Source organism: Streptomyces sp. NPDC001231 (assembly GCF_042896885.1).
Classification (GTDB): Bacteria; Actinomycetota; Actinomycetes; order Streptomycetales; family Streptomycetaceae; genus Streptomyces.
Map to the genome: position 1 here is coordinate 55,194 of NZ_JBIAXS010000015.1, position 56,783 is coordinate 111,976.

At 73.1% G+C, this 56,783-nt stretch carries 50 protein-coding genes and 1 pseudogene (2 of these 51 cut by a window edge); 21 read left to right on the forward strand and 30 right to left on the reverse strand.

Annotated elements, in window-relative coordinates; genetic code table 11:
- From ACFY3J_RS19645 to ACFY3J_RS19655, 3 genes are all read left to right on the forward strand, one after another.
- Window positions 1-449, forward strand: a protein-coding gene (locus tag ACFY3J_RS19645) for an IS3 family transposase (RefSeq protein ID WP_390841349.1); it begins 753 nt to the left of the window's first position. Within the gene, window positions 1-449 belong to an annotated coding region that runs on past the window's edge; the region does not span the whole gene.
- Between the two features lie 369 nt (window positions 450-818).
- Entirely contained in the window at window positions 819-1,535 is a 717-nt protein-coding gene (locus ACFY3J_RS19650) for a hypothetical protein (RefSeq protein WP_390841350.1), read from the forward strand.
- A gap of 84 nt (window positions 1,536-1,619) precedes the next feature.
- Window positions 1,620-2,591 (forward strand): Lrp/AsnC family transcriptional regulator, encoded by a 972-nt coding sequence (locus ACFY3J_RS19655; protein WP_390841351.1) that lies wholly within the window; start codon window positions 1,620-1,622, stop codon window positions 2,589-2,591.
- A gap of 305 nt (window positions 2,592-2,896) precedes the next feature.
- Here ACFY3J_RS19655 and ACFY3J_RS19660 read toward each other — a convergent pair whose 3' ends face one another.
- Complete coding sequence (locus tag ACFY3J_RS19660; RefSeq protein WP_384180640.1) at window positions 2,897-3,220, reverse strand: hypothetical protein; 324 nt, start codon at window positions 3,218-3,220, stop codon at window positions 2,897-2,899.
- 681 nt (window positions 3,221-3,901) lie between these two features.
- Between ACFY3J_RS19660 and ACFY3J_RS19665 the strand changes: the two genes are divergently transcribed.
- Window positions 3,902-6,373, forward strand: a complete 2,472-nt coding sequence (locus ACFY3J_RS19665; protein WP_390841352.1) for a SpoIIE family protein phosphatase — start codon at window positions 3,902-3,904, stop codon at window positions 6,371-6,373.
- A gap of 257 nt (window positions 6,374-6,630) precedes the next feature.
- Window positions 6,631-8,022, forward strand: coding sequence for an MFS transporter (locus ACFY3J_RS19670; RefSeq protein ID WP_390841353.1), 1,392 nt, complete (start codon window positions 6,631-6,633; stop codon window positions 8,020-8,022).
- Between the two features lie 56 nt (window positions 8,023-8,078).
- Here ACFY3J_RS19670 and ACFY3J_RS19675 read toward each other — a convergent pair whose 3' ends face one another.
- The 6 genes from ACFY3J_RS19675 to ACFY3J_RS19700 form a co-directional block, all read right to left on the reverse strand.
- Complete coding sequence (locus ACFY3J_RS19675) at window positions 8,079-10,019, reverse strand: helix-turn-helix domain-containing protein (protein ID WP_390841354.1); 1,941 nt, start codon at window positions 10,017-10,019, stop codon at window positions 8,079-8,081.
- A 79-nt stretch (window positions 10,020-10,098) separates the two neighbouring features.
- Entirely contained in the window at window positions 10,099-10,893 is a 795-nt protein-coding gene (locus tag ACFY3J_RS19680) for a 3-hydroxybutyrate dehydrogenase (protein ID WP_390841355.1), read from the reverse strand.
- Window positions 10,894-10,947: 54 nt separating this feature from the next.
- On the reverse strand, window positions 10,948-11,427 hold the full coding sequence (locus ACFY3J_RS19685; protein ID WP_384180650.1) for an NUDIX domain-containing protein: 480 nt from the start codon (window positions 11,425-11,427) through the stop codon (window positions 10,948-10,950).
- Between the two features lie 78 nt (window positions 11,428-11,505).
- A complete protein-coding gene (gene lnt / locus ACFY3J_RS19690; RefSeq protein ID WP_390841356.1) occupies window positions 11,506-13,116 on the reverse strand; it encodes an apolipoprotein N-acyltransferase in 1,611 nt (536 codons plus the stop codon).
- Window positions 13,117-13,171: 55 nt separating this feature from the next.
- Entirely contained in the window at window positions 13,172-13,714 is a 543-nt protein-coding gene (locus ACFY3J_RS19695) for a hypothetical protein (protein WP_390841357.1), read from the reverse strand.
- 104 nt (window positions 13,715-13,818) lie between these two features.
- Entirely contained in the window at window positions 13,819-14,604 is a 786-nt protein-coding gene (locus ACFY3J_RS19700) for a glutamate racemase (protein ID WP_390841358.1), read from the reverse strand.
- A 39-nt stretch (window positions 14,605-14,643) separates the two neighbouring features.
- On the opposite strand from ACFY3J_RS19700, the gene ACFY3J_RS19705 reads away from it, so the two are divergent.
- Complete coding sequence (locus tag ACFY3J_RS19705) at window positions 14,644-15,843, forward strand: glycosyltransferase (RefSeq protein WP_390841359.1); 1,200 nt, start codon at window positions 14,644-14,646, stop codon at window positions 15,841-15,843.
- A gap of 12 nt (window positions 15,844-15,855) precedes the next feature.
- Here ACFY3J_RS19705 and ACFY3J_RS19710 read toward each other — a convergent pair whose 3' ends face one another.
- Window positions 15,856-17,319 (reverse strand): TerD family protein, encoded by a 1,464-nt coding sequence (locus ACFY3J_RS19710; protein ID WP_390841405.1) that lies wholly within the window; start codon window positions 17,317-17,319, stop codon window positions 15,856-15,858.
- 296 nt (window positions 17,320-17,615) lie between these two features.
- On the opposite strand from ACFY3J_RS19710, the gene ACFY3J_RS19715 reads away from it, so the two are divergent.
- From ACFY3J_RS19715 to ACFY3J_RS19730, 4 genes are all read left to right on the forward strand, one after another.
- A complete protein-coding gene (locus ACFY3J_RS19715) occupies window positions 17,616-18,083 on the forward strand; it encodes a DUF6643 family protein (RefSeq protein ID WP_384180660.1) in 468 nt (155 codons plus the stop codon).
- 56 nt (window positions 18,084-18,139) lie between these two features.
- Window positions 18,140-18,964 carry an MOSC domain-containing protein gene (locus tag ACFY3J_RS19720; protein ID WP_384180662.1) on the forward strand — a complete coding sequence of 275 codons (825 nt, stop codon included), beginning with the start codon at window positions 18,140-18,142 and terminating at the stop codon, window positions 18,962-18,964.
- Between the two features lie 167 nt (window positions 18,965-19,131).
- The gene (locus tag ACFY3J_RS19725) at window positions 19,132-19,731 is read left to right on the forward strand and encodes a hypothetical protein (protein WP_384180664.1); all 600 of its coding nucleotides are present in this window, start codon (window positions 19,132-19,134) and stop codon (window positions 19,729-19,731) included.
- Between the two features lie 111 nt (window positions 19,732-19,842).
- Window positions 19,843-22,281 (forward strand): right-handed parallel beta-helix repeat-containing protein, encoded by a 2,439-nt coding sequence (locus tag ACFY3J_RS19730; RefSeq protein ID WP_384180666.1) that lies wholly within the window; start codon window positions 19,843-19,845, stop codon window positions 22,279-22,281.
- 184 nt (window positions 22,282-22,465) lie between these two features.
- Here ACFY3J_RS19730 and ACFY3J_RS19735 read toward each other — a convergent pair.
- A pseudogene (locus ACFY3J_RS19735) lies at window positions 22,466-22,928 on the reverse strand (hypothetical protein); the annotation flags it as partial.
- Between the two features lie 357 nt (window positions 22,929-23,285).
- On the opposite strand from ACFY3J_RS19735, the gene ACFY3J_RS19740 reads away from it, so the two are divergent.
- Entirely contained in the window at window positions 23,286-24,113 is an 828-nt protein-coding gene (locus tag ACFY3J_RS19740) for a DeoR/GlpR family DNA-binding transcription regulator (protein ID WP_384180668.1), read from the forward strand.
- Between the two features lie 111 nt (window positions 24,114-24,224).
- Here the strand turns inward: ACFY3J_RS19740 and ACFY3J_RS19745 are convergent, their stop codons facing one another.
- Window positions 24,225-25,349, reverse strand: coding sequence for a PLP-dependent cysteine synthase family protein (locus tag ACFY3J_RS19745; protein WP_384180670.1), 1,125 nt, complete (start codon window positions 25,347-25,349; stop codon window positions 24,225-24,227).
- A 365-nt stretch (window positions 25,350-25,714) separates the two neighbouring features.
- On the opposite strand from ACFY3J_RS19745, the gene ACFY3J_RS19750 reads away from it, so the two are divergent.
- Window positions 25,715-26,038: a hypothetical protein gene (locus ACFY3J_RS19750; protein ID WP_390841360.1), complete on the forward strand. Its 324-nt coding sequence runs from the start codon at window positions 25,715-25,717 to the stop codon at window positions 26,036-26,038.
- Between the two features lie 182 nt (window positions 26,039-26,220).
- Complete coding sequence (locus tag ACFY3J_RS19755) at window positions 26,221-26,772, forward strand: ATP-binding protein (protein WP_390841361.1); 552 nt, start codon at window positions 26,221-26,223, stop codon at window positions 26,770-26,772.
- Window positions 26,773-27,242: 470 nt separating this feature from the next.
- Here the strand turns inward: ACFY3J_RS19755 and ACFY3J_RS19760 are convergent, their stop codons facing one another.
- The 5 genes from ACFY3J_RS19760 to ACFY3J_RS19780 all read right to left on the reverse strand — a co-directional run bounded on the left by ACFY3J_RS19760 (window position 27,243) and on the right by ACFY3J_RS19780 (window position 33,091).
- Window positions 27,243-29,804, reverse strand: coding sequence for an ABC transporter permease (locus ACFY3J_RS19760; RefSeq protein WP_390841362.1), 2,562 nt, complete (start codon window positions 29,802-29,804; stop codon window positions 27,243-27,245).
- A complete protein-coding gene (locus tag ACFY3J_RS19765; RefSeq protein ID WP_390841363.1) occupies window positions 29,801-30,586 on the reverse strand; it encodes an ABC transporter ATP-binding protein in 786 nt (261 codons plus the stop codon). Before ACFY3J_RS19765 ends, ACFY3J_RS19760 begins: the two co-directional genes overlap by 4 nt.
- Window positions 30,583-30,888 (reverse strand): SHOCT domain-containing protein, encoded by a 306-nt coding sequence (locus ACFY3J_RS19770; RefSeq protein ID WP_361420738.1) that lies wholly within the window; start codon window positions 30,886-30,888, stop codon window positions 30,583-30,585. The genes ACFY3J_RS19765 and ACFY3J_RS19770 overlap by 4 nt, the downstream gene beginning before the upstream one ends.
- Window positions 30,889-31,141: 253 nt before the next feature.
- The gene (locus ACFY3J_RS19775) at window positions 31,142-32,380 is read right to left on the reverse strand and encodes an ROK family protein (protein ID WP_390841364.1); all 1,239 of its coding nucleotides are present in this window, start codon (window positions 32,378-32,380) and stop codon (window positions 31,142-31,144) included.
- Between the two features lie 60 nt (window positions 32,381-32,440).
- On the reverse strand, window positions 32,441-33,091 hold the full coding sequence (locus tag ACFY3J_RS19780; RefSeq protein ID WP_390841365.1) for an alpha-ketoglutarate-dependent dioxygenase AlkB family protein: 651 nt from the start codon (window positions 33,089-33,091) through the stop codon (window positions 32,441-32,443).
- Window positions 33,092-33,159: 68 nt separating this feature from the next.
- Here ACFY3J_RS19780 and ACFY3J_RS19785 point away from each other — a divergent pair, with 68 nt between their 5' ends.
- On the forward strand, window positions 33,160-34,290 hold the full coding sequence (locus ACFY3J_RS19785; RefSeq protein WP_390841406.1) for a methyltransferase: 1,131 nt from the start codon (window positions 33,160-33,162) through the stop codon (window positions 34,288-34,290).
- Here the strand turns inward: ACFY3J_RS19785 and ACFY3J_RS19790 are convergent.
- Window positions 34,280-35,152, reverse strand: coding sequence for a ketose-bisphosphate aldolase (locus ACFY3J_RS19790; RefSeq protein WP_390841366.1), 873 nt, complete (start codon window positions 35,150-35,152; stop codon window positions 34,280-34,282). The two genes, ACFY3J_RS19785 and ACFY3J_RS19790, sit on opposite strands and share 11 nt — an antisense overlap.
- A gap of 38 nt (window positions 35,153-35,190) precedes the next feature.
- Window positions 35,191-36,072, reverse strand: coding sequence for an SIS domain-containing protein (locus ACFY3J_RS19795; RefSeq protein ID WP_390841367.1), 882 nt, complete (start codon window positions 36,070-36,072; stop codon window positions 35,191-35,193).
- Window positions 36,073-36,201: 129 nt separating this feature from the next.
- Here ACFY3J_RS19795 and ACFY3J_RS19800 point away from each other — a divergent pair, with 129 nt between their 5' ends.
- Window positions 36,202-36,981, forward strand: a complete 780-nt coding sequence (locus ACFY3J_RS19800; RefSeq protein WP_390841368.1) for a DeoR/GlpR family DNA-binding transcription regulator — start codon at window positions 36,202-36,204, stop codon at window positions 36,979-36,981.
- 22 nt (window positions 36,982-37,003) lie between these two features.
- Here the strand turns inward: ACFY3J_RS19800 and ACFY3J_RS19805 are convergent, their stop codons facing one another.
- A complete protein-coding gene (locus tag ACFY3J_RS19805) occupies window positions 37,004-37,384 on the reverse strand; it encodes a luciferase family protein (RefSeq protein ID WP_384180691.1) in 381 nt (126 codons plus the stop codon).
- A gap of 218 nt (window positions 37,385-37,602) precedes the next feature.
- Here ACFY3J_RS19805 and ACFY3J_RS19810 point away from each other — a divergent pair, with 218 nt between their 5' ends.
- The gene (locus ACFY3J_RS19810) at window positions 37,603-38,175 is read left to right on the forward strand and encodes a hypothetical protein (protein WP_390841369.1); all 573 of its coding nucleotides are present in this window, start codon (window positions 37,603-37,605) and stop codon (window positions 38,173-38,175) included.
- A 125-nt stretch (window positions 38,176-38,300) separates the two neighbouring features.
- Window positions 38,301-38,873, forward strand: coding sequence for a MarR family winged helix-turn-helix transcriptional regulator (locus ACFY3J_RS19815; RefSeq protein ID WP_384180695.1), 573 nt, complete (start codon window positions 38,301-38,303; stop codon window positions 38,871-38,873).
- Window positions 38,874-38,912: 39 nt separating this feature from the next.
- On the opposite strand, the gene ACFY3J_RS19820 is transcribed toward ACFY3J_RS19815, so the two are convergent.
- The 10 genes from ACFY3J_RS19820 to ACFY3J_RS19865 form a co-directional block, all read right to left on the reverse strand.
- A complete protein-coding gene (locus ACFY3J_RS19820; protein WP_390841370.1) occupies window positions 38,913-39,629 on the reverse strand; it encodes a gamma-glutamyl-gamma-aminobutyrate hydrolase family protein in 717 nt (238 codons plus the stop codon).
- A complete protein-coding gene (locus ACFY3J_RS19825) occupies window positions 39,626-41,116 on the reverse strand; it encodes an aldehyde dehydrogenase (protein WP_390841371.1) in 1,491 nt (496 codons plus the stop codon). The genes ACFY3J_RS19820 and ACFY3J_RS19825 overlap by 4 nt, the downstream gene beginning before the upstream one ends.
- A gap of 52 nt (window positions 41,117-41,168) precedes the next feature.
- On the reverse strand, window positions 41,169-42,623 hold the full coding sequence (locus ACFY3J_RS19830) for an APC family permease (RefSeq protein ID WP_390841372.1): 1,455 nt from the start codon (window positions 42,621-42,623) through the stop codon (window positions 41,169-41,171).
- Window positions 42,624-42,793: 170 nt separating this feature from the next.
- Window positions 42,794-43,414: a TetR/AcrR family transcriptional regulator gene (locus ACFY3J_RS19835; protein WP_384180704.1), complete on the reverse strand. Its 621-nt coding sequence runs from the start codon at window positions 43,412-43,414 to the stop codon at window positions 42,794-42,796.
- Window positions 43,415-43,925: 511 nt separating this feature from the next.
- On the reverse strand, window positions 43,926-44,771 hold the full coding sequence (locus tag ACFY3J_RS19840; protein WP_390841373.1) for a fumarylacetoacetate hydrolase family protein: 846 nt from the start codon (window positions 44,769-44,771) through the stop codon (window positions 43,926-43,928).
- Between the two features lie 11 nt (window positions 44,772-44,782).
- A complete protein-coding gene (locus ACFY3J_RS19845) occupies window positions 44,783-45,718 on the reverse strand; it encodes a 3,4-dihydroxyphenylacetate 2,3-dioxygenase (protein WP_384180708.1) in 936 nt (311 codons plus the stop codon).
- Window positions 45,711-47,177 carry an aldehyde dehydrogenase gene (locus ACFY3J_RS19850; RefSeq protein WP_390841374.1) on the reverse strand — a complete coding sequence of 489 codons (1,467 nt, stop codon included), beginning with the start codon at window positions 47,175-47,177 and terminating at the stop codon, window positions 45,711-45,713. Before ACFY3J_RS19850 ends, ACFY3J_RS19845 begins: the two co-directional genes overlap by 8 nt.
- A gap of 34 nt (window positions 47,178-47,211) precedes the next feature.
- Entirely contained in the window at window positions 47,212-48,018 is an 807-nt protein-coding gene (locus ACFY3J_RS19855; RefSeq protein ID WP_384180712.1) for an acetoacetate decarboxylase family protein, read from the reverse strand.
- Between the two features lie 12 nt (window positions 48,019-48,030).
- Window positions 48,031-49,239, reverse strand: a complete 1,209-nt coding sequence (locus ACFY3J_RS19860) for an NAD(P)/FAD-dependent oxidoreductase (protein WP_390841375.1) — start codon at window positions 49,237-49,239, stop codon at window positions 48,031-48,033.
- 3 nt (window positions 49,240-49,242) lie between these two features.
- Window positions 49,243-49,431 carry a ferredoxin gene (locus ACFY3J_RS19865; protein WP_141363829.1) on the reverse strand — a complete coding sequence of 63 codons (189 nt, stop codon included), beginning with the start codon at window positions 49,429-49,431 and terminating at the stop codon, window positions 49,243-49,245.
- Between the two features lie 345 nt (window positions 49,432-49,776).
- On the opposite strand from ACFY3J_RS19865, the gene ACFY3J_RS19870 reads away from it, so the two are divergent.
- Complete coding sequence (locus ACFY3J_RS19870; protein ID WP_390841376.1) at window positions 49,777-51,132, forward strand: glutamine synthetase family protein; 1,356 nt, start codon at window positions 49,777-49,779, stop codon at window positions 51,130-51,132.
- A 93-nt stretch (window positions 51,133-51,225) separates the two neighbouring features.
- The gene (locus ACFY3J_RS19875; protein ID WP_384180719.1) at window positions 51,226-52,512 is read left to right on the forward strand and encodes a cytochrome P450; all 1,287 of its coding nucleotides are present in this window, start codon (window positions 51,226-51,228) and stop codon (window positions 52,510-52,512) included.
- A 25-nt stretch (window positions 52,513-52,537) separates the two neighbouring features.
- On the opposite strand, the gene ACFY3J_RS19880 is transcribed toward ACFY3J_RS19875, so the two are convergent.
- A complete protein-coding gene (locus ACFY3J_RS19880; RefSeq protein ID WP_390841407.1) occupies window positions 52,538-55,048 on the reverse strand; it encodes an ATP-dependent Clp protease ATP-binding subunit in 2,511 nt (836 codons plus the stop codon).
- A gap of 167 nt (window positions 55,049-55,215) precedes the next feature.
- Here ACFY3J_RS19880 and ACFY3J_RS19885 point away from each other — a divergent pair, with 167 nt between their 5' ends.
- Together ACFY3J_RS19885 and ACFY3J_RS19890 are read left to right on the forward strand one after the other, a co-directional pair.
- The gene (locus ACFY3J_RS19885; RefSeq protein WP_390841377.1) at window positions 55,216-55,953 is read left to right on the forward strand and encodes a maleylpyruvate isomerase family mycothiol-dependent enzyme; all 738 of its coding nucleotides are present in this window, start codon (window positions 55,216-55,218) and stop codon (window positions 55,951-55,953) included.
- Between the two features lie 52 nt (window positions 55,954-56,005).
- Complete coding sequence (locus ACFY3J_RS19890; RefSeq protein WP_384180724.1) at window positions 56,006-56,290, forward strand: DUF6332 family protein; 285 nt, start codon at window positions 56,006-56,008, stop codon at window positions 56,288-56,290.
- On the opposite strand, the gene ACFY3J_RS19895 is transcribed toward ACFY3J_RS19890, so the two are convergent.
- Window positions 56,251-56,783, reverse strand: partial view of a response regulator gene (locus ACFY3J_RS19895; protein WP_384180726.1) — the 3' portion only. It continues 133 nt past the right edge of the window; the window shows 533 of its 666 coding nt (coding positions 134-666); its start codon lies off the right edge, out of view — the gene reads right to left on this strand; its stop codon occupies window positions 56,251-56,253. The genes ACFY3J_RS19890 and ACFY3J_RS19895 overlap by 40 nt on opposite strands.

Below are 56,783 nucleotides of genomic sequence, written 5' to 3' on the forward strand. Positions count from 1 at the left end.
CCACCGTCATCGACCTCGCCTCGCGCCGCCTGGCCGGGTGGGCGATCGCAGATCACATGCGCACCGAGCTTGTCACCGACGCATTGGCCGCCGCCGAGCGATGCCGCGGCAGCCTCGCCGGGGCGGTCATACACACCGACCACGGCGCCCAGTACACGAGCCATGCGTTCGCCGAGGCCTGCCGCAGAGCCGGCGTCCTCCAGTCCATGAGCGCGATCGGCTCCAGCGCGGACAACGCGCTCGCCGATCCTTCAACGCGACCGTTCAAACGCGAGACGCTCCAGGGCCGGAAAAGCTGGTCCAGCGAACGCGAGGCCCGCCTCGACGCGTTCCGCTGGCTGCACCGCTACAACACCCGACGCCGTCACTCCCGCCTCGGGCAACGCAGCCCGATCGCCTACGAGGCAGCGTCCGGAACAACATCAACTACGCTGACACCAGCCGCATAAGCCCTGTCCAGGATTCGGGGTCAAGGCCCTACTTCCGCAGGGTGAACCCGGGGTCCGAATGGCCGAGCCACCCGGCCAGGGGTACCCCCTTGTCCTTTTCCCGATCCTGCAAGCGGGGCCGCCGGCCTCCGGGCCCAGGATGAGTGTTGCCCCTGTGAAGGGGATGACCTGGGGCGGTGGTGTCGCCGGCCTGCCCCGGAGGGCTTGGCGCCGGCCCAGTGCGGAACGTGGACGTTGCACACACGCGGCCCTTTCTACGGCCTGAGGCCTGGAAAGGGCCGCGTGGGGTGAGGTGGTTACCGGCTTCGGCGGCTGATCAGTGCGGCCGCTCTGCTGTCGCTGACGACACTCGGTGTCTCGACGTCGTTCGTGTCGCTGGCCTGGCGGCTGGCTCTGCTGGGGCTGGGGCTGGGCATCGCCTTCCCGTGCATCACCAGCGCCGCCGTCTCCGCGGTGCCCGGCCGGCAGGCCGGCATGGCCGCCGCGGGCAACAACGCCTTCCGTCAGGTCGGCAGCTCGCTGGGCCCGGCCGTGCTCCACACCCTGCTGGCGACGGAGGCGGTGGACACGCTGCCCGGTCACCTCGCCGACGCGGGCCTGAGCGGTGGCGCGGCCCGTTCGATCACCGAGGCGGTCGAGGCGAACGGGCTCGGTGCGGTGGCCCGTATGGAGCTCGGCGCGGACGCCGGTCGTGCGCTCGGCGCGGTCTCCGAGGCGTTCCACGACGGTCTGCGCCTGTGCCTGACCGTGTCCGCGACCCTGCTGGTGCTCGCCGCCCTGGCCGCGGCCGTACTGCTGCGGCGGCGTCCCGACCGCTCCGTCACGGTCGGGGGCTCCACGAACGCCGCCACGCCCGGCACGAACAGCGTCACGGGACCGACGACTCCGGAATCGGGTCCGTCGCCGGTGCGCGCCGACCCGCGCCCCGGCGGGGGGCCGCGTACGCCACCGACGGACGCGGCGGCGCCTCCCACGGGCGTTGACAGGCCCGCTTGCCCGGGTTCCCCTGCGCATAAGGGGGGTTCCCCTGCGCATAAGGGCCGGGAACCCGGGCGAGCCTCCCTGTCCGGTCCTACGATGCCGTAGCCGGACCGTGCCCGGCACGCGGTGCCCGGCCCCGATTCCGGCTCCGGCTCCGGCTCCGGCTCCGGCAGAGAGACCAGGAGAACCGTGACGCCCGCCACCCCCGACACGCTCGACCTGAAGCTGCTGCAGGCGCTCGAACTGGACGGACGGGCGCCCTTCAGCCGTATCGCCCAGGTGCTCGGGGTGTCCGACCAGACCATCGCGCGGCGGTTCCGACGGCTACGTACCACCGTGAACCTGCGGGTCACCGGCATGGTCGACGACAGCCGCCTGGGCCGCGCCGGCTGGATCGTGCGGCTGGGCTGTGCCCCGAACACGGCGGCGCGGCCGGCCGCCGTCATCGCCGGGCGGCCCGACACCCACTACGTCGACCTGGCCGCGGGCGGCACCGAAGTCGTTTGCGCGATCCGGCCCCGCAGCAGCCGCGAACGCGACGAACTCCTCCTCGAGCGCTTGCAGGGCACTCCGCACGTGACCGCCGTCGACGCCCACTGCGTCCTGCACGCCTACTACGGCAACTCCCTGCGCCGGCTGCGCAAGATCAGCGCGCTCGAACCGGCCGAGGAGGCGGCACTGCGCGCGCCCGCACCGGCGCCCGCCGCGACGCCCTTCGCGCTCGACGCCACCGACCAGGCCATGCTGGAGGTGCTGCGCCGCCAGGGCCGCAGTCCGCTGACCGATCTGCAGGCGGCAGCCGGCCTGTCCGAGACGGCCGTGAAGAAGCGCCTGGAACGGCTCCGCTCCACCGGCGTGCTCTACTTCGCCGTCGAATACGGCAGTGAGCCGCTCGGGCAGGGCGTCGGAGCGCTCGTCTGGCTGATCACCGCCCCGCGTGCCCTCGCCGAGACGGGCCGGTTCTTCGCGGCGCAGCCGGAGGTCCGCTTCGCCGCCGCCGTCACCGGGCGGACCAACCTGGTGCTGTCGGTGCTCTGCCGCACCGTCGGCGATCTCTACACCTTCCTCAGTGAGAAAGTCGGCGGCCAGAGGGACGTGGACGCGGCGGAGACCGTCATCACGCTCCGCCGCGTCAAGACGCTGACGCCCGAACCCCGTTGAGCCCCACTCAGCTGGGGAACTCGTCCGGCGCGGGGCTGTCCGCACCCGGACGGTGTCCCGTCGCCGGGAACCTGTGACCGCTTGTCTCTCATTCGAGTGCGCTGCCGAGTGAGCTGAGGCAGGCGGCTGTGCGGGCCGTACGGGCTCGGGTGGTGTCACCCCCGGCCTGGCGGCGCTCCCGTTCAGCTCGCGCCACACCTTCGACGCCACCGGTACGCCCAGCTCGCCGCGTTCCGCGGCCACGGCGGCGCTGCGCTCGCCGGGGTAGTGGACCGCGTCGGCGTCGTCCGCGAGGGGCAGCCCCTTCAGGGTGCCCAGGGTGGTGTCGACCGCCGCGGTGAAGGGATGAACTGCGCCAGGTCGCCGGACTCGTCAGGCACTCCCAGGGCCCCGTAACGGGCGCCGCCCAGGTCCATGGCGGTGGTCACGATGCGGTGCAGCACCGCGGGCAACTCCACGTCCCGGGTGATCGCCGCCACCACGGCGTCCAGCAAGCCCTGAATCCGGGCCTTGGCGGCGCTCAGGGCGCGCAGCTGCTCGTCAATCCGGCCCAGCTCGGCGCCCAGCCGCTCCAGCAGGTCACGACCATGCGGCCGCTCTGGTCCCCCATCCTCTTCGCCTCCCGCCATCGCGATCCCCCGGTGGACCAGTACTCGCTCGCACCGTGTTCCGGCACTACCTGCAGCGCTGGGCCAAGGCCCATGCCGAGATCATGGGATCCGCCCGGCGGATCCGATCACACAGCCACTCGCGCGAGCGGTACACCCCGGTCTCCTGACACGACCGTGATCAAACAAGACCACACAGCGTGACACGGCCATGCACCCCAAGCCGCCTATTACTCCGCGAGCGGCACGCCACACCTGAACCCGACCAGGGCGGCCCCTGCCGAAACAGTGCCTCCTGGTCCCGCTGTCCCAACGGCTCCCGTCCGCACATGCTCCTGGACGAGCCCCGGTGTCGAGGGCAGCCCGCTCGTGGGCCTGCCAGTCGAGCCGGGACCGGTGGTGGGCAGCGACCACGAGGACGGCGAGCTCCCGCACCCGGGCGCGAGCTCGGTGACGCTCCGCAGCGCCGCGCCGACCTCCTGGACCGCGCCCCGACGGCTGGGCCAAGCAACATCGGGGCGAACCGACTGAGCAGCATGCCGCCCTCGGCGACAGACGGGCCCGGGCCATCTCGTCCGACCCGCCCGCCGTGAGCCCGGCCGGGCTGTGGCGGACGGGAACGCCCCACCCTCCACGGCCGCCGTGCGGTTGCATCACCCCAACCGCCGGGCGGATCCTGATGCCATTGGAGGATGAGCGGCCGTGACGAGTCCAAAACCTGAGACCCCTGCCGATGAATTCCTTGGTCCGCTCCACGTGACAAGAGCGGCCGCAGTGGTCCTGGACGCATGCGGCATCGTCATCGGCTGGAGCCCTGCCGCAGAGAGACTCCTCGGCTACACGCCCCAAGAGGTACTCAGGCGCCCTGCCACCGCGCTGGTGGCACGTAAGGCCGGTACGCAGCCCGCACCATGGATGAACACGGTCGGCGACCCCGGATCCATCCGCAGTGCGGCGCTCAGCCTCCGCCATCGGGACGGTCACACCTTGCGCATGGCCACGACCATGTGCACGGTGGCCCACGGCCCTGATGGTCCGGCCGTTGTGCTGCTCGCGGCGGACCTGGAGGAGCTGCGCAGCTGGGAGTCGCATCAGGCGATGCTGCGCGGCCTGGTCACCCAGTCGCCCGTCTGGCTCACCATCTACGACACCGAGCTGCGAATAGTGTGGGCGAACGCCGCTGTCGACCGGGAACTGGGAGGGCCGCTCACAGCGTACGCCGGCCGCACTGTGGACGAGCTCTTTCCACAGGGCCGGATGCTGTCCGAGCATCACCCTCCGACACTGGCGGAGACGATGCGGAAGGTACTCGCCGACGGCATCCCCGTCATCGACCTGCACTACCTCGGGCAGGTACCCGCCGCCCCGGAGGACGAGCGGGTCTGGTCCTGTTCCTACTACCGGCTGCTCGACGCGCGCGGTGAACCGCTCGGAGTGTGCGAGGAGGCCGTCGACATCACCGAGCGCCACCGGGCGGAGCAGCGGCTGGCGCTGCTCGTGCGGGCCGGGTCCCGTATCGGCACGTCCCTGGATGTGGTTCGTACGGCAGCGGAACTCGTCGAGGTGGCTGTACCGCGGTTCGCCGATGCCGTCACCGTCGACCTGCTGCCGGAAGTCCTGGAAGGGACGGAACCCGCCGACGAGATCGCCCCCGGACAAAGGTTGGTGCGGGTGTGCGGACCATGGGACCCGCAGGACACGGCCCTCGCACCGGGTGGCACAGGCGTGGCAGCCGGGGAGCCGATCGAGTACGCCTTCGCCTCCCCCCAAGCCCGCAGCATGGCCTCGGGGCGGTCGATCACGGAGAACACACCAGGCGTGCCGGCCCCGCGGAGCGGAACCGGTGTCCACGCACGCCTGTTCGTCCCATTGCAGGCCCGCGGCGCCGTGATGGGGCTGGTCACCTTTCTGCGAAGCCGCACGGCGATGCCCTTCGATACGGACGAGCAGGAGCTGGCCGACGAGTTGGTCGCGCGAAGCGCTGTGTGCGTCGACAACGCCCGCCGCTACGCCCGCGAGTACGCGGCGGCCGTGACACTGCAGCGCAGTCTGCTGCCGCGGCACCTGCCGCCGCAGAGCGCGCTCGAAGCGGCGTACCGCTACTTGCCGGCCGACCGCCACGTCGGCGTGGGCGGCGACTGGTTCGACGTCATCCCCCTGTCGGGTACGCGCGTCGCACTGGTTGTCGGCGACGTGGTGGGCCATGGATTGCCGGCCGCGGCCACCATGGGACAGCTGCGCACGACCGTACGGGCCCTGGCCCAACTGGACCTGGACCCCGACGAACTGCTGACGCGGCTGGCAGACGTCGCCGGTCAGAACGACTGGCGCCGCCAGGACGACGACACACCTGAGGATGTTGAGGACAAGGGCATCATCGGCGCTACCTGTCTGTATGCCGTCTACGACCCGATCTCTCGGCGGTGCAACTGGTGCTGCGCGGGGCATCCGCCGCCCGCGGTGGTCGACCCTGACACCGGCCGCGTCGGCTTCGCCGAGCTGCCTTCGGGCTCGCCGCTGGGACTGGGCGGTCCGACCTACGAGAGTGCGGAGGTCGAGCTTGCCCCAGGCACCGTGCTGGCCCTGTTCACCAACGGCCTCGTGGATTCCCGTGCCGGCGGTGTCGACGTCGGGTTGGGGCGGTTGGCTCAGGTTCTCACACAGCACCGGCTCCCGGTGGAGAAGCTGTGCGACCGGGCGATGGCGGTGCTCCCCATCGGGCCGGTGAACGATGACGCGGCGTTGCTGCTGGTGCGCACCCGCGTGCTGGACGCCCATCAGGTGGCCTGCTGGAATCTGCCGGCCGACCCCAGCGTGGTGTCGCACGCCCGCGCGGTGGCCGCCGCGCAACTGAATGAGTGGGGGCTGCCGGAACTGGGGTTCACCACAGAACTGGTCGTGAGCGAGTTGGTCACCAACGCCATCCGGTATGCCTCGGGTCCGATCCGCCTGAGGCTCATCCGGGACCGGGCTCTGCTGTGCGAGGTCTCAGACAGCGGGCACACCTCACCGCACCTGCGGCACGCCGCCAACGACGAGGAGGGCGGCCGCGGCCTGTTCCTGGTGGCACAGACGACTCAGCGGTGGGGCACCCGCTACACCTCCGCCGGCAAGACCATCTGGACCGAGCAGGACCTGGCCTGCGCCGAGCCACCGCAGCGCGATGCCGCCTGAGCGACCTTCAATGTGACGAAGACCATGAGGGCCGGAGTCAGCACGGCACCGTCACTTCACCGCGAACCACGCATCTCCAGACGGCCCTCGTTCGGTCCGCCTCGAGCCCCTGAGCACCGCTGCACGGGCGGGCATGGTGGCCGCACGCATAGCTGGCCGTCAGACTATGTTGGCTCGCCACATGTGCGCTTGACCTGCATGTTCCTACCGTGTGCCGACACGTACCCGTCCCCACCGCAGACGAGGAAGTGGCGCACATGGCCTCCCCGACCACCTCTCCCCCACCCCCGGCGAACCTTCCCCGCATCGTCGCCGCCAGCCTCATCGGCACCACCATCGAGTGGTACGACTTCTTCCTGTACGGCTCGGCTGCCGCGCTCGTGTTCAACAAGCTGTTCTTCCCGGACTCGGATCCGCTGGTGGGGACGCTGCTGTCGTTCCTGACGTATGCGGTCGGGTTCGCTGCGCGGCCGCTGGGCGCGCTGGTGTTCGGGCACTACGGTGACCGGCTGGGGCGCAAGAAGCTCCTGGTGCTGAGCCTGCTCCTGATGGGCGGGGCCACCTTCGCGATCGGGTTGCTGCCCACCCACGCGACGGTGGGCAGCGCGGCACCGGTGCTGCTCACCGTGTTGCGTCTGGTCCAGGGCTTCGCGCTGGGCGGTGAGTGGGGCGGGGCCGTGCTGCTGGTGTCCGAGCACGGGGACGCGCGGCGGCGCGGGTTCTGGGCCTCCTGGCCGCAGACCGGAGCACCCGCGGGGCAGTTGCTCGCCACCGGTGTGCTGTCGCTGCTGACCGCCGTGCTCTCCGACAGCGCCTTCGGCAGCTGGGGATGGCGCATTCCGTTCCTGCTCTCCGGTGTACTCGTCGTCGTCGGTTTGTGGATTCGTCTCTCCGTCGATGAATCGCCCGTGTTCCAGCAGGCGTTGGCGCAGGCCGAGGGCCGCAGGGCGGCGCGGGCGGCCGAGGACCGGACCGAGAGGCTGCCGCTGGTGTCCGTGCTGCGGCATCACTGGCGTGATGTGCTGGTGGCGATGGGGGCGCGTATGGCGGAGAACATCAGCTACTACGTGATCACCGCGTTCATCCTCGTCTACGCCACCACCTCCGCCGGCGTCTCCAAGCAGACCGCGCTCAACGCCGTACTGATCGCGTCCGCGGTGCACTTCGCGGTGATCCCGGCCTGGGGTGCCCTGTCGGACCGGATCGGGCGCCGCCCGGTGTACCTGCTGGGTGCCGCCGGGGTCGGCCTGTGGATGTTCCCGTTCTTCTGGCTCATCGACACCGGCGGCTTCGCCCATCTCATCCTCGCGGTGACCGTGGGGCTGGTACTGCACGGGGCCATGTACGCCCCGCAGGCGGCCTTCTTCGCCGAGATGTTCGCGACCCGCATGCGCTACTCCGGCGCCTCCATCGGCGCCCAGTTCGCCTCCGTCGCCGCGGGCGCGCCCGCCCCGCTGATCGCCACCGCCCTGCTGTCCGCCTACGGCAGCTCCACCCCGATCGCCCTGTACGTGATCGGGGCGGCCGTGTTGACGCTGATCGCGGTGGGAGTGGCCAAGGAGACCCGGCACCGCGACCTCGCCGACGTCGAGGCGTCCGCGGCCGCCGGGCCCACGGCCGCCCGCGCCGCCGGCGCGCGTACCGTCTGATCCCCGCCCGCTCGCCTGGTCCGGCCGGCCCCCGTACGCCCGCTCGCGTACGGGGGTCAGGTCTGCGCCGGTCCCGACAAGCGGTGCAGGCGCAGGGCGAGTTGGATCTCCAGGGCGCGGGCCGGGGTCTGCCAGTCCCGGCCGAGCAGCCGACCGACGCGCTCCAGTCGCTGGGCGACGGTGTTCACATGGACGTGCAGTGCGTCCTTGGTGCGGGCCGGGCTCATGCCGCAGGCGAAGTACGCCTCCAGGGTACGTATGAGTTCCGTGCCGCGCCGCTCGTCGTAGGCGACGACCGGGCCGACGGTGCGGTCGACGAAGCCGGCGATGTCCCGGTCACCGGCCAGCAGCAGGCCGAGGAAGCCGAAGTCCTGGGCGGCGGCGCCGTCGCCGGTGCGGCCGAGCAGTCGCAGGGCGTCGAGGCAGCGCCGCGCCTCCTCGTAGGCGGCGGCGACGGTCTCGGGGTGGGCGGCCGGGTTCTCGACGGGGGCGGAGGCGCCCACGGTGACCGCCTCGTGCACCCCGGTGCCGAGGTGACGGGCGGTTCTGCGGGCCAGTTGAGTGGCGCTGTCCCCGCGGCGCAGCGGCAGCAGCAGGACCGTGCCGCCGTCGCGGGCGGCGGCCAGTCCGTGCCGGGTGGCGGCCAGGTGAAAGGCCGCCGACCACAGGCGGTGGCGGGCGGCGGCCTCCTGCTCGGCGTCGGCGGACGGGGCGTCGAGGCGGGCGGCGAGCACGACGTGCGTGGCGCCGAGGTCGGCGTGCAGCCGGGCGGCACGCTCGCGCAGCAGACGGGGATCGCGGTCGCGGGCGTCCAGGAGGTCGTCGAGGAGTTCGCCGCGGACGCGCTGTTCGGCCTCGGCGGCTGACCGTCTGGCGAGCAGCAGCAGCGAGGTGACCATCGCGGCTCGCTCCAGCGTGCGCTGGTCGACGGGGTCGAGGCCGGGGTGACCGCGCAGCACGAGCGCGCCGAGCAGTTCACCGCCCGCGGCGACGGCGGCGATCCAGTCCGGTCCGTGCGGCACCGCGTGTCCCTCGGCCCGGGAGGCCTCCAGGGCGTCGGCGGGTGCGGCGGCGGCCTCTGTGAACTCGACGGCGCCGTCGAGCACTTGGGAGACGGCGGCGGCGACGTCGTGCACTCCGCCGCCGCGCAGGACGAGTTCGGCGAGCCGGTCGTGGACGTCGGAGGCGCGCTCGATGACGCCACTGCGGTCACGGATGATCTCGTTGGCCCGCTCCAGGCCGGCGAGCGCCGATCGGGTCTCGGTCAGCAGGTTGGCGCTGTCGATGGCCGCCGCGGCGAGGGCGGCGAAGGAGCCGAGCAGGGCGATCTGCTCCCGTTCGAAGACGCGGGCCCGCCGGTCGGCCGCGAACAGTACGCCGATCACCTGTGGTCCGAGCATGAGCGGCACGCCGAGGATCGCGATCAGGCCCTCGTCCCGCACACCCGCGTCGATGGTTCCGGTGTGCTGGAAACGGGCGTCCTTGAAGTAGTCGTCGGTGACGTAGGGGCGGGCCGTCTGCGCGACCAGGCCTCCCAGCCCCTCCCCCATGCCCAGGCGCAGTTGCTGGAAGCGGGCGGCCACCGAGCCCTCGGTGACGCGCATGCAGGTGTCGCCGCGGGCGGGGTCGTTGAGGGTGAGGTAGGCGATGTCCGTGCCGAGCAGCGAGCGGGCGCGCTGCACGATGGCCTGGAGCACCGCGTCCAGGTCGCGCAGGCCGGCCAGGTCGTGGGCGGTCTCGAACAGCGCCGACAGCTCCGCCTCGCGGCGCCTCCGGCCCTCCAGTTCCGCGCGGACGCGCAGGGCGAGCAGTCTGGCTTGTTCGAGCGCGTCGATCCACTCGGCCGGCCGGCCCTCGGCGCGGGCGAGCAGCACCGGCTGTTCGTAGGCGGCGGTGGGCGCGCCCCGGGCCAGCAGCTCGAGGAAGGGGGTCTCGGCGCTGTCGGCCGGAGTCCTGGCGGCGGGGCGCCGGGCGGACTGCACGTGATCGCTGGACATGCCCACAGGATCACCCATCGTCCGGTCCTCTCGTGGAGCCTGTGGAAAACCCGGATGCGCAGAGGAACCGGGTGGCCGGTCAGTGCGCGGTCCAGCCGCCGTCCAGGACCAGCGAGGCGCCGGTGACGAAGGAGGCCTGCGGGCCGCACAGGTACGCCACGGCCTCGGCGACCTCCTCAGGTTCGAGCAGCCGCTTGACCGCGCTGTCCTTGAGCAGCACCTCGGACAGCACGCGCTCCTCGGAGATGCCGTGGGCCCGCGCCTGGTCGGCGAGCTGCGCCTCGACCAGGGGCGTGCGCACATAGCCGGGGTTGACGCAGTTGCAGGTGACGCCGTGCGGGGCGCCTTCGAGGGCGGTGGTCTTGGACAGCCCCTCCAGGCCGTGCTTGGCGGCCACGTAGGCCGACTTGTAGGCGGAGGCGCGCAGGCCGTGCACGGAGGAGATGTTGACGATCCGGCCCCACCGCCGGCCGTACATGTGCGGCAGGGCGCCGCGGATCAGCCGGAAGGGCGCCTCCAGCATCACGGTGAGCACGGTGTGGAAGACCTCGGGAGGGAACTCCTCGATGGGGCACACCAGTTGCAGCCCGGCGTTGTTGACGAGCACATCGGTCCCGGCGGCCGCCCGCTCGGCGGCGTCGAGGTCGGTGAGGTCGAGCACCAGCGGTTCGAGGGAGCCGGCGAGCGCGCCCGCCCGCTCGGCGAGCGCGTCCAGGCCCGGCGCGTCCCGGTCGACGGCTCTGACCCTCGCCCCGGCGGCGGCCAGCCGCAGCGCGCAGGCGCGGCCGATGCCGCCGGCGGCGCCGGTGACGAGCGCGGTGCGGCCGCCGAGGTCGAGCGAGGGGGTGTGCGGAGCGGGGAGCGGCGAGGTCATGGGGTGACCCTAGGCACGCCTCCCGCCGCACCACATATGGGCAAGGCCCATACTTCAGCTCAATTCCGTGGGGTTGAACCACGTGGGTGCATCGGACATGGCCTGCTTGATCCGGAACAGGCCGAACTCGTTCAGTTCGGGCAGCGCGTCCACCGCGAACCAGCCCACCTCCAGCGACTCGTCGTCGTTGACCCGTGCCTCGCCGCCCACCGCACGGCAGCGGAAGGTGATGTCCATGTACTGGCAGATGTCGCCGTTGCCGTAGGTGACGGGTTCCAGCGCCTGGACGAGGACCACCCGCTCGGCGACGCAGTGCACCGCGGTCTCCTCGTGGACCTCCCGCACGGCACAGGCGGCCGGCTGCTCGCCCGGATCCGGGATGCCACCGACCACCGACCATTCGCCGGTGTCGGAGCGGCGGCCCAGCAGCACTCTGCCGTCGTCGTCGAAGACGATGGCGGTGACCCCGGGCAGCCACAGCAGCTGGCTGCCGGCCGAGGCCCTGATCGTACGGATGAAGTCGGGAGTTGCCATGGAGCCGACCCTAACGGCCGGGTGCCCCGGACCATGGCGCGGTCCGGGGCACCCGGGGGGCGTACGTCCGGCGTACGGTTACACGTTCCGGGCGCGTCGCCCGCGCAGTCCGGCGCCCAGGGCCCACCCCAGGCCGCCGGCCGCAACCAGTACCAGAGCGAGCTCCGGCAGGGTGCCCAGCCGGGTGGCGGGCGTCTCGGACGAGCGCAGCGGCACCTTCTGGACCAGGTAGCCGGGCACGAACATGCCGGTCTTCTGCGTGATCCGCCCGTCGGGCATGATGATCGCGCTGACGCCGCTGGTCACCGGGACGGTGACGGTACGGCTGTGCTCGACCGCGCGGATCCGGGACATGGCGAGCTGCTGGTAGGTCATCTCGCTGCGGTCGAAGGTCGCGTTGTTGCTCGGTACGGAGATCATCTGCGCGCCGGACGTGACCGTGTCGCGCACGGCCCAGTCGAAGGCCGCCTCGTAGCAGGTGGCCAGGCCCACCTTCGTGCCGTCGATGGTGAACACGCCCGGCTTGTCGCCCCGGCTGAAGTCCTGACGGACCATCGACGTCCAGTCCTTGTTGATCGCCCCGAGCAGCGGGCGCAGCGGCAGGTACTCGCCGAACGGCTGGATCTGCCGTTTGTCGTACGTCTGGGTGGGCCCCTTGACCGGGTCCCACAGGATCTGTTCGTTGAACAGTTCGCCGTCCCGCTCCACGACGCCGCCGACGGAGACCGGCACCCCGACCGCCCTGGCGGCCATGCCGATGACGGCACGCGCGTCGGGGTTGACGAAGGGGTCGATGTCGGAGGAGTTCTCCGGCCAGAGCACGAAGTCCGGCCTGGCGGCCTTGCCCGCCTTCACCGCCTGGGCCAGCCGCTCCGTCTCGCGCGCGTGGTAGTCGAGGACCGCGCGTCGCTGGGCGTTGAACTCCAGGCCCGCCCGGGGCACGTTGCCCTGGACGAGGGCGACGGTCGCGGTGCCGTCCTCGGCCTTGTCGCTCACCAGGGGCCGGGCGGCCACCGCGCCCGCCACCGGGACGGCGACGCTCAGCAGGGCCGCCGCCGCGGCCGGACGCCGTACGGCTCCTTCGCGCCGCCCCCGCACCGCCAGGCGCACGGCCTCGCACAGGCCGAAGCCGCACAGGACGACCGCGAAGCCCAGTACCGGAGTGCCGCCCACCGCGGCCAGCGGCAGGAACACGCCGTCGGCCTGCCCGAAGGCGATCTTGCCCCAGGGGAAGCCGTGGAACGGCACGCGTGCGCGTACCGCCTCGCCGGCGATCCACACGGCCGCCGCCCACAGCGGCCAGACGGGCAGCCGGGACGACGCCGTGACCCCCGCGCCCACCAGCGCGACGAAGACCGCCTCCACGGCGACGAGCGCCAGCCACGGACCGGGGCCGACCTCCACGCCGGTCCACACCAGCAGCGGCAGCAGGAATCCGAGGCCGAAGAGGTAGCCGAGACCGAGGGCCGCCTTCCAGGTGCGTCCGCGCAGCACCCCGCCGAAGACCGCGAAGGCGGGCAGGGCCAGCCACCACAGGGGGCGCGGGGGGAAGCTGAAGTAGAGGAGGACGCCCGACAGGGCTGCCGCGGCGGCGGGCACGAGCCGGAGGAGCCTCGCCCTCCGGGGTGCGGGCGCGGCCTGCGGTCGAAGCCGGTCCGACTCGTCGACGGAAGTTGCGGTGACGGTCATTCCGGGAGTGTACGGCCGGTCGTCCTCGAGGCACCGGCCAGGCCGCTCGGGCAGGTCAGGCCTCGCCGCGTGCCGACGGGTGGAGGCGGTCCCTGATCACGTGCACCGCCATCTCGGCGTTGTCGATGGTGATCGTGAACGTATGGCCGTCCCACAGGCGCAGCACGACGCCCTCACCGCGGCGTACGACGACCGCGGTGCCCTTCTCGGGCCGCCACCGGTAGCCCCAGCCGCCCCACTGGCGCGGGGTGACGTGGGGTGCGAACTCTGCGCCCGCGACATGGGCGAGCGGGATGCGGCGGCGCGGCAGACCGATGTGCCCGCAGCGCACCTCCAGGGACTCGTGGTCGACCCGCACGGCGACGTGCACGAAGGCGAGGGTGCCGAAGAGGACCAGCAGACCGGCCGCGATGCAGCCCACGACGGACATCACCAGCGGGGCGATGCCGGAGGTCCAGGCGGAGTCGACGGCCAGCTCGATGCCCAGTGCCATGCAGGCGGCGCCGGCCGGCGCCAGCAGCCACTGCATCCGGTTGGTGGCCCGTCCGGTCCACACCTCGGGATGGGAACTGTTCTCGGCGTGGGGGTGGTCCCTCATATCCATGAGGTTACTCAGGTTTCGCTGCGCGGGTAGCGCGTCGCACAGGGTGACGGGACCGGGTGGCCGCACCCGGACGGAACGCGTCGGGTGGCCGGCCCAGGTCAGCGGGCCGGGGCGACCTGCTGGAGGAGGCGGCCTTCCGCGTAGGCCAGGGCCGGGGCGGGCAGGGCGCCCTCCCGTCCGTTCAGCAGCACGGTCACGCCGCCCTCGGCCGCGGTCTCCGGTTCGGACCGGGCGCCGATCCGGCGCAGCGCCTGGGCGGCGACGGCGCCCGCCGAGCCGTGCAGGGCCGGCGGCGGGCCGTCCGGGTGCCGGACCGCGGCCCGGATGCGGTCGGCGACCAGTTCGTAGTGGGTGCAGCCCAGGACGACGGTCGTCACGTCCGCGGGGGTGAGTGCGGCGGCCGCGGCGACGGCCTGGTCGATCGCCGTCTGGTCCGCGTGCTCCACTGCCTCGGCGAGGCCACAGCAGGGCACCTCGGTGACCGGCACGCCGTCGGCGAAGTCGCGGATGAGGTTCCGCTGGTAGACGCTGCCGGTGGTGGCGGGCGTCGCCCAGATGGCGACGGGTCCGCCGCCGGCCGCGGCCGGTTTGATCGCCGGCACCGTGCCGATGACCGGCAGGTCCGGTTCCAGGGCGGCGCGCAGGGCGGTGAGCGCGTGCACGGTCGCGGTGTTGCAGCCGACGATCAGGGCGTCCGGGCGGTGCGCGGCGGCGGCCTCGGCGACGGCCAGGGCGCGCTCGATGAGGTCCTCCGTCGTGCGTCGGCCCCACGGCATGCCCGCGGGGTCCAAGGAGAGTACGAGCTCTGCGTCGGGGCGCAGCCGCCGTACCGCGACGGTGGCCGCCAGCAGCCCGATCCCGGAGTCCATGAGCGCGATCTTCACCCGGCCACGATAGTCGATCCCCTCGAACCGGCCGCCCGGGTGGGGCAGACTGCGCGGGTGAGCGTGATCGAGTGGAGTGCCGTCGGATCACTCGCCGCCTGGCTGTGGCTGCTGTTCGGCCAGGGCTTCTTCTGGCGTACGGACGTCAGACTGCCGCCCCACGAGGACCCGGCCCCGGGGGACTGGCCATCGGTGTGCGTCGTCGTCCCCGCGCGGGACGAGGCCGGCGTCCTTCCGGAGAGCCTTCCCTCCCTGCTCGCCCAGGACTATCCGGGCCGGGCGGAGGTCTTCCTGATCGACGACGGCAGCCGCGACGGCACCGGGGAACTGGCCCGCGAACTGGCGCGGCGGCACGGCGGGCTGCCGCTGACCGTGGCCTCACCGGGTGAGCCGCCCGCCGGCTGGACGGGCAAGCTGTGGGCGGTACGGCACGGCATCGGCCTGGCACGCGCGCGTGGACCCGCCTACCTGCTGCTGACGGACGCCGACATCGCCCATGGCCCTGACAGCCTGCGCCATCTGGTGGCGGCGGCACGCACCGGAGGCTTCGACGTCGTCTCGCAGATGGCCCGGCTGCGCGCGGAGAGCCTGTGGGAGCGGCTCGTCGTACCGGCCTTCGTCTATTTCTTCGCGCAGCTGTACCCCTTCCGCCGGATCGGACGCCGGGGGGCGCGGACCGCGGCGGCCGCGGGCGGCTGCGTACTGCTGCGCGCCGAGGCCGCCGAGCGGGCGCGGATCCCGGACGCGATCCGCCAGGCGGTGATCGACGACGTGGCCCTCGCCCGGGCCGTCAAGGCCGGCGGCGGCCACATCTGGCTCGGGCTCGCCGAGCGGGTGGACAGCGTGCGCCCCTATCCGCGGCTGCGCGACCTGTGGCGGATGGTCTCGCGCAGCGCCTACGCGCAGCTGCGCCACAATCCCCTGCTGCTGCTCGGCACGGTCGCCGGGCTGGCGCTGGTGTACATGGTGCCGCCGGTGGCGCTGACCGCGGGCCTGGCGGCGGGCGACGCGGGGGCGGCGTTCGCCGGCGGCCTGGCCTGGCTGGTGATGGCGGCGACGTACGTCCCGATGCTCCGTTACTACCGGCAGCCTCTGTGGCTCGCTCCCCTGCTGCCGTTCACCGCGTTCCTCTATCTGCTGATGACGGTCGACTCGGCGGTGCAGCACTACCGGGGCCGCGGTGCGGCCTGGAAGGGCCGCACGTACGCGCGTCCGGACGCCGTGCCTGACGAGGGGTGAGCGGGTGACCGGTCACTTGCGGCCGGGGGTCCAGTTCATGCCCCAGCCGTAGGCGCGGTCGATGGTGCGCTGCGGGCTCACCCCGCGTTCGGGCACCAGGTAGCGGGCCTCCCGCTGGACCACGAGGTCGCCGCCGTTGTTGGTGATCAGGGCGAGTGCGCACACCATGGAGGGCACCGTGCACTCGTCGAGGGAGAAGTCGACGGGGGCGCCGTGCTGCGGCTGGAGGGTGACCGTGGCGTGCAGGTCGGCGAAGGAGCGGGCACCTTCGTAGATGGTCACGAAGACGAGGATGCGACGGAAGTCGCCGCTGTGGTCGAGGTTGATGGTGAGGTTCTCGCCGTCGGCTACGGCCCCGGTGCGGTCGTCGCCGTCGAGATGGATGTACGGCGGCCGGTGCAGCGCGCCGAAGGCGTTGCCGAGGGCTTGGACGACGCCCTTGCGGCCGTCCGACAGCTCGTAGAGGGCGCACAGGTCGAGGTCGAGGTCTCTGTGCATGGCCACCGCACGGCCGCGCTTGCTGCCCCAGCCGGAGAACTGTTTGCGCACCTCCCAGTTGAGGTTCACGCGCATGGCGCCCGCCGTTCCGCCCTGTTTGGTCAGCGACACCGAGGGAGCCGCCTTGGTGAGCGTCACCTTGCTCAGGCGGACCGGGGCCGCGGCGGGCGTGGGCGTGGCGGGTGCTCGCGTGGGCGTGGCGGGTGCTCGCGTGGGCGTGGCGGGTGCTCGCGTGGGCGTGGCGGGTGCTCGCGTGGGCGTGGCGGGTGTGGGTGTGCCGAACGGGGACGCGGGTGTGCCGGACTGAGGCATGGTGACCGGGGGCGCGACCGGCGGCGGGAGGGGAACCGGTGGTCCGACCGGTGGCGAGGGCGTGGCCGGGAAGGGGGCCGGCGCGGGTGGCCGCGGCGCCATTCCGGGTGCCCGCGGGGCCGGCGCCGGGGGCGGCGGCGTGTGCTGCGGCTCGTCCACGGTGATGCCGAAGTCCGTGGCCAGGCCCTCGAGTCCGCTGCCGTAGCCCTGGCCGACGGCCCGGAACTTCCAGGCGCCCTGACGGCGGTAGAACTCGCCGAGCACGAACGCCGTCTCGACACTCGCGCCGGTGCTGTCGAACCGCGCGGCCACCGTGCCCCGAGCGGCGTCCCGGACCTCGATGTAGAGGCCGGGCACCTGTCCGAAGGTGCCGCCGTCCGCGGAGGCGGCGAGCACCACCTTCTCGATCGAGGGCTCCACGCGCGCGAGGTCGACGAGCAGGGTGTCGGTCACCTGGCCCCCGAGGGTGCCCTTGCCCTCGTACCGGACCGCGCCGGAGGGGTGGGCCGGCTGGTTGTAGAAGACGAAGTCCGCGTCGGAACGCACCTTTCCGCCGACCAGCAGCAGCGCCGAGACGTCAGCGTCGGGGACGCCCGGACCGGGGCGCCAGCCCACCTCGACGCGCAGGGCGGTGGCGGGCACCGGCGTGTTGGACCCCTTCGGCATGGACATCTTTCGCCCCCATCACATGTCGGACAGGCCGTGGCCCCGGCAGTCCGTCGGCTCGCTACCCGACCAACCTAAGCCCGATGACACCGAACTCCCATGAGAAGTACCGGAACACGCCTGGCGGACCGCCGGTAACCCGGTCTGAAGATCGGCTTATACAGCATCCGAGCCTTGCTCGATGCCCCTTTTTAGCCAAGTTCGCTCATATTGGGGACCTCACGTCACCGCCGACACGGAAAACAACCCTCTTATCGGTCTCCCCAACCAGCACATCGTGGGCTTTACTTATGGCCATGACCTCCCCCCGCTCCAGTTATGGCGGCGGCTACTACTCCGCCTCCTTCCCGGACACCCCGATCTACGACTCGCTCGTGGCCGAGCGAGGAACCCCGCAGATCGCCCCCATCCGTGTTCCGGCGCCGTACGACACGGGCAGCCACCTGACCGCGGGCGGCCCGATGAGCACCGGCAGCAACCTGCCCGCGCTGCCCTCGGCGCTGCCCGCCCTCCCGGCGGCCCCGCCCCAGCCCTCGTACGGCTACCCACAGGCGCCGCAGCCCGTCCCCCCGCAGCCGGCGCCCACGGCCTACATCCCGCAGCAGGCCTCCGCGCCGCGCGGGTATCCCGGTCCGCAGCAGCCGCAGCCACCACGCCCGATGGCGAGCGGCACCGGCTACGAGGCCATGCGTCCCGCCACTCCCCGGCCTGCCCCGGCGCCCTACCAGGACCCGTACGGCAACCAGCAGTACCGCGGTTACTGATCCGCTCCAGTGCCGTCCGCTCCCCGGCTGTCCGTGCCGCCTGGCAGGATGAGGCCATGGGGAACGCGGAACTGCACGCGCTGCACATCCACCCGGTCAAGGCGCTGCGAGCCGTCCCGCTCGCGGAAGCCGTCGTCCAGCCCTGGGGGCTGGACGGGGACCGGCGCTGGGCGCTGATCGACGACGGGGGAAAGGTCGTCACGCAACGCCAGCAGCCACACCTCGCGTTGGCCGCCGCCGAACCCGAGCCCGGCGGCGGCCTCCGCCTTTCCGCGCCCGGACGCGCCCCGGTCACCGTCTCCGTCCCCGCGCCGGGCGACACGGTGACCGTGGACATCTTCGGCGAGAAGGTGGAGGCCGTCCCGGCGGACGCGGCCGCCCACGCCTGGTGCAGCGGCCTCGTCGGGGACGACGTCCGTCTGGTCCACCTGGACGACCCCGCCACACGCCGGCCCGTCGACCCGGCCTACGCCCTGCCGGGCGAGACGGTGAGCTTCGCCGACGCCTTCCCGCTGCTGCTCACCACGCTCTCCTCGCTCGCCTCCCTCAACTCCCTGATCGCCGAGGGGGATCACGCCGGCGAGGGCCCGCTGCCCATGAACCGCTTCCGGCCCAACGTCGTGGTGGCCGGCACCCCCGCCTGGGCCGAGGACGACTGGTCGCGCATCGCGATCGGGGAAGTCCCCTTCCGGGTCGCCAAGATGTGCGGACGGTGCGTGGTGACCACCACCGACCAGGCCACCGGAACCCGCGGCAAGGAACCGCTGCGCACCCTCGGCCGCCACCGCCGCTTCGGGGGCGAACTGGTCTTCGGCCAGAACCTGGTGCCCGAGTCCACCGGCACCATCCGGCTCGGCGACCCGGTCACCGTCCTCGAATGACTTCCGGCCACCGGCCGGGAACCCCGGAGCGCGGACCGGTCGTTGGGCTTTCGTGAGGAGTTCGTGAGAATGCCCGGCCCGAGGTGATTTCCCTCTCTCTTCGGCCGGCGAGGGGGCCAACTGTTCCGGCCGGGGTTATCACGGAGGGGAAGGGGGGTGCGGTAACCGTGCGAGCGATCAGCGGACTCTGGCGCTGGCGGCACAACCCGCTGCGGCGCAGGACCGATCTCGTCGAGGCCTGGGTGGCCCTGGCGGCGCTGCTGCTCGTCCTGGTCGCCGCCCCAGTGATCGGCTCCCTCGCCGGTTCCCTCGCCCAGGACGCCCTTCAGCAGTCCGTGCGCGAGCAGCGCCAGTCCCGCCACCCGGTGGCGGCCACGGTGGTGCGGATACTGAACCGGCCGGATCCCGACCCGGAGATCACCACGGGACGGGAGCTGCGCAGCCGCGTCCTCGCCGACTGGACGGCCCCGGACGGCACCCGGCAGCACGGCCCGGTCACGACGAGCCTGGGGTCCCCCCACCCCGGCGACCACTTCACGCTGTGGACGGACGGGCACGGCCGCACCGTGACCCGCCCCCTGGACTCCACGACGGCCACGACCCATGCGGTGCTGGCCGGTTGCGGCGCGGGCATGCTGGCCGCGGGCCTGGTGGAGGGGACACGCCGGCTGATCGTCTGGCGCCTGGTCCGCCGGCGGTACGCGGGCTGGGACCAGGCCTGGGACCGCGCGGGCCCGGACTGGGGCCGTACCGGCACCGGCAGCTGACGGCCTTTGGGCTCTGGTCAACCGAGCGTCCGCGCGCACGCTACGGTGGACCGGCCGACGCACTCGGCATCAACCAACCCGCGTACGACGAGGTGGGGGCACAGCAGCGCCATGGCACAGGGCACGGTCCAGGTGACGCACACCGGCACATCGCGGTGGCGGCGCCGCACGGGTGAGTACACATCGCTCGCCGCCGCCCTGGAGGCCGCGGCCGACGGTGACGTGCTCACCGTCGCCCCGGGCACCTACCGGGAGAACCTCGTCGTACAGCAGGCAGTGACCCTGCGCGGCCCCGAGGGCGCCCCGGGCTCGGTGCGCATCGCCCCCACGGAGGGGGTGCCCCTGACCGTGCGCGCCTCCGCGGTCGTCCAGGACCTGCACGTCGAGGGCCAGGACGCCACCGCGCCCGCCCTGTTGGTCGAAGAGGGCGCGCCGGAACTCAAGGACCTGCGGATCGTGACCCGGTCCGCGGCCGGAATCGAGGTGCGCGGCGGCGCCCGGCCCACCGTGCGGCGCTGCACGGTCGACAACCCGGCCGGTATCGGCATCGCCGTACTCGACGGCGGCGGTGGGGTGTTCGAGGAGTGCGAGGTCGTCGCGGCCGGGCAGTCGGGCGTGGCGGTCCGCGGTGGCGCCCACCCCCGGCTGGAGAACTGCCGCATCCACCACACCTCCGGCGCGGGCCTGACGGCGACGGGTGACAACTCCGCCCTGGAGGCGGTGGGTTGCGAGGTCTACGAGGTCCGGGGCAGCGGCGTACAGATCACCGGCCGGGCCACCGCGCACCTCACCGACTGCGATGTGCACCGCACCGCCGCGGACGGTGTCACGCTCGACACCGACGCCGTGCTGACGCTGGCCGACTGCCGCATCCACGACATCCCGGAGAACGCGGTGGACCTGCGTTCCCGCTCCGTGCTGACGCTGACGCGGACGACGGTGCGTCAGTTCGGGCGCAACGGCCTGTCGGTGTGGGACCCGGGCACGCGCGTGGACGCCAACCAGTGCGAGATCTTCGACAGCACCGGCGACTACCCCGCGGTGTGGGTCAGCGACGGCGCCACCGCGGTGCTCGACTCCTGCCGGGTGCACGACGTGCCCGACGCGCTGTTCGTGCTGGACCGCGGCTCCCGCGCGGACGTCGTCGACAGCGATCTGTCCCAGGTGCGCAACACGGCGGTGTCGGTGAGCGACGGCGCCACCGCGCAGCTCGACGACTGCCGGATCAAGGACGCGGCCACGGGCGCCTGGTTCCGCGACCACGGCAGCGGCGGCACGCTCAACAACTGCACCGTGGACGACACCCAGACCGGTGTGATCGTCACCAAGGGCGCCGACCCCACCATCGAGCGGTGCACGGTCGCCTCCCCCGCCGAGGCCGGCTTCTACGTCTCCGCCGGGGGCCGCGGCAGCTTCCTGGACTGCCGGGTGACGGGCAGCGGTGGCTACGGCTTCCATGTGATCGACGGCTGCCGTACGACGCTGAAGAAGTGCCGTACGGAGCGGTGCGCCCGCGGAGGTTACGAGTTCGCGGACGGCGGGCCGGACGCCGGGGCCGGGTCGGGCCCCGTGGTCGAGGACTGCACCAGCGACGAGAGCGGCGGCGTGCGCCCGCTCGTGGCCCGGGAGGCGGCCGTGCAGACCACGCCCCCGTCCACCGGCCTGCTGGGCGCGATCCCCGGGCAGCGCACCACCGAGCAGGAGCCGCTGGTGACCGCCGGTGAGCCGGAGGTTCCCGCGCGGACCGCGAAGGACGTCCTCGGCGAACTCGACACGCTGGTCGGCCTGGACAGCGTCAAGCGGGAGGTGCGCGCCCTGACCGACATGATCGAGGTGGGCCGGCGCCGTCAGCAGGCCGGGCTGAAGGCCGCCTCGGTCAAGCGGCATCTGGTCTTCACCGGCTCCCCCGGCACCGGCAAGACCACGGTCGCCCGCCTGTACGGCGAGATCCTGGCCTCCCTCGGTGTCCTGGAGAAGGGCCACCTCGTGGAGGTGTCCCGTGTCGACCTGGTCGGCGAGCACATCGGATCCACCGCGATCCGCACCCAGGAGGCCTTCGAACGGGCCCGCGGCGGAGTGCTGTTCATCGACGAGGCGTACGCGCTCTCCCCGGAGGACGCCGGGCGCGACTTCGGCAAGGAGGCCATCGACACGCTGGTGAAGCTGATGGAGGACCAGCGGGACGCGGTGGTGGTGATCGTCGCCGGCTACACGGCCGAGATGGAGCGCTTCCTGTCCGTCAACCCGGGTGTGGCCTCCCGCTTCTCCCGCACCATCACCTTCAGCGACTACGGCCCCGACGAACTGCTGCGGATCGTGGAGCAGCAGGCGGAGGAGCACGAGTACCGGCTGGCTCCGGACACGACCGAGGCCCTGCTGGCGTACTTCACCGCGGTCCCCAGGGGCCCCGCGTTCGGCAACGGCCGCACGGCGCGGCAGACCTTCGAGGCCATGGTGGAGCGGCACGCCGGCCGGGTCGCGCAGCTCGCCGAGCCGAGCACGGACGATCTGACACTGCTCTACGCCGAGGACCTGCCCGCGCTGCCCTGAGAGCCGGACCCGCCCGGCGGCTCCGGACCGGTGTCCGCTTCCGAGGCGGGTACGTCGGGCTGCCCGTGGCGGGGCGCCGGGAGGTCCGGGCGCAGCCGCGCCGGCAGTCGGCGGCGTTCCTCGTCGAAGGCCGGGTCCGCCTGGTGGTCGGAGTGGCCCAGGATCGGGGCGGGCCGCGGATGGCGAGCAGGTGCTCGGTGCGGCCCCGGCGGCAGACGACCCGGACGACTGCGGTGGACCAGACGAGCAGGGTGGTGAGCAGGAGCCGGCCCGCCGTGTCGAGGGCCTGGGGGCCGCCGGGGCCGCGGTCGAGGGCCGCCGTGGGCGCGGCGATCGTCACGGCGACCGTCAGCAGGCCCGCGGCGGGGTGCGCGGCACGCAGCCGAGCCACCAGTCGGCCCGTACCAGAAGCCGGGACGGCTCAGGGATCCGTTGCCGGAGTCGTCCTCGGGCTCCGGGTCGCGGGAGATCGGCTGCTGGGACTCGTAGGCGCTCCAGGTGCGGTGCGCCAGGTACCACAGCAGCCCGGTGAGCGCGGCGGGCGCCAGGGCGGCCAGGGCGAGGCAGCGGCCGGGCGTGCTCCACCAGCCGCCGGCCGCGGGCGACAGGAAGCCCAGCCAGGAGTGCCGTGCGCACGGACACAGGCCGACGGACGCGTCACGGGGGAAGTGCGAACAGTGGAACATGCGCAGCGGCAACCGGAGTCCGCCGGGGCTGACGGCCCCGCCGCACCTGACGAGCCGACCGGATGCGCCAGACACCAGGATCGCCTCCCGTGACACGCGGCACACCCCTCGTCAACGGATCTCCCCGATCCGGATGAGGAGAGGCGCGTACGGGGGGGGCAACGATGTCATGCGCGCGTCGGTCGGGCGATGGCGCGGTGCGGACCGCCCCGTGAAAGGATGGGACGTCCGCGCACCGGAGGACTGACGGACCTTCTCGTCGCCGGCGGCTGCGCGGGGCGGGTCGGACGGCTTGAGGCGAAAGGAACCGGAGCGCACGTGAGTGAGAATCAGAACCTCCTCGCGGAGCAGCGGCGCGCCCTGATCCTGGACGAGGTCCGGCGCCGCGGCGGTGTCCGGGTGAACGAGCTGACCCGGAAGCTCGGCGTGTCGGACATGACGGTGCGCCGCGATCTGGACGCGCTGGCCCGGCAGGGCGTGCTGGAGAAGGTGCACGGCGGCGCGGTTCCCGTGGTGGAGGCCAGTACGCACGAGCCGGGCTTCGAGGCCAAGTCGGGTCTGGAGCTGACCGCCAAGGAGGACATCGCGCGGGCGGCGGCCCGGCTGGTCTCGCCGGGCACGGCGATCGCCCTCTCGGGCGGTACGACGACGTACGCGCTGGCCCAGCACCTGCTCGACGTGCCCGATCTGACGGTGGTCACCAACTCGGTCCGGGTCGCCGAGGTCTTCCACTCGGCGCAGCGCACCTCCGGCCGGCGGCAGGGCGCGGCGACGGTCGTGCTGACCGGCGGGGTGCGCACGCCGTCCGACTCGCTGGTGGGTCCGGTGGCCGACCAGGCGATCGCCGCGCTCCACTTCGACGTGCTGTTCCTGGGGGTGCACGGGATATCGGCCGAGGCGGGCCTGTCCACGCCGAACCTGGCCGAGGCCGAGACCAACCGTCGGCTGGTGCAGTCGGCGCGCCGGGTGGTGGTGGTCGCCGACCACACCAAGTGGGGTGTGGTGGGCCTGAGTTCCTTCGCCGCGCTGGACCGGATCGACACGCTGGTGACGGACGCGGGACTGCCCGCGGAGGCACGCTCCGAGATCTCGGAGCACCTGCGGCTGGTGGTGGCGGGCGAGCCCGGGGACGAGACGGACATCTGAGGGAACGTCGGCGAGGGCCGGCCGTACCCGGCCGACCGCCCGCGCCCACTCCGCTCCCACTCCGGGGCCGGCCGGTCCGAGGACCTGGACCGGCCGGCCGTACGGGCCCTCTCAGCCCGGCCACTCGCCGGTCGTCAGGAACGACTCCAGCGCCTGCGCGTACGGGGCGCTGTCGAGGCCCTGTTCGGTCAGCCAGGCGTCGGAGTAGTACTTGTCGAGGTAGCGGTCGCCCGGATCGCACAGCAGGGTCACGACACTGCCCTGGCGGCCCTCCGCCAGCATTTCGGCGACGATCTTCAGGGCGCTCCACAGGCCCGTCCCGGTGGAGCCGCCCGCCTTGCGGCCGATGGCCCGCTCCAGGGCGCGTACGGCGGCCACGGCGGCGGCGTCCGGCACCTTCATCATGCGGTCGATGGCCCCGGGCACGAAGCTCGGTTCCATGCGCGGCCGTCCGATGCCCTCGATACGCGAGCCGCAGTCGCAGGTGACGTCCGGATCGCCGGTGGTCCAGCCCTCGAAGAAGCACGAGTTGTCGGGGTCGGCGACGCAGACGCGGGTGTCGCACTGCATGTAGTGGACGTAGCGCGCGATGGTCGCGGAGGTGCCGCCGGTGCCCGCGGTGGCGACGATCCACGCCGGCTCCGGAAAGCGCTCCAACTCCAGCTGCCGGAAGATGGACTCGGCGATGTTGTTGTTGCCGCGCCAGTCCGTGGCCCGCTCGGCGTAGGTGAACTGGTCCATGTAGTGGCCCCCGGTCTCGGCCGCGAGGGCGGCGGAGGCCTCGTACATCGTGCGCGGGTCGTCCACGAAGTGGCACCGCCCGCCGTGGAACTCGATCAGGCGGCACTTCTCGGCGCTGGTCGTGCGCGGCATGACCGCGATGAAGGGCACGCCGATCAGCTTCGCGAAGTACGCCTCCGAGACGGCCGTCGAGCCACTGGATGCCTCGATGACCGGGCGGCCCGGGCGGATCCAGCCATTGCACAGCCCGTACAGGAACAGCGACCGCGCCAGCCGGTGCTTGAGGCTTCCGGTGGGGTGGGTCGACTCGTCCTTCAGGTACAGGTCGATGCCCCATTCCTCGGGCAGCGGGAAGCGCAGCAGATGGGTGTCGGCCGAGCGGTTGGCGTCGGCCTGCACCTTGCGGACGGCTTCTTTCAGCCAGTCCCGGTATCCGCTGTCGCTGCGGTCGACGTCGAGGGTGTCGCCGGTCCGGCGCTGCTCGGTGGTGCTCACGGCGGGGCTCCTTACACTGTGCGCCGGCGGCGTCCCGCGCGGCCGGACACGCTCGATGATAGACACCTTCAACACGCTTCTCACCTGCATAAACGCATCTTTGAGCCGCTCAAGGAGACGCTTGGGAGCAGACCGGGCCGGGGCCGATCCGCGGCGAGGGGGCGCGCGGGTGGGGGCGCGTTCGCGCGAGTGCTCCGGGCGCCACCCGCGAGCGCTCCCCGCGCACTGGTGCTCCGTGCCGAAGGCGTGCAGACTGCACCGCGGCGGGACGAAGAGCCCGCCGTGACACGGGATCTCGAACGAGCCGGGCCGGCTCGTGGACCAGGCGGAGCGGGAGCCGGCGACACGCACGAAAGGGCGGGGAGATGGCCGAACCGGAGTTCACGGCCACGGGCGTACGCATCGACAAGCGACTGCGCTCACTCACCCGGGCCGGACGGGTCCGGATCCGCGACGGCAGGCTGGAGCTGCTGACCAGCTACGGCAGTGAGATCGACAGCGCTCCGGTGCAGTCGGTGCGCGCGTCCCAGCCCTGGTACGCGCCGGACGACCGGGCGCTGGCCGACCTGGGCGGCCAGCAGTACCTGCTGACCCTGGGCGACCACGACCCCGCACCGGGCGAGACGGGGCCGCCCGCGGCCCGCCGGTTCGTCGAGGCCGTCCGTCGAGCGGCTCGGCGCGGCGGCTGAGTGAGGCGAGTTGCGTGACCCCACACCGTGGGTCACGCTTGTCTCACGTCACTCAGGGTTTACCGGCGATAACGCTGCGAACCAGCCCGCCGGCCAGACAGCAGGCGGCAATGTCACGCAGGCGTCCTGCTGCATCCGAAACGTCGTGTTCTTCCGGACCTCAACGTCGGGGAGTCGCAGCCGTGATCAGTCACCCAAGCAGGCACTGCACGGTGGAGCTCCAAGCCCTGCCGTCGCGGATCGGCCAAGTCCGCAGAATCGTATCGGCGCACTTGCGCTACTGGCATCTGGACCCTCTGATAGACCGGGCCGCGCTCGGTGTGACGGAGCTGTTGACCAACGTCCACCGGCACGCCCGGCCCGACAAGCTGTGCACCGTGGAGCTCGAACTGCTGCTCGAGCGGCTCACGGTCTCCGTGCGCGACCACGACCCTCGCCTCCCCGTGGTGGAGAAGATGGGTGACATCGCGCCGCTGGCCACCGAAGGGCGGGGGCTGGCGATGGTGGCCGCGATGAGCGAGAGCTGGGGCGCGCGGCCGGACGGCGAGCAGGGCAAGGTCGTCTGGTTCACCCTGCCGACCGCCGCGCCCTCGGTCGCGGTGCCGGCCCGGGTACCGGCGCTCGTGACCGCGGAGCGGTCCGCGCGCCGCTTGGCCGAGGCCGCCTCCGCGCTCGACGGCGTCCGGCCCGTCCGGCCGGTCCACGCTCCGGCCGGATCCGCCGTCGTCGGTTGACCGCGTGCGCCGTGGCCGGCTGACGAGGGTGGCGGCCGGGGCGGTGACGGGCCGGGGGCCGTGACGGGCCCTGGGCCACAGGCCCTGACGGGCTGTAGGCAGTGACGGGCCATAGGCCGTCGGCCGTGGGCGGTGACGGGCCACAGGCCGTGACGGGCCGTGGGCGGTGACCGGGTTGCCGCCCGGTCACCGCCCGGTGGTGTGCCGGAGCCCCGAGGTGACCGCCGGAGCCGGACTCCCAGTAACCACCGGGCCGGTAACCGCCGGAGCCGGACTCCCAGTAACCACCGGGCCGGTAACCGCCGGAGCCGGACTCCCAGTAACCACCGGGGCCGGAGTCCCGCGGTGACCGCCGGGGCCGGAGTCGCGGTGACCACCGGGGGCCGGACTCGCGGTGACCACCGGGGGCCGGACTCGCGGTGACCACCGGGGGCCGAAGTCGCGGTGACCCCGGACCCCGGCCCCGGTGCTCACTCGGTGGCGATGGCTCGCAGCACGTCCAGCCGGGCGGCGCGCCGGGCCGGGCGCAGCCCCGCGAGCCCGCCCGCCGCGATCCCCACCAGTGCCACCACGAGCAGCTGCGCCGGCGGGGCGGCGAAGGCGAACGCGGTGCCGCTCTCGCCGTCGGACGCCTTCACCAGCACCCAGCCGAGGAAGGCGCCCAGGATGAGTCCGCCCGCCGTGCCGAACGCGGCGACCAGGACCGATTCCCAGCGGACCATGGCCCGCAGCTGGGACCGGGTCTGGCCGACGGCCCTGAGCAGACCGAGTTCGCGGGTCCGCTCGTGGATCGCCAGGGTGAGGGTGTTGGCGATGCCGAGGAGTGCGATGAACACCGCGAGGGCGAGCAGCGCGTAGACCAGGGTGAGCATCATGTCGATCCCGGCCGCCGAGGACTGCGCGTACTCGTCGCGGGTCTGCACCTGCGGGTCGCCGTACCGGGCGGCGACCCGTTCGACGGCTGCCTTGCCCGCCTCCGCGCTCACGCCGGGCCGGAGGGAGACGGCGACGAGCCTGTCGGAGTCCTGGGTGCGGTGCGGGGCCCAGGCGGATCGGCTGACGACGTAGTCGCCGGCGAGTTCGGACCGGCCGTAGACCGCGCGGACGGTGAAGGTCCGCGTGGTGCCGTCGGTGAAGGTGAGCCGTGCCCGGTCCCCCGTCGTCAGGCCCCGCCGGTCGGCCTCGTCGCGGGTGACGGCGATGCCGTCGGTGCCCAGGCCGTTCAGGGAGCCGTTCACGGTTCCGAGGTCGAAGGTCCGGGCGAGCGCGACCGGGTCGGTGACGGTCAGGGCCCTCCCCTCGCCGTCGACCTCGGCGATGCCCCGGCCGAGTCCGACCGCCGTGTCCACCTCCGGCAGCCGCTGGATCGCTCCGGCCAGCCGGGGGCTCAGGCCGCTGCCCCCGGCTCCGAAGGAGGGGGTGCTCACGGCGAGGTCGCCCGCGAAGGACCGGGAGACGGTCTGGTCCATGGTGGCCTTGAGCGAGGCACCGAAGACCGTGAACAGCGACACCACGGCGACCCCGATCATCAGCGCGCTCGCGGTCGCCGCGGTGCGCTTCGGGCTGCGCAGCGCGTTGCGCCGGGCCAGACCGCCGGTGATGCCGCGCAGCCGGCCGAGGGGGCTGCCGAGCAGGCGTACGGCGATGGCGGAGGCGACCGGGCCGAGCACCACGAAGGCGGCCAGGGCGAGGACGGCGCCGACTCCGGCCGCCCATACGGACGGGGAGACCAGGACACCGGCGAGGGTCGCGGCGACGGCCGTCGCGGCGAGGACCGCTCCCGCCACGGCGCGCGGGCGGGAGGCGCCGGAGGTGTCGACGGCCGTCTCGCGCAACGCGGCCATGGGCGCGGTGCGGCCGGCCCGCACGGCGGGCGTCAGCGCGGAGCCGAGGCAGACCACGACACCGACCACCAGCGGCAGTGCCATCGACAGCGGCTGGACGACCAGGCTGCCCTCCGGGAAGGGGAATCCGATCGCCGGGAACAGCGCCTGGAGCCCGGCGGCGATCCCGATGCCGCCCGCCAGCCCGGCGGCGGACGCGGTCAGGGCGACGGCGCTCGCCTCCACGAGGGTGGCGGCGGTGACCTGTCGGCGGGAGGCGCCCAGCGCGCGCAGCAGCGCGTTCTCGCGGGTGCGCTGGGCAACGACGATCGCGAACGTGTTGTGGATGGAGAAGGTCGCCACCAGCAGCGCCACGCCCGAGAACACCAGCAGGAACGTGGTGAAGACGGTCAGGAACTGGCTGGAGACCATGTCGGTGTTCTCCCGCGCGGCCTCCTGGCCGGTGACCGCCTCGACGCCCTTGGGCAGTACGGGAGTCAGCCGCCGCACCAGCTCGGCCTGGCTCACCCCGGGCCCGGCCCGCACCCCGATGCCCGCCGCCTCCCCGGGCCGGGCGGTCAGGTACTTCTCGGCGTCGGCCTGGGTCAGTCCGGTGAAGGTCACCTGCGCCATGCCGTCCGTGCCGCCGAAGGTCGCCAGTCCCACGATCGTCACCTTGACGGGGTCGGGGGTGCGCAGCGTCGTGGTGTCGCCGATCCGAAGGCCGCCCTTCTTCGCGGCGCCTCGGTTGACGACGGCCTCGCCGGTCTTCGCGGGGGCGCGCCCCTCGGCGAGCCGGTACGGGTTGAGCTTCGGGTCGGAGATCCAGTTGCCGGCGAGGGTGGGCGGGCCCTGGCCGCCGATGGGCTCGCCGTCGCGGCCCAGGAGCTGACCCGCGCCCTGGATGTCCGGGGCGGCGGCCGCGACACCGGGGAGCCGCTCGATGGTCCTCACCAGCGCGGTGTCCACCGGCCGGCGTACGCCCTGGCCCTCGCCGGCCGCGGTGATCACGTCGGCGCTGCGGACGACGGCGTCCGTGCCGTCGGTCGCCTTGCCGAACATGGAGTCGAAACTGGCGCGCAGGGTGTCGCCCATGACCAGGGTCCCGGCCAGGAAGGCGACGCCGAGGAACACGGCGAGGAAGGTGCCGGCGAAGCGCCGTCGGTGGGCTCGCAGGGAGGAGAGGCTCAGTCGGAGGGAGGCGTTCACGTCCGCACCTCGAAGGCCTTCATCCGGTCCAGGACCCGGTCGGCGGTCGGGGACTCCATGCGGTCGACCAGGCGTCCGTCGGCGAGGAAGAGCACCTCGTCGGCGTGGGCGGCGGCGACCGGGTCGTGGGTGACCATGACGACCGTGCGGTCCGTCTGCCGCACCGCGCGGCCGAGCAGGCCGAGCACCTCCTGGCCGGAGCGGGAGTCGAGGTTGCCGGTGGGCTCGTCGGCGAAGACGACGTCCGGGCGGGCGGCGAACGCGCGGGCCACCGCGACGCGTTGCTGCTGTCCGCCGGAGAGTTCGGCGGGCCGGTGGTGCAGGCGGTCGCGCAGGCCGACGACCTCGACGAGCGCGTCGATCCACTCGGGGTCGCCCCGCCGGCCCGCCAGATCGAGGGGCAGCGTGATGTTCTCGGCGACGGTCAGGGTCGGCACCAGGTTGAACGCCTGGAAGACGAAGCCGACGCGGTCGCGGCGCAGCAGGGTCAGCCGGCGGTCGTCGAGGCCGCCCAGTTCGGTGTCGCCGATGTACGCGCTGCCGGAGGTGAGCGTGTCGAGTCCGGCCGCGCAGTGCATCAGGGTGGACTTTCCGGAGCCCGAGGGCCCCATGATCGCGGTGAAGCGCCCGGCCGGGAAGCCGACGCTCACGCCGTCCAGGGCTCGTACGGCGGTGTCGCCGGCGCCGTGGACCTTCACGGCGTCGACGACCCGCGCGGCCGTCCCGGGGACCGACGTGGTGGGGGTGGTGGAAGAGGCGGTGGAGGCGGGCGTGGTCGTCACCGGGCACCGCCGGTGCGGCCGAACTGCTCCTCCAGCACCGACAACCGGCGCCAGTACTCGTCCTCGTCGATCTCGCCGGAGGCGAAGCGGCGGCCGAGGACGGCGAGCGGCGAGTCCGCGGCGGGGCGCCCGTCCGGGCCGCGCCAGGGCCCGGTGTCCATGCCGCGCCAGGGGGCGCCGCGGCCGCGCCGGGCGGTACGGCGCAGAAGGGTGACGGCGCCGACGACGACGGCCGCCCAGAACAGCGGGAAGAAGAGGATCCACGGCCCGGGGCCGCCGTCCCAGTTCGCCAGGGTCTGCATCTTGGTTCATCTCCCTCGAGGGGTCTGCCGAGAGGCTTCGGAGAGTTCTCCGGTGCTGCGTCGACAGTGGCTCGGGGAGGGGTTCCGGGTCGTCGTACGGCCAGCGGCAGTGCGGCTACCTCCCGGGGAGTACGGGGGCGTGCCGCGGCTGCTCCGTGCGGCCTGCCCCGTCTTGCGGGACGGATCCGGCGAGGCCCGCGGTCCGGCGGGCGGAGAACCGCGGCCTACCGCGCGGGAAGTACGGGGGGCCGGGTCAGGTCAGGGCTGCCAGCGGGTCGTCCAGGACCGGCTGCCAGGCCAGTTCGGCCGCGCCGACCAGGCTGTTGTGGTCGAGGGTGCAGGAGAGGATCGGGACGACGCCGCTCCGGCCCCACAGGCTGCGGTCGGCGACGACGGCGCGCAGGCGGTCGGGGGCGGCGTCGAGCAGGGTGCGGTGCAGGCCGCCGAGGATGATCCGGTCCGGGTTGAGGATGTTCACCAGGCCGGCCAGGCCCGAACCCAGGCGGTCGACGAGGGCTTCGACGGCCCTGCGGACGGCCGGGTCGTCGTACTGGTCGCGGATCAGGTCCTCGGCCTGTCGCAGCAGCGACACCTCGGGGCCCGGTTCGCGGCCCGCGGTGGTGAGGAACGCCAGCGGGTCCGTCTCGACGTCCAGGCAGCCGCGGCTGCCGCAGTGGCAGGGACGGCCCTCGGGGTTGACGGTGAGGTGACCGACCTCGAGTGCCAGGCCCGAACTGCCCGTGTGCAGCCGCCCGTCGAGGACCAGCGCGCCGCCCACGCCCCGATGCCCGGTCGCCACGCACAGCAGGTCGCGGGCGCCGCGCCCGGCGCCGTGCCGGTGCTCGGCGAGCGCGGCGAGGTTGACGTCGTTGGCGGCGAAGGCCGGTCCGTTGATCCCGGCCGCGCGCACGCACTGCGCGAAGATGCTCCGCACCGGTGCTCCGGCGGGCCAGGCCAGATGGAGCGGGTTGAGGGCGAGGCCCTCCGGCTCGGCGACCGCGGACGGCACGGCGAGCCCGGCGCCGACGCAACGCCGGCCGGTCGTGCGGAGCAGTTCCGCCCCGGCCTCGACGACGGAGCCGAGCACTTTGGCCGGGTCGGCGTCGACGGTCCCACGGCCGGGCGCGGTCGCCACGATCCGGCCGCCGAGGCCGACCAGGGCGGCGCGGAATCCGTCGGCGTGCACCTGCGCGGCGAGGGCGACGGGCCCGTCCTCGGCGACCGCCAGGCGGTGCGAGGGGCGCCCCTGGGAACCGGCCGCCGCGCCGGGCCGGGCGTCCACCCGGATCAGGCCCAGCGCCTCCAGCTCGGCGGCCACCGCGCCGGCTGTCGCCCGGGTCACGCCCAGCTCGGCGGTGAGCACCGCGCGGGTCGGGGCGCGCCCGGTGTGCACGAGTTCCAACGCGGGCCCGAGCGCGCCGCGCCCCCGGTCCAGCCGGGTCCTGGAGGTGCTCCCTTCCCCCGCCGTCCGGGGGTCCGCCTTGCCGCTCATGGGGGCGAGTCTCCCATGATCCGTACATCCGGTGACCGGCGACTCGTCCGGTGGGCCGGGCTAGAGGCCGCTCACCCTGAGAGTGATGTTCAGCCGTCCGGTCAGCCCCAACTCGGCTGGTGCCGTGCCCGGATGGACGCGCGGCACCCCGTGGTACGCGAGGCGGGACGGCCCGCCGAACACGAACAGGTCTCCGCTGCGCAGTTCGACGTCGGTCCAGGGCCGGGTGCGGGTCTCGGTGTTGCCGAAGCGGAACACGCACGTGTCGCCGAGGCTCAGCGACACCACCGGCGCTCCGGACTTCTCGTCGCTGTCGCGGTGCAGGCCCATGTGCGCCTCGGCGCCGTAGAAGTTGATCAGGGCGATGTCGTACGGCGCCGGGCCGGCCGCACGGGGGCCCAGCGCGTCGTCCACCGCGCCGCGGGCCAGCTCGTCCAGCCACGCGGGGAACGGCTTGACCGGGGCACCGTCGCCGTCGACGGCGGTGTCGGCGTAGCCGTACGGGTACCAGTGCCGGCCCAGGCAGACCTGCCGGGCGGTCATCGTGCCGCCGCCGGGTGTGCGCACCGTGCGCAGGCCGGCGGGCGGGCGGGCCCACTCGCGGCAGGCGGCGAGCAGCGCGCGCTGCCGGGCCGGGTCCAGCCAGTCCGGCAGGTGCACGGCGCCCGGCGCGATCCGCCTGCGGTCGCGCGGGAACAGCTCGGCGTCCATGCTTCCCATCCTGCCGGACACGGCGTGAGCTGCGGCTCCGCTAGCCTTGACGAGCCATGAACGACCGTATGACCACACCTTGGGGCGAGCTGGAGCTCGCCCGGTTCCCGCAGGACCCGCGTGACCGGCTGCGGGCCTGGGACGCCGCCGACGAGTACCTGCTGGGGCACCTCGACGAGCAGGGGACCGACCTGTCCGGGACCGTCGTGGTCGTCGGCGACCGCTGGGGCGCCCTGGTCACGGCGCTGGCCGCGCACCGGCCGGCGCAGATCACCGACTCCTTCCTCACGCAGGAGGCGACCCGCGCGAACCTCGCCCGGCGCGGCGCGGAGCCCGGCGCGGTGCGCCTGCTGACCACGCAGGATCCCCCGCCCGGCCGGATCGACGTGCTGCTGGTGCGGGTGCCCAAGAGCCTGGCGCTGCTGGAGGACCAGTTGCTGCGCCTGGCGCCCGCGGTGCACGAGGGCACGGTCGTCGTCGGCACCGGGATGGTGAAGGAGATCCACACCTCCACGCTGACGCTGTTCGAGCGGATCCTCGGACCCACCCGGACCTCGCTCGCGCGGCGCAAGGCCCGCCTGATCCTCTGTACGCCGGACCTCTCCCTGGAGCGGCCCGCGAACCCGTGGCCGCACACCTACACGCTGCCCGACGGCATCGGTGCCGCCTCCGGGCGGACCGTCGTCAACCACGCGGGCGTCTTCTGCGCCGACCGGCTCGACATCGGCACCCGGTTCTTCCTGCGGCACTTGCCGGACGGCGACGGCCGCCGGGTGGTGGACCTGGGCTGCGGCAACGGCGTCGTCGGTACGGCGCTGGCGCTGGCGAACCCCGGCGCCGAGGTGCTGTTCACGGACGAGTCGTTCCAGGCCGTGGCGTCCGCGGAGGGAACGTACAAGGCGAACGGCGTGCCGGGGCAGGCCGAGTTCCGGGTCGGCGACGCGCTGGCCGGGGTGCCGGCCGACAGCGTGGACCTGGTGCTCAACAACCCGCCCTTCCACTCGCACCAGGCGACCACGGACGCGACGGCCTGGCGGATGTTCACCGGGGCGCGGCGCGCCCTGCGCCCCGGCGGCGAGCTGTGGGTGATCGGCAACCGCCACCTCGGCTACCACGTCAAGCTGCGCCGGCTGTTCGGCAACAGCCGGCTCGTCGCGAGCGACCCGAAGTTCGTGGTGCTGCGGGCCGTCAAGAGGTAGGCGCCGTACGGCGTGAACCGATCACGCCGATGAGCCGCTCCACCTCCCGCACCATCGCCTCGCGGCCCACGCTGAGGTACTTGCGGGAGTCGACCGCCTCCGGGTGGGCGGCGAGGAAGTCGCGGATCGCGGCGGTCATCGCGATGTTGAGGGCGGTGCCGACGTTGACCTTGGCGATGCCCCCGGCGACGGCGGCGCTCAGTTCGCCGTCGGGGACGCCGGAGGAGCCGTGCAGGACGAGCGGCACGTCCAGCGCTCCGGCGAGTCGCTTGATGAGGTCGTGGTCGAGGGCGGCGGTGCGCTCGGTCATGGCGTGGGTGCTGCCGACGGCCACGGCCAGGGCGTCCACCCCGGAGCCGGTGACGAACGCGTGGGCCTCGGCGGGGTCGGTGCGCGCGCCGGGGGCGTGGGCGTCCAGCGGCGGCGCGCCGTTCTTGCCGCCGACCTCACCCAACTCGGCCTCGATCCACAGCCCTTGGGCGTGTGCCCAGGCCGCGGCGGCGCTGGTCGCGGCGAGGTTCTGCGCGTACGGCAGCCGGGAGGCGTCGTACATGACGGAGCTGAAGCCGGCGTCGGCCGCCTGGCGCAGCAGGTCGTCGCTCTGCACATGGTCGAGGTGCAACGCGACGGGTACGGTGGCGCGTTCGGCCGCCGCGGCGGCGGCGCGGGCGAGTGGCAGCAGCCGTCCGTAACGGAACATGACGGCGTTCTCGCTGACCTGGAGAACGACGGGCGCGCCGGCCGCCTCGGCCCCGGCGACGACGGCCTCGACATGTTCCAGTGTGATGATGTTGAAGGCGACGACTGCGGAGCGCGCGGCGGCCGCGTGGGCGACCAGCTCGCCGGTGGCTGCAAGCGGCACGGTCTGTCCTTTCCGGTACCGGATCGGGTGACGGGGCGTCAGGGGGCGAGGATCACCGAGCGGGTGAGGTGGCGGGGCTTGTCCGGGTCCAGTCCGCGGGCCGCGGCGACGGCGACGGCGAGCCGCTGGGCGCGGATCAGCTCGGCCAGCGGGTCGAGTTCGCCCTCGATCCACAACGCACCCGTGGCGCGGACCTGTTCGGCGAGCCCTTCCGGTGCCCGGCCGAGCATCCAGGTGGCCGTTCCGTCGGTGGTGACGCTGATCGGGCCGTGCCGGTACTCCATCGCCGGGTAGGCCTCGGTCCAGGACAGCGAGGCCTCGCGCATCTTCAGTCCGGCCTCGTTGGCCAGTCCGACGGTCCAGCCCCGGCCCAGGAAGGTGAACTGCGTGCAGGCGACGAGCCGTTCGGGCAGCGGAGCGGACAGGGCGGTGCGGGCGTCGACGACGACCTCGTCGGTGTGCAGTCCGAGGTGGGCGCGCAGCAGGGTGAGGGCGGTGGTCGCGAACCGGGTCTGCACCACGGAACGTTCGTCCGCGAAGTCGAGGACCACGACCTCGTCGGCCGCGTCCATCACGGGGGTCCCGGGGTCCGCGGTGACCGCCGTCGTACGGGTGCGCCCCTTCAACTCCCCGAGCACGTCGAGCACTTCGGTGGTGGTTCCGGAGCGGGTGAGGGCGAGGACCCGGTCGTAGGAGCGGTCGTGGGGGAACTCCGAGGCGGCGAAGGCGTCCGTCTCCCCATGCCCCGAGCCCTCGCGCAGCGCGGCGGCGGCCTGGGCCATGAAGTACGACGTGCCGCAGCCGACGATCGCCACCCGCTCCCCCTGGGCCGGCAGCGCCCGGCCATGGACGGCGACGTCGGCCGCGACGCGGGCCCAGCACTCGGGCTGACTGGTCAGCTCGTCCTCGACATGGCTCATGGCCCCTCCTCCTGCTCGACACGGATGCGTGTTTGTGCAAGATATCGTCGACTTTCGAGCAAAATCAAGCATCCAGAGAAGGGCCGAGTGCGCTAAGGTCGCGGAGAACCCAGGGAACGGAGGAGGCGGATGTCACGCGACGCCCGCTGGAAGGCGCTGCTGGAGCTGCTCGTCGAGCGCGGCCGGCTGGACGTCGAGGAGGCGGCGGCCGGACTGGCGGTGTCGGCCGCGACGATCCGGCGGGACTTCGACCAGCTCGCCGAGCAGCAGATGCTGGTCCGCACCCGGGGCGGCGCCGTGGTGCACGGCGTCTCCTACGAGTTGCCGCTGCGCTACAAGACCGCCCGCCACGCATCCGAGAAGCAGCGCATCGCCAAGGCCGTCGCGGATCTCCTGGCGCCCGGCGAGGCGGTGGGCCTGACGGGCGGCACCACCACCACGGAGGTGGCCCGCGCCCTGGCGGTGCGCGCCGACCTCGCCTCCGGCTCCCCCGCGCTGACCGTGGTGACCAACGCGCTCAACATCGCCAACGAGCTCGCCGTCAGGCCCCAGTTCAAGATCGTGCTGACCGGAGGGGTCGCACGGCCGCAGTCGTACGAGCTCATCGGGCCGCTGGCGGACGGCGTGCTGAGTCAGGTCACGCTCGACGTGGCGGTGCTCGGAGTGGTCGGCTTCGACGTCGCGCACGGCGCGGCGGCACACGACGAGGCCGAGGCCGCCGTCAACCGGCTGCTGTGCGAGCGCGCCGAGCGCGTCGTCGTGGCCGCCGACTCCAGCAAGCTGGGTCGGCGGGCCTTCGCCCGCATCTGCTCGGCCGAGTCGGTGGACACCCTCGTCACGGACGCGGCGGCGGGGCCGGAGACGGTCCGCGCGTTCGAGGAGGCGGGCCTGCGGGTGCTGGCCGTCTGACGTCGCCGGTCCCGCCGCCACGTCATATCCGCACGAAGCCCACGCCGCGGACGTCGTTGCAGCCGCAGGGGGTGGTCCGGCCGTCGTCCGGCGGCCCCTGGTGGGCCTTGAGCGCCACGCTCATCAGGCTCATCAGCAGATCCACGTCGGCCGAGGCGTCGAGGCGGAGCGTCACCCACGAGGAGCCCGGCACGACGCGGACCGCGGCGAAGCGCCGCAGGTCGCCCTCCAGGCGGCGGATCGCCCGGGCGGTCAGGTGGAGATCGACGTCCCGGCCGGAGTGGAAGTGGGCGATCTCCCCGCCCGCCGAGCTGAGCGCCTGCCCGCTGCCGCAGCTCGGCACCGCCTCCGTGAGATCGGGCCAGGTTGCCAGCTGGGCGAGAGCGCGCGCGGCGAGCGTCATGGTTCCATCATGGCGCGCTCACCGTATGGCAACGGCCCCGTGAGAAAGCCTTAACCGTTCCGTGTCCGAAGGCCCGGCGCGGACCGGTGGTCCGTGCGCGGGGACGGCCGTGCCGCCTGCCCCTGCGGCCCCTTGCCGGGCTCCCCGGAAGCCTTGGACCGCACCTGGGGGCACACTGGTCAGTAGGGGCCGTCGGTGCTCACGAGGGGGTGTCGAAGGTGACACGTCGTGCGGGAGTGTGGCTGTGGCGATGGCGGCGCAATCCGCTCAGGCGGACCAGCGACGTGGTGGAGGCGTGGATCCTGCTCGTCGCCTGGGTCCTCGCCGTGGCCGGCGGTGTCCTCGCGGGTGTGCTGACGGCGGGCGCGATGCAGCGGGCCGCGGACCGGGTCCGCGCCGAGACCCACCCGGTGCCGGCCGTGGTGACGCAGGAGGCGGCCCGCGGGGGGATACGGCCGGTGAGCAGTTCCCTGGGCTGGGGGGCGGTCCGCTGGACCGACGCCGACGGCTCGGCGCACACGGGCCGGACCAGGGTCCCGGTCTCCGCGGCACCCGGCGCCCACGTCACGGTGTGGACGAACGGGCAGGGCACGCTGGTCCCGCCGCCCGCCTCACGGGCCGACATCGCCTTCCAGACGACCCTGGGCGGACTCTGGGCGGGATCGACCACCGTGGGCGTCGTCTTCGGCGGTGCCAAGCTGGCCAGGACCCGGCTCGACCGCAGGCGCTTCGCCCAGTGGGACGAGGAGTGGGCGCGCGTGGACACGCCCTGGGGCTGGAAGACAGGCTGAAGGCGGGTCGAGCACGAGGGAGGGGCGCCTCTCCCCGGAACTGATCGCCGTACACTTTGAGCCCGAATGACCGGGCGGGCGGCACCGGCCCGCCCGGTCCCGGCGATCAGAGCGAGGGAGTGCCCGTGCCCGGCCACCGTTCCATCACCGAGGCGGAGAAGCTCGCGCAGGCCAAGCTCGGAGGCATCCGCGTGCGCCGGGAGCAGATGGCGGCGGTCGCCAACATCTACCGGGCCGCCTCCGCGGTCCGCCAGCACCTGGAGAACTCGGTGCTGCGCGGCTCGGACCTGACCTGGACCGCGTTCGTCGTGCTGTGGGTGGTCTGGGTGTGGGGCGAGTCGGAGACCCGGCACGTGGCCGAGGAGGCCGGCATCTCCAAGGGCACCCTGACGGGCGTCTCCCGCACGCTGGAGTCGCGCGGGCTGCTGCGCCGCACCGGGCACCCCACCGACGGCCGGCTCGTCCTGCTCTCGCTGACCGCCGGGGGCGAGGAGTTCATGAGCCGGGTCTTTCCGGAGTTCAACGAGGAAGAGGCCTTCGTCACCTCGCAGTTGAGCGGCGAGGAGTGCCGGGGTCTGGCGGAGATGCTGCGGCGTGTGGTCCTCCAGGTCGAGGAGCACGGCGAGGAACGCCGCCGGTCGCTGCTGGACGGCGCGGACCCGGCGCCGCGCCGCAGCGGCCGCCGCGCCAAGGGCTGACCCGCCAGGTTCCGCGCCACCCGTGGTACGCCGGGGCACTCAGGCACGGGCCGCTCCCACCAGCGCCTCGAACAGGCGCTGCTGCGCCGGATCCTCGTGTGCGGTGTCCTCGGGATGCCACTGCACGGCAGCGAACCAGCCCGTGCCGCCCGCGCGCTCCACGCCCTCCACGGTGCCGTCGGCGGCCCGGGCGGCGACCGTCAGGCCCTCGCCGAGCCGGTCGATGTGCTGGTGGTGGTAGCAGGAGGCCTCCACCTTGTCGGCCCGGGTGATCCGGGCCAGTGCCGAGCCGGGGGCGAGGGACACGGGGTGCCGGACGTGCCGGTGGTCCTGGCCGGGACCGCCCATGTCCTGGTGCAGCGTGCCGCCCAGCACGGTGTTGACCACCTGGAGACCACGGCAGATCGCCAGCAGCGGCAGTCCGGACTCCAGGGCCCGGCGGGCCACCTCCAGGTCGAAGGCGTCCTGGAGGTCGTCGACGTCGTACACGCTGTCGTGGGCGTCGGCGGCGCCGTACCGGTACGGCGCCAGGTCGCCGCCGCCGGGCAGCAGTACGCCGTCGAAGCGGGCGAGCCGCGCGGCGACCTCGTGCCCGGCGGGGTCCGCCGGGTGGATGGTGGCCGGTTCGCCGCCGGCCCGCCACACCGCCTCGATCAGGGCGCGGGCGTTGACCTCGGCGGCGAAGCGCAGCGCGGAGGTGGTGGCGGAGAAGCGGGCGGGGATCGCGATCAGGGGACGCACGGGGGTTCGGCTCACAGCTGGATCCAGGTGGTCTTCAGTTCGGTGTACTTCTCCAGGGCGTGGACGGACTTGTCCCGGCCGTTGCCCGACTGCTTCATGCCGCCGAAGGGGACGGTGAGGTCGCCCTCCTCGTAGCAGTTGACCCAGACGGTGCCGGCCCTCAGGGCGCGGGAGACGCGGTGCGCGGTGGACAGGTCGGAGGTCCACAGGCCGGCGGCGAGGCCGTACTCGGTGGCGTTGGCGAGCGCGACCGCCTCGTCGATCCCGTCGAAGGTCAGCACGGACAGGACCGGGCCGAAGATCTCCTCGCGGGCGAGCCGGCTGCGCGGGTCGACGCGGTCGAAGACGGTGGGCTCGGCGTAGACGCCGCCGGTCTCCGCCAGGATGCGCCGGCCGCCGGTGCGCAGGCGGGCCCCGTCGTCGGTGCCCAGCCGGACATGGTCCAGCACGCGGCCCAGGTGGGCCTCGCCGACCAGGGCGCCCATCTCGGTGGCGGGGTCCAGGGGGTCGCCCACCCGCAGCTCGCGCGCCCGGGCCACGACCGCCTCGGTGACCTCCTCGGCGATCGAGGAGTGCACCAGCAGCCGGGAGGGCGCGGTGCACATCTCGCCCTGGTTGAAGAAGATGCCCCAGGCGGCGGTGGCGGCGGCCCTCGCCAGGTCGGGCGCGTCGGGCAGGACGATGTTCGGCGACTTGCCGCCGAGCTCCAGCCAGACCCGCTTGAGGTTGGAGTCGGCGGAGTAGCGCAGGAAGTGGCGGCCGACGGCCGTGGAGCCGGTGAACGCCAGCACGTCGACGTCCGGGTGGAGGCCGAGGGCCCGCCCGGCCACCGGCCCGTCGCCGTTCACCACGTTGAGCACCCCGGGCGGCAGCCCTGCCTCGGCGGCGATCCGGGCGAGCAGCAGCGCGGACAGCGGCGCGTTCTCCGAGGGCTTCAGTACGACGGTGCAGCCGGCCGCCAGCGCGGGGGCGACCTTCCAGCCGGCGAGCGTGAGGGGGAAGTTCCAGGGCACCACCGCGCCGACGACGCCGGCCGGCTCCCGGGTGACCAGGGCGAGCGCGTCCGCGGCGGTGTGCGGGGACTCGTCCGTGAGCTTGTCGGCGAGCTGCCCGTACCAGCGGAAGGTGTTGATCACGGCGCGCAGTTCGATGTCGTGGGCGTCGCTGATCGGCTTGCCCATCTCCAGGCTCACGGCGAGGGCGAGGTCCGTACGCCGCTCCTGGAGGAGATCGGCGATGCGCAGGAGGACCCGGCCGCGGTCGGCGGGCGCCCACCGCGGCCACGGTCCGCTGTCGAAGGCACGGCGAGCGGCGGCCACGGCGGCGTCGACCTCGGCGGGGCCGGCGTCGGCGACCTCGGCCAGCACCCGGCCGTCCCGGGGCGAGACGACCCGGAAGGCGTCGCCGCCACCGGCCTCCTCGGCGCCGTCGATGTGGTGCGCGCGAGGGGGCTGGAACTCCTTGGCCCGGTGGAGCCATTCGTCGTGGGTGACAGCGGACATGCGGTCCTCCAGACCACGTTGATCGTGCGTCGTTTCAGGGTGGGTGAGGGGGTTACGGCGTCGCCGCGCGCCGTCGCCCGACCCGTTCGTTGACCGCGCCGAGCGCCAGTACCACCGGCACCAGGAGGGTGAGGCACACGGCCGTGCCGGTCGAACCTCCGATCAGGGTGGTGAAGTTGGCGAGGATCAGCCAGATCGCGCCCGCCAGGCCCAGCACGCCCAGCACCGGGGCGACGAGCGTGTTCCACACCCGGCTGTCCAGGCGCTCGCGGCGGAAGAAGACGACCACCGACACCGAGGTCAGCAGGTAGAGCAGCATCATCGCCAGGACGGCCACCCCACTGAACCAGGAGAAGAGGGTCAGCACCGGGTCCTTGCCGGTCAGCGCGAACGGGACGACCAGGGCCACGGCGACCACGGTCTGCACCCAGCCGGCGGCCGCGGGCGCGTGGCGGGAGTTGAGCCTGCACAGGCCCGGCGGCAGCAGCCCGTCGCGGCCGAGCGAGAACAGGTAGCGGTTGGCGGAGTTGTGGAAGGTGAGGATGCCCGCGAACAGGGAGGTGGCCAGCAGGATCGGCAGCACCTGGATCACCCAGCCGCCGAACTCCGCGGCGATCGGCGCGAAGACGAAGCCGGTGGAGTCCCCGCTCGCCAGCGCCTCGCCGGCGGCCGCCGACGCCTTCGAGGCGCCGTAGGCGGAGATCAGCATCCAGGAGGTCAGCGCGAAGAAGCCGGTGACCACGAGGACGGACAGGTAGGTGGCCCGCGGGACGGTCCTGCTGGGGTTGCGCGCCTCCTCGCCGTAGATCGCGGTGGCCTCGAAGCCGAACATGGAGGCGACGGCGAACATCACGGCGACCCCGGGTGCGCCCCGGAGCGCCGCGGACGGCGAGAAGCTGTCGGTCACGCCGAGCCCCTCGGGCCCGCCGCCCTTGAACAGCATGACCAGTCCGAACACCAGCAGGATGCTGAACTCGGCGGTGACGAAGACGGCCAGTACACGGGCGCCCATCTCGATGCCGGCGGCCCCGAGCACCTTCACCACGGCCATGGTGGCCAGCGCCCAGACCCACCACGGCAGGTCCAGGCCGGTGTGGTGGGCGACCAGTCCGCTGACGATGGAGCCGTACAGCCCGTACATGGCCGCCTGGATGACGCAGTACGAGAACAGGGCGAGGCCCGCGCTGCCGGCTCCCGCGGTACGGCCGAGCCCGGTGCCGATGTAGGTGTAGAAGGCGCCGGCGTCGACGACGTGCCGTCCCATGGCGACGAAGCCGACCGAGAACAGCAGGATCATGGCGCCCGCGAGCACATAGGCGGCGGGGGTGCCGGCTCCGTTGCCGATGGCCACGGAGATCGGGGCCGCCCCGGCGATCCCGGTCAGGGGGGCCTGGGCGGACAGGACGAAGAAGAGGATGCCCAAAACGCCCAGCGCATTGGGCTTGAGCGTGGCTGCGGTGGATGTGTCCCGTACGGTCCGCTCCGCGGAGGCCGTCTGACTGTCCACTCGGATCACCTGCCAGAGAAAGGAGGGTCGTTTCAGGCCAAACGAGTTGCCTCATCGTGAGGGCGGAACTATCCGTTTGACAAGGGGGTGAGGGCGGGGAATCCGTGCGGATCGGCGATTCTTACGCCACCGTGACCTGCGATCCTGGCCGCGCCGGTTCAGCGTACGGGTCAGGCCTCGTCCGGGTCGGCGGCGAGCTGCCCGAGCAGTTCGCGCAGCCGGGCGAGGGCCTCTTCGGTGACCTCGCGCTCGCCGAACACGAGCTGGTGCAGGACCAGGCCCTCCAGGGCCGCGAAGACCAGCCGGTACAGGCCCCGGTCGACCGGCCGGGCGAGCATCTGGGACAGCTCCCGCCGGGTGGCGCCGAAATACTCCTCGTACAGGGCGCGCAGGTGCGGCATGAGCTCGGGACGGCGGCGCGCCTCCAGCAGCAGCTCGTACTGGAAGGCCTGGAGGTCCGGGCCGGACTCCACCATGTCCGACAGCCCGGCGGAGAAGTCCGCGACCCTGCCCGTGCCGGGTTCGAGCGCGCTGCTGTTCAGGGAGGAGCGCACGGCGTGGGCGAGCGCCTCCTCGATCAGGGCGTCGCGCGAGCCGAAGTGGTGCACGACGAGCCCGTGCGTGACCCCGGCCTCCTGCGCCACGGCCCGGTAGGTCAGCTTGCGCAACCCGCCGTGGGCCACCACCCGCACGGCGGCGTCGAGCAGCGCGTCCCGGCCGGCCCCGTAGTTCCGCACCCGCTTGCGCGACCGCCGACCGGGACCGGCGTCGCCGGGCGCGCCGGATCCCACGGCCCCGTCCGACCCACCGGCCTCACCGGGCTCCGCCGGCCCTTGAGGCTCGTCCGTGGACGGTCCGGGTTCCACCGGCGCGGGCGCCGCGGAGGCGGCAGGCTCTGGAAGGCCCGCGGACTCTCCTGGCCCACCGGGCCGGCCGGACTCGGCGGCGGCCACAGCCCCGGTGGACGACCCCACCGACCCGGCTGACGCGCCAGGGACCGAAGTACCCCCGGACCCGTCGGAGTCGACAGCCCCGGCGGCCCCCACCGGCCCGACCGGTCCGCCAGGGACCGCAGAATCCCCCGACCCGCCCGGCTCGACGGACCCGGCGGGCGAAGGCGTCCCTGCGGAGGCCGCGGAGCCGGCGGGCACCCTCGTTCCTGCGGTGGGCGCAGGGGCGGCGGGGCCGCCGGGAGCCGTGCTCTGAGCGGGTGCCCCGGGTTCCCGGGGCGCCGCAGGCTCGCCACGCTTCGCGGGGTGTCCGGGCTCGGTCATGGCACCGACCCTATCGACCGCGGGCCGTTCAGCGGCGCGGTGGACGGACGCCACGGAATTCCCAGTCGCCGCCGAGCGCGGTGGACAGCACCTCCTCGGACTCGGTCGGCTGGGCGCCGACGTCGGTCCGGATCGGGGTCGGGCCGGTGACGACGTGGTTGGTGAGCCGGCCCAGTCCCTCGACCTCGACCTCGACGACGTCGCCCGGCCGGACGGGACGGGAGTTGGCGGGGGTGCCGGAGAGCAGCACGTCACCGGGGTGAAGGGTGATGGTGCGGGCGATGTCCGCGACCAGGTAGTGCATGTCCCAGGTCATCTCGTCGGTCGAACCGTCCTGGACGACCTCGCCGTTGACGTAGGTCCGCAGCCGCTTGCCGTGGAAGTCCCAGTCGGTGACCAGGCCGGGGCCGAGCGGGCAGAGGGTGTCGGAGCCCTTGACGCGCAGCATGGAACCGGCGTCGGTGTCGCGGAAGTCGTGCAGGCCGTAGTCGTTGGCGACCGTGTACCCGGCGATGTACTCGCCCGCCTCGGCCGGCGAGATGTTGCGCGCCGTCCTGCCGATGACGATGGCGACCTCGCCCTCGTAGTTGAGCCACTTGCACCCCTCGGGGCGCACGATCGCGCCCTTGTGGGAGTTGAGGGCGGAGGTCGGCTTGTGGAAGTACGTCGGGGTGTCGGGCAGGCCGATCCGGAACTCGTCCACCCGGCTGCGGTGGTTGAGGTGGACGGCGATCACCTTGGAGGGGACCACCGGGGGCAGGTGCTGCGCGTCGTCGGTCTTGACGCGCCGGCCGTCCCCGGCGACCAGCTCGTCCCCGTCGACGGTGACCTGGACGGCGGCACCGTCGAGCAGGATGCGGCGGTACTCGGGCATGAGGGGCCTTTCTAGGCGGTCGGGCGCGGGGCGGTGGACGTGGGCAGACCCGTTCCGGTCCAGCCCTCGGCCGGGCGGTCGAACCACAGGTGGACCTGGCCGGTGCCGATGGAGTTCTCGTACTCGCCGTACTGGCGGGCCCTGGCGACGCAGGCCCGCTCGCCGAGCGCGCCCGCCATCATCAGGTAGTGGGAGAACTTCGCCTCGGGCTTGTACTTCCAGAACTCGTCCATGGTGTCGAGGACCCTGTCGTGGCGGCCCTCCTTGAACCAGGCGATGCGCTCGTGGTCCGCCTCGCGGGCCTCCGGCGTGAAGATGTGGGCCGGGTCGCTGGCCTCGTGGTCGCGCAGTTCGCGCAGGGGCCAGAAGGTGTGCGACAGGGCACCGGAGGCGATGAGCAGGACCCGGCGGCCGGGGGTGGCGGCGATGCCGTCGGCGAGGGCGCGGCCGAGGCGCAGGTGGTCCTCCATGTCGCCGGTCTGGCAGACGCCGATGGTCACCCACCGCTTGTCGGGCAGCCCCTCGCCGAGGAACTTCCACAGGTTGATGGTGGCGTAGTAGATCGGCAGGTACTCGTCGTCGATCGCCGTGATCCAGGTGCCGTGCTTGTCGGCGAACGAGGCGATGTTCCGAGCGAGTTCGGGGTCGCCGGGGAAGTCGAAGGGCATCCGGCACATGCCGCGCGGCAGCTCCTCGGAGGTGAACAGGCCCGCGCGCCGGTGCTGGGCGGTGACGACGAACTCGACGGTGGTGGCCCAGTGGGAGTCCAGCACGACCACGGTGTCGTATGCGTGGGCGTCATCGCGTGCGAAGACGTCCTCGCGCAGCTGCTGAAGGCCGGTGACGAGGGTGATCTCCTTGCCCTCGTTCAGCTCCAGCCGTGTCTCTTTCGGCAGTACGACGGTGGGGACGTGGGCGAGCAGCCCCGCCCCGACGATCTCACCCATGGTCCTTCCATCCCTTCGGGGCGGTGACGGTGTTCTTCAGGTCGCAGTAGAAGTCGAAGCTCCAGGTGCCGCCCTCCCGGCCGACGCCGGAGTGGCGGGAGCCGCCGAAGGGGGCCTGGAGGTCGCGGACGAAGAAGCAGTTGACCCAGACGGTGCCAGCGACGAGCCGCGCGGTGACGCGTTCGGCGCGCTCGTGGTCGCCGGTGGCGAGGGTGGCGGCCAGGCCGAAGCGGGTGTCGTTGGCGAGGCGGACGGCCTCTTCCTCGGTGCCGAAGGTCTGGAGGGTCAGTACGGGGCCGAAGACCTCCTCCTGCACGATCTCCGAGTCCTGGGCGACGTCGGTCAGCAGCGTCGGCGCGTAGAACCGGTCGTCCTTCCGGTGGCCGCCGATGACGGCCCGGGCCCCGGCCGCGAGCGCCCGCCGCACGAAGCCGTCGATCTTCTCCAGCTGGCGTGGGTGGATGTTGGGGCCGATGTCGGTGGCCTCGTCGCGCGGGTCGCCCTGCACCAGCCGGGAGGCCTTCTCCGTGAAGCGCCGGGTGAACTCCTCGGCGACCGTCTCCTCCACGAGCAGCCGGGTGCCCGCCAGGCAGACCTGGCCGGCGTTGTCGTACTGCTCCACCGCGAGGTCCACGGCGAGGTCGAGGTCGGCGTCGGCGAACACCAGCAGCGGGGACTTGCCGCCGAGTTCGAGGCTGAGCGGGGTGAGGTTCGCGGCGGCCGACGCGGAGATCCGCTTGGCCGTCGGAACGGAACCCGTGAAGCTGATCCGGCGCACGTCCGGGTGGGAGGTGAGCGCGTCGCCGATCTCCGAACCGAGACCCTGGACGACGTTGAGGACGCCGGCCGGGAGGCCCGCCTCGGCGGCGATGTCGGCGAGCAGCGAGGCGGTCAGCGGGGACCACTCGGCGGGCTTCAGGATCACCGTGTTGCCGGCGGCGAGGGCCGGGGCTACCTTCCAGGTGGCCAGCATCAGCGGCGCGTTCCACGGCGTGATCAGCACGCAGGGGCCGGCCGGGTCCCAGCTGACGTGGTTGGTGTGGCCGCGGGTCTCGAAGTCCTCGTGGTCGAGCTCGAGCAGCCAGTCGGCGAAGAAGCGGAAGTTGTGCGCGACGCGCGGCATGACACCGCAGCGGTGGGAGCGCAGCAGGGCGCCGTTGTCGGTGGTCTCGACGATCGCGAGTTCTTCGAGCCGCTTCTCCACGCCGTCGGCGATGGCGTGCAGGACGCGGGCGCGTTCGGCGCGCGGGGTGGCCGCCCAGCCGGGGAAGGCCGCCTTGGCGGCGGCCACGGCCGCGGCGGCCTCGCTCGCGGTACCGCGGGAGATCTCGCCGAGCGCGGCGCCGTCGATGGGCGAGACGTCGGTGAAGGTGCCCGCGGAGGCGACGCGTTCGCCGCCGATCCAGTGCCGGGTGTCGACGGCGACTGAGGCGACGGTGGTGGTGTGGGTGTCGGTCATGTCCGGTCTCCAGGGTGTCTCGTCTGCGGGTGCGTCACTCGGCTCCGGACGTGCCGGACTCCAGCAGGCGGCCGCCGTCCCACACCACGCCGACCTGGCGGTAGTACGCGGCGATGGGCTCGCGCACCTCCAGCCGGGCCAGTTCCTCGGTGGGCGCCTCGAACAGCTCCAGATCGGCGTCGCCGACCCACGGCTGCCCGCCCTCGAAGGAGGCGGCGCCGGACTCGATCAGCTCGTCCAGGGCGAGGCCCTTGCCCTTCTCGACGGACGGCAGCCAGCGGTGGTGGGCCATGGGGTGGCCGTTGACGAAGCCGTTGGTCTCGGACGGCTCGCGCAGGGTGACCACGGCCTGGGCGATACGGCGGTCGGCGGCGGCGAGCGTCGCGCCGAAGCGGGCGCCCGCCTCGATCCGCGGAGCCGGCCCGTAGGGGTGCGGGCGGGTCTGGTGGATCGAGCCGAGCTTCTTCGGGTAGCCCTGGTGCAGCCCGCGGGCGATGGCGAAGTCCTTGTCCACCCAGATGTGGACGCACCGTGTGTACGTCCGCCCGCGGTACTTGCAGCGGACTACGGCGAAGGCCTCCTTGTACTGGGCGCGCACCGGGTCCAGCAGTTCCTCGCCGGCAGCCGCGCAGGACTGCCAGTCGGCCCAGATCAGCGCCACGGCGCCGGGGTCCTCGTCGGCGAGTTCCAGCGGCTCGGGCAGCAATTCACGCACGCGTGCCGGGTCGGTGCGGTACTCGACGGTGAGCAGGTCGCCGGAGTAGTGCCACGGCGGGGAGGGGATCAGCGACGAGGCGCCCGTCGCCGTCTTGGGGTGGAAGAATCCGCGGACGGTGGTCATGGCAGGCGTTCCTTACGCGGTGAGGGCGGGCAGCTTGAGCAGTTCCGCGCGGTGGCGGGCGGCGGCGGCCGCCACGGCCTGACCGCCGAGGGCGACGACGCCGACCAGGCGGCCGCCGGTGTGGTAGCCGGCGAGCACGTCCCCCTCCGGGTCGCCGTCGAGGATCCGTATGTCGCCGAGGCCGAGCCCGGGCGCGCCGAAGGACTGGAGGCGGAAGTCGTGCTGGTCGCTCCAGAAGGTGGGCAGCGGCGCGAACGGGGCGGGGCCGGCGTCGGTGCCGCCGAGGTGGGCGGCGAGCACGCGGGCGGCGTGCTTGGCGGTGTCGGTGGGGATCGACCAGTGCTCGACGCGGCGGGGTACGCCGTCGTAGCGGGCGTTGGGGAAACGGGCGACGTCGCCGACCGCCACCACCTCGGGGCGTGAGCCGGCGCGCAGGTGCTCGTCGGTGAGCACCCCGTCGGTGAGGTCGAGGCCGTTGCCGTCGAGCCACTCGGTGTTGGCGACCGATCCGACCGACTCCACCACGACGTCCGCGGGGAGCACGGTCCCGTCACCGAGCAGCACGCCGGTGACCTGGTCCGCCCCCTCGAAGCCGGCCACGCCGGTGCCGAGCGCGAAGCGCACTCCGCGTTCCTCGTGCCGTTTCAGCAGGGCCCCGGCGAGCAGTTCGCCGAGCGGTGCGGCCATGGGCAGGGGCAGCGGGTCCACGACGGTCACCTCGGCGGCGCCGAGGGCGACGGCGGTGGCGGCGACCTCGCAGCCGATGAAGCCCGCGCCCACCACGACCACCCGGGCGCCTGGGCGGGTCAGGGCCGCGCGCAGCTCGCGGGCGTCGTCGATCGTTCGGACGGTGTGCCGTCCGCGCAGGGGTCCGGGGCAGCGCAGGCGGCGGGGCCGCATCCCGGTGGCGACGACGAGTCCGGTGTAGGAGAGGGTCTCGCCGTCGTCGAGTTCGACCAGGCGACGGTCGAGGTCGGCGGCGACGACCCTGGTGCCCAGGCGCCATTCGGCGTCGGCGACCGCGGCACGGGGCCTGAAGGCCAGCGACTCGAAGGCCGCCTTGCCGGCCAGGACCTCCTTGGACAGCGGCGGCCGGTTGTACGGCATGTGGGGTTCCTCGCCGACCAGGGTGATCGGGCCGGGGTATCCGGCGGCCCGGAGCTGCTCGGCGGCACGCAGGCCGGCCATGGAGGCGCCGGCCACGACAACGGGTGCGCTCACGGCTCAGTCCTCGATCCGGATGGCCTGGAGCGGGCAGACGTCGGCGGCCTCCTCGACCTCGTCGCGCAGCGCGTCGTCGGGGTCGCCGACGTAGGCCAGACGGCCGGTGTCGTCGAAGCTGAAGACGTCGGGGGCGGCGAAGACACACTGACCGTGGTCCTGGCACTTGTTCATGTCGACGACGACCTTCATGGCCGGTCCTCCTGGTGCTGAGGGCGTCGGGCGGGGGAGCTGGGAGGGAATGGGGCCCGGACCGGATGCGGCCGGGCCCCGGCCAACGGGGTGGGTGACACCGCACCCCGAACTCGTTTGGCGTCAAACAACATAGGAAGCGGCCGGACCCTGGTCAATAGCTATCCGGATGGATAAGTTTTTGCGGCCAACCTCTTGCGGCGAGGTGACGGGGGTCCATACCGTTTGACATCAAACGGTGAGCGGCCCCTGCTCCTCCCCCGCAGTGCGGCGCCGCCCCTCTTCCCCTCTCCCAGCGCCCGCTCCGGCCTGGGAAGCGCCCCACATTCCCCAGAGGAGACCCCGGTGAGCGCATCCGACTCCCCATCCGTCCGCCGGCACCAGGACCGGCTCGCCGCCGAGGGCGTCGACGTGGTCCGGGTGACCTATCCCGACCTCATCGGCACCGACCGCGCCCGGGACGTCCTGCTGGAGCACCTGCCCTCGGCCTGCGACCACGGACTCGCCTTCTGCCGCGCCGTCTACCACACCAGTCCGCAGGGCGACGTCGTCCCGGTCGCCGGCGGGCTGGACGCGGGGCTGCCCGACATCTGCGTACGACCGGACCTCGACACCCTCGTGTCCCTGCCCTGGGAACCCGGCGTGGCGAGCTGTCTGGGCGACGTCACCGACCCGGCCACCGGGCTGCCCGCCCCCGAGTCACCCCGCGACCTGCTCCGCGCCGTCCTCGACCGCTGCCGCGAGCACGGACTGCACCCGGTGATCGGCCCCGAGCTGGAGTACTTCCTGTGCGAGCCCGCGCCCGGCTCCCCGCGCGGCTGGCGCCGCTACAGCGACGCCCGGGGCGTCGTCTACACCGCGGGCCTGCGCGCCGACGACGACAACCACCTGCTGCGCACCCTGCGCCTGCTGCGCGCCGCCGACCTCGGCGTGAGCAGCGGGAACCACGAGTTCGACGGGGGCCAGTTCGAGATCAACCTGACCCACTCGGAGGCACTGTCGGCCGCCGACCGGGCCTTCCGCTTCAAGTCGGCGGTCAAGGAGCTCGCCCGCAAGGAGGGGCGCCTGGCCACCTTCATGGCCAAGCCGTTCAACGACGCGGGAGGCTCCGGCTTCCATCTGCACCTGTCCTGCGAGGACGACGGCGGCGGCAACGTCTTCGACGACCCGGCGGCGCCGTACGGCCTGTCCGCGAGCGCCCGGCACGCCGTCGCCGGCATCCTCGCCCACGCGCCCGCGCTCGCCGCGCTCGCCAATCCGACGGTCAACTCCTACAAGCGTTTCGGCCCGGACACCCTCGCCCCGTGGCTGATCGACTGGGGCCTGGACAACCGCAGTGCCATGGTCCGCGTCCCGCCCGAGCGGGGCGCCGGCTCCCGGCTCGAACTGCGCCTGGGCGACGCCGGCGCCAATCCCTACCTGCTCATCGCCGGGACCGTGGCCGCCGCCCTGCTCGGCGTCCTGGCCGGCGAGGAACCGCCCGCCCCGCTGGACGGATACGGCTACGACACCGACCGGTCCGCCATGCTCCCGGCCACCCTGTCCGCCGCGCTGGACGCCCTGGAGGCGGACACCGCGCTGACCGACGTCCTCGGCAAGGACTTCACCGCCTCCTACCTCACCTACAAGCGCGACGAGGTCGAACGCTTCGGACGGCACGTCACCGACTGGGAGTTCACCGAGTACGCCTACCACCTCTGACCGAGCCCGCCCCGCCCGTGGCACCGGGCCCCCGACCCCCTGACGCCGGATCCCGCCGGCACCGAGCCCCGTGACGCCGAGGAGACACCGCCCATGACCACCCCGACCCTGTCCGACGCCGTCCGCGAGCCGCTGCCGCTGGCCGACGTGAACCTCGCCGACCTGGACAACTTCACCGACGGCGTCACCCCCTGGCGCATGTTCCACACCCTGCGCCACGAGGACCCGGTGCACTGGCAGCCCGAGGAGGCGCCCAACTCCGGCTTCTGGAGCGTGACCCGGCACGCGGACATCGCCCGCGTCGACCGCGACGCCGACACCTTCACCTCCACCCGGTTCGTCAACCTGGAGGAGGTCGACGACGACCAGATCAAGAAGCGCGCCTCCATCCTCGAACTCGACGGGGTCCGCCACCGCGCGCTGCGCAGCCTGATCCAGCGCCAGTTCGGCGCGAACGTGATCAACAGCTACGGCGACTTCCTGCGCGGCCTGACCGCGACCACCCTGGACGCGGCCCTGGCCAAGGGCACCTTCGACTTCGTCAAGGAGGTCTCCGCGGACTTCCCCATCAACGTGCTGGCCCGGCTGCTCGACGTGCCCCCGGAGGACAACCAGCAGCTCATCGACTGGGGCAACCGCATCATCGGCAACACCGACCCGGACTACGCCGACGTGCTCCTGCACAGCGAGGAGAGCGAGAAGTACCGCGACCTGCCCTTCCGCTCCCCCGCCTCGCTGGAAGTCTTCGCCTACGGCCGGGAGCTGGCCCGGCAGCGGCGCGGCGGCGACGGCACCGACCTGGTCTCCCGGCTGGTCAACGGCACCCCGCGGGACGGGGTCCCGCTCTCGGCGCAGGACTTCGACAACTACTTCCTGCTGCTGGTGGTGGCGGGCAACGAGACGACCCGCCACACCATCAGCCACTCCATGCTGGCCCTGCTCCAGCACCCCGAGCAGCTGGCCCGCCTCCAGGAGGACCCCTCACTGATCCCCACCGCGGTCGAGGAGTTCCTGCGCTGGGCCTCGCCCGTGTACCACTTCCGCCGCACCGCCACGCGCGACACCGAACTCGGCGGCAAGCGGATCAAGGAGGGCGACAAGGTGGTCATGTGGTTCGCCTCCGGCAACCGTGACGAGGAGGTCTTCGGCAACCCGTACGACTTCGACGTCAACCGGCAGAGCAACGACCACGTCACCTTCGGCAAGGGCAGCCCGCACCTGTGCCTGGGCAACCTCCTGGCCCGTACCGAGATCCGGATCATGTTCGAGGAGCTCGTCCCGCGCCTGGCCGGCATCCGTCTGGCCGGGGACGTGCCCCGGGTCCGCTCCAACTTCGTCAACGGCATCAAGAGGCTGCCGGTGGAGGTGACCCTCGCCTGACGGACGCCGGCGGCTGCCTGCCTCATCAGGTCATCCAGCCGGGGACCTCCGGGTGTTCGACCCGGCAGACCAGGGCGTCCTTCTCGACGTCCGCCACGATCGTGTCACCGGGGTCGGCCGAGTCGCTCAGCAGCAGGGAGGCGATGCGGTTGTCGAGTTCGGCCTGGATGGTGCGGCGCAGCGGACGGGCGCCGAACTCGGGCTGGTGGCCGTGGGCGACCAGCAGCCGCTTCGCGGCGTCGGTGACCTCCAGTTCCAGGCCCTGGGCGCGCACCCGCCGGCGGCTGTGGTCCAGCAGCAGGTCCAGGATCCGGTCGAGGTCCTCCTCGCTCAGGCCGTGGAAGATGATGATGTCGTCGATGCGGTTGAGGAACTCGGGCAGGAACCTTCCGCGCAGGTCCTCCATCAGCTGGTCCTTGATGGCGGCGACGTTCCCGTGGTGGGCGAGGATCCGCTGGGCGCCGATGTTGGAGGTCATGATGACCACGGTGTTGCGGAAGTCGACGGTACGGCCCTGGGCGTCGGTGAGCCGGCCGTCGTCGAGGACCTGGAGCAGGGTGTTGAAGACGTCCGGGTGGGCCTTCTCCACCTCGTCGAAGAGCAGCACGCTGTAGGGCTGGCGGCGCACCTTCTCGGTGAGCTGGCCGGCCTCCTCGTGGCCGACGTAGCCGGGCGGGGCCCCGACGAGCCGGGAGACGGTGTGCTTCTCCTGGAACTCGCTCATGTCGAAGCGGACCATCCGGTTCTCGTCGCCGAACAGCAACTCGGCGAGTGCCTTGGCCAGTTCGGTCTTGCCGACGCCGGTGGGGCCGAGGAACAGGAAGGAGCCCACGGGCCGGTTGGGGTCGCCCATGCCGGCGCGGCTGCGGCGCACCGCCTGCGCGATCGCGGTGACGGCCTCGTCCTGGCCGACGACCCGGGAGTGCAGCGCCTCCTCCAGCTTCAGCAGCCGTGCCTTCTCGCTCTCGGTCAGCTGGGAGACGGGGATGCCGGTGCGCCGGGACAGTACGTCGGCGATGTCGTCGACGGTCACCTCCAGCACGCCCTCGCGGCGCTCGACCAGGCCCTCCAGCTCCGTCTCCACCTCGGCGATCCGGTCCTTGAGCCCGGAGGCCCGTTCGAAGTCCTCGGCGGCGACGGCCTGGTCCTTCTCGCGGCGCAGCTTGGCCAGCCGGTCCTCGCGCTCGATGACCTCGGTGGACCGGCCCAGGGACCGCAGGCGCACCCGGGCGCCGGCCTGGTCGACCAGGTCGATGGCCTTGTCGGGCAGGAACCGGTCGGTGACGTAGCGGTCCGACAGCTCCGCCGCGGCGACGAGGGCGTCGTCGCTGTAGCGGACCTGGTGGTGGGCCTCGTAGGAGTCGCGCAGACCCTCCAGGATCTGCACGGTCTCCTCGACACTCGGCTCGGGCACCATGACGGGCTGGAAGCGGCGCTCCAGGGCGGCGTCCTTCTCCACGTACCGCCGGTACTCGTCGAGGGTAGTGGCTCCGACGACGTGCAGCTCACCGCGGGCGAGGGCCGGTTTGAGGATGTTGCCCGCGTCCATGGAGCCCTCGCCGGTGGCTCCGGCGCCGACGACGGTGTGCAGTTCGTCCAGGAACAGGATCGTCGACTCGGAGGCCGCCTTGACCTCGTCGATGACGTTCTTCAGCCGCTCCTCGAACTGCCCCCGGTACTGGGCGCCCGCCACCAGTCCGGTGAGGTCCAGGGCGACCACTCGCTTGTTCTCCAGGGTCTTCGGCACGTCCCCGTTGACGATCCGCTGGGCCAGCCCCTCGACGATGGCGGTCTTGCCGACGCCCGGCTCGCCGATCAGGACGGGGTTGTTCTTCGTGCGGCGGGAGAGGACCTCGACGGTCTGCTCGATCTCCATGGCCCGCCCCACCACCGGGTCCAGCTTCGCGGCCCTCGCCTCCTCGGTCAGGTCGCGCCCGTACTGGTCCAGGGTCGGGGTATCGCTCGGGGGCTCGGTCCCGCCGGGCGCGGTGTCGGGGCGGGACGCCGTGTCGGCGCTGCGGCGCAGCTGGTCCGCCTCGATGCCGTGGGCGCTCAGGGCACGCGCAGCCGCGGCGCCCGGGGTGTCCAGCAGCGCGCCGAGGATGTGCTCGGGGCCGATGTACGACACTCCGGCCGCGCGGGAGTGCTCGTAGGCGCGCAGCAGCACCCGCTTGGCGGCCGGGGTCAGTCCGGGCTGCGCGGAGGGGGTGCCGCTCTCGCCGGGCAGCGCCTCGGCGAGGGCCGCGCCGAGCCGGTCCGGGTCGGCTCCGGCCTGGGCGAGCAGACCGCGGGCCGGCTCCACCTGGGTGCACGCCCAGAGCAGGTGCTCGGTGTCCAGGTCGGAGCTGCCGTCCTCGGCCGCCCGCCCGGTGGCCTGGTTGATCAGCTCGCGCGCGGAGTCGGTCAGCAGCCGTCCGATCGGCACACGCTGCACCTGCGGGGGCGCCGCGCCCGGCGTCATGCCGAAGAAGCGGTTGAGGATCTCGGAGAACGGGTCCGGGCCGCCGAAGGAGGCGCCGAAGGGGGACATCGTCATGATCGCCGTCCGGAACGTGGGCAATGAGTCACCTTCCAGCCCAACCCGCCGAATGGAGTACCGCAACGCGGCCTACGCCGGTCCGGTGCCGGAGGCGGCTCTCCCCGGAGCCGGGCCACGTCCCGCGGCTCTCCCCGGAGCCGGGCCGCGTCCGGCAGACTCCTGGCATGGAGACCGCCGCGCACCTTCACGCACTGGACCGCCACGGCACCCTGCTGGCGGCCGCCGCCGAGCAGGCGGGGCCCGACGCCGCGGTGCCGACCTGCCCGGGGTGGCGGGTACGGGACCTGCTGCGGCACACGGGCGTGGTGCACCGGTGGGCCGCCGGCATCGTCGCCGACGCCCGCACGTCACCGCGCCCGATGGGCGATCCGCCGGATCTGGACGGCGCCGCGCTGGTGGCCTGGTACCGGGCCGGTCACCGCCTGCTCGTCGAGACGCTGGCCGCGGCGCCCGCCGACGTGGAGTGCTGGACGTTCCACCCGGCGCCGTCCCCGTCCCCGCTGGCTTTCTGGACCCGGCGGCAGGCACACGAGACGGCGGTCCACCGCCACGATGCCGAGGCCGCGCGCGGCGGCACCCCGGACACGCTCGGCACGGCCTTCGCCGTGGACGGCATCGACGAGCTGCTGCGCGGCTTCCACGCCCGCTCCCGCAGCCGGGTCCGCAGCCGCGAACCGCGGGTCCTGCGGGTGCGCGCCACGGACGCGGACGCGGTGTGGACCGTGCGCCTGTCCGGCGAACCACCGGTCACCACCCGGACCGCGTCCACCGCCTGCGACATCGAACTCTCGGGCCCGGCTGACCAGTTGTACCTCGCCCTGTGGAACCGCGTCCCGGTGCCGAACGTGACGGGAGACCGCTCCCTCGCCGCGCTGTGGCAGGAGACGTCGGGCATCGTCTGAGCCTCGCCGCGCCGCTCTTGCCCGCCGGGCACACGGCTGTTTGACTCCCGCCATGAAGGCTCACGGGGGACGGCGGAGTCAGGCCGAGCGGGACGCGATGACCGTCGAGATCATGTACGCGCTGTGCAGCGCGACGTTCGCGGCGGCGGTGGTGTTCGGGGCCGTGGCCGGCCCGGTGCTGCTGTTCGACCTGCCGCGGGTCGTCTCCACGGTGCTCCTGTGGGCCGGCCTGGTGCTCGCGCCGGTCGTCTTCACCGTCCGGGTCGTCGGCGTGCTGATGCGTTTCCGGCAGGCTTCTCAGCCCAGCCAGCCCGGTCGCACCAGGCCCGACTCGTAGGCCAGGACGACCAGTTGGGCGCGGTCGCGGGCGCCGAGCTTCACCATGGTGCGGCTGACGTGGGTCTTGGCGGTGAGGGGGCTGACGACCAGCCGGCGGGCGATCTCCTCGTTGGACAGGCCGATGCCGACCAGGGCCATCACCTCGCGTTCGCGTTCGGTGAGCCGCGCGAGGGCGTCGGCGGCCGCCGGTTCCTTGGAGCGGGCGGCGAACTCGGCGATCAGGCGGCGCGTCACTCCGGGGGACAGCAGGGCGTCGCCGCCGACCACCGCCCGTACCGCGCGCAGGAGTTCGTCGGGTTCGGTGTCCTTGACCAGGAAGCCGGAGGCGCCCGAGCGGATCGCCTCGAAGACGTACTCGTCGAGTTCGAAGGTGGTGAGCATGACCACCTTGACGTCGTTCAGCCGCGGCTCGCCGGTGATGCGGCGGGTCGCTGCCAGTCCGTCGAGCAGCGGCATGCGTATGTCCATGAGCACCACGTCGGGGCTCAGGT

Excerpts from the sequence above, each read along its gene's own strand:
- ACFY3J_RS19850 (WP_390841374.1), bottom strand. The coding sequence starts at position 47,177 with ATGACCGACACCCACACCACCACCGTCGCCTCAGTCGCCGTCGACACC.
- ACFY3J_RS19670 (WP_390841353.1), top strand. The coding sequence starts at position 6,631 with ATGGCCTCCCCGACCACCTCTCCCCCACCCCCGGCGAACCTTCCCCGC.
- ACFY3J_RS19775 (WP_390841364.1), bottom strand. The coding sequence starts at position 32,380 with ATGAGCGGCAAGGCGGACCCCCGGACGGCGGGGGAAGGGAGCACCTCC.
- ACFY3J_RS19680 (WP_390841355.1), bottom strand. The coding sequence starts at position 10,893 with ATGACCTCGCCGCTCCCCGCTCCGCACACCCCCTCGCTCGACCTCGGC.
- ACFY3J_RS19785 (WP_390841406.1), top strand. The coding sequence starts at position 33,160 with ATGACCACACCTTGGGGCGAGCTGGAGCTCGCCCGGTTCCCGCAGGAC.
- ACFY3J_RS19885 (WP_390841377.1), top strand. The coding sequence starts at position 55,216 with ATGGAGACCGCCGCGCACCTTCACGCACTGGACCGCCACGGCACCCTG.
- lnt (WP_390841356.1), bottom strand. The coding sequence starts at position 13,116 with ATGACCGTCACCGCAACTTCCGTCGACGAGTCGGACCGGCTTCGACCG.
- ACFY3J_RS19805 (WP_384180691.1), bottom strand. The coding sequence starts at position 37,384 with ATGACGCTCGCCGCGCGCGCTCTCGCCCAGCTGGCAACCTGGCCCGAT.
- ACFY3J_RS19660 (WP_384180640.1), bottom strand. The coding sequence starts at position 3,220 with ATGGCGGGAGGCGAAGAGGATGGGGGACCAGAGCGGCCGCATGGTCGT.
- ACFY3J_RS19865 (WP_141363829.1), bottom strand. The coding sequence starts at position 49,431 with ATGAAGGTCGTCGTCGACATGAACAAGTGCCAGGACCACGGTCAGTGT.
- ACFY3J_RS19795 (WP_390841367.1), bottom strand. The coding sequence starts at position 36,072 with ATGAGCCATGTCGAGGACGAGCTGACCAGTCAGCCCGAGTGCTGGGCC.
- ACFY3J_RS19825 (WP_390841371.1), bottom strand. The coding sequence starts at position 41,116 with ATGTCCGCTGTCACCCACGACGAATGGCTCCACCGGGCCAAGGAGTTC.
- ACFY3J_RS19880 (WP_390841407.1), bottom strand. The coding sequence starts at position 55,048 with ATGACGATGTCCCCCTTCGGCGCCTCCTTCGGCGGCCCGGACCCGTTC.
- ACFY3J_RS19710 (WP_390841405.1), bottom strand. The coding sequence starts at position 17,319 with ATGCCGAAGGGGTCCAACACGCCGGTGCCCGCCACCGCCCTGCGCGTC.
- ACFY3J_RS19875 (WP_384180719.1), top strand. The coding sequence starts at position 51,226 with ATGACCACCCCGACCCTGTCCGACGCCGTCCGCGAGCCGCTGCCGCTG.
- ACFY3J_RS19720 (WP_384180662.1), top strand. The coding sequence starts at position 18,140 with ATGGGGAACGCGGAACTGCACGCGCTGCACATCCACCCGGTCAAGGCG.
- ACFY3J_RS19750 (WP_390841360.1), top strand. The coding sequence starts at position 25,715 with ATGGCCGAACCGGAGTTCACGGCCACGGGCGTACGCATCGACAAGCGA.
- ACFY3J_RS19695 (WP_390841357.1), bottom strand. The coding sequence starts at position 13,714 with ATGAGGGACCACCCCCACGCCGAGAACAGTTCCCATCCCGAGGTGTGG.
- ACFY3J_RS19845 (WP_384180708.1), bottom strand. The coding sequence starts at position 45,718 with ATGGGTGAGATCGTCGGGGCGGGGCTGCTCGCCCACGTCCCCACCGTC.
- ACFY3J_RS19780 (WP_390841365.1), bottom strand. The coding sequence starts at position 33,091 with ATGGACGCCGAGCTGTTCCCGCGCGACCGCAGGCGGATCGCGCCGGGC.
- ACFY3J_RS19675 (WP_390841354.1), bottom strand. The coding sequence starts at position 10,019 with ATGTCCAGCGATCACGTGCAGTCCGCCCGGCGCCCCGCCGCCAGGACT.
- ACFY3J_RS19685 (WP_384180650.1), bottom strand. The coding sequence starts at position 11,427 with ATGGCAACTCCCGACTTCATCCGTACGATCAGGGCCTCGGCCGGCAGC.
- ACFY3J_RS19800 (WP_390841368.1), top strand. The coding sequence starts at position 36,202 with ATGTCACGCGACGCCCGCTGGAAGGCGCTGCTGGAGCTGCTCGTCGAG.
- ACFY3J_RS19840 (WP_390841373.1), bottom strand. The coding sequence starts at position 44,771 with ATGCCCGAGTACCGCCGCATCCTGCTCGACGGTGCCGCCGTCCAGGTC.
- ACFY3J_RS19770 (WP_361420738.1), bottom strand. The coding sequence starts at position 30,888 with ATGCAGACCCTGGCGAACTGGGACGGCGGCCCCGGGCCGTGGATCCTC.
- ACFY3J_RS19855 (WP_384180712.1), bottom strand. The coding sequence starts at position 48,018 with ATGACCACCGTCCGCGGATTCTTCCACCCCAAGACGGCGACGGGCGCC.
- ACFY3J_RS19730 (WP_384180666.1), top strand. The coding sequence starts at position 19,843 with ATGGCACAGGGCACGGTCCAGGTGACGCACACCGGCACATCGCGGTGG.
- ACFY3J_RS19890 (WP_384180724.1), top strand. The coding sequence starts at position 56,006 with ATGAAGGCTCACGGGGGACGGCGGAGTCAGGCCGAGCGGGACGCGATG.
- ACFY3J_RS19715 (WP_384180660.1), top strand. The coding sequence starts at position 17,616 with ATGACCTCCCCCCGCTCCAGTTATGGCGGCGGCTACTACTCCGCCTCC.